General features: G+C 30.9%; 45 protein-coding genes and 1 tRNA gene (2 of these 46 running past the window's edge). 19 read left to right on the forward strand and 27 right to left on the reverse strand.

The genetic code is table 11. From position 1 onward, the window contains the following. Both Q0049_RS07930 and Q0049_RS07935 read left to right on the forward strand, forming a co-directional pair. Positions 1–1,128: the 3' portion of a 1-deoxy-D-xylulose-5-phosphate synthase gene (locus Q0049_RS07930; RefSeq protein ID WP_298118384.1), read on the forward strand. 654 nt of this gene lie to the left of the window's left edge; only the last 1,128 of its 1,782 coding nucleotides appear in the window; the start codon falls outside the window, past its left edge; it ends in the stop codon at positions 1,126–1,128. Positions 1,129–1,164: 36 nt separating this feature from the next. Then, positions 1,165–2,115 carry a DUF3078 domain-containing protein gene (locus Q0049_RS07935; RefSeq protein ID WP_298118386.1) on the forward strand — a complete coding sequence of 317 codons (951 nt, stop codon included), beginning with the start codon at positions 1,165–1,167 and terminating at the stop codon, positions 2,113–2,115. Positions 2,116–2,164: 49 nt separating this feature from the next. Here the strand turns inward: Q0049_RS07935 and Q0049_RS07940 are convergent, their stop codons facing one another. The 5 genes from Q0049_RS07940 to Q0049_RS07960 form a co-directional block, all read right to left on the reverse strand. Then, a complete protein-coding gene (locus Q0049_RS07940; protein WP_298118389.1) occupies positions 2,165–5,635 on the reverse strand; it encodes an efflux RND transporter permease subunit in 3,471 nt (1,156 codons plus the stop codon). An 80-nt stretch (positions 5,636–5,715) separates the two neighbouring features. Next, entirely contained in the window at positions 5,716–6,855 is a 1,140-nt protein-coding gene (locus tag Q0049_RS07945) for an efflux RND transporter periplasmic adaptor subunit (RefSeq protein WP_298118392.1), read from the reverse strand. 10 nt (positions 6,856–6,865) lie between these two features. After that, positions 6,866–8,206: a TolC family protein gene (locus tag Q0049_RS07950; protein ID WP_298118393.1), complete on the reverse strand. Its 1,341-nt coding sequence runs from the start codon at positions 8,204–8,206 to the stop codon at positions 6,866–6,868. A 10-nt stretch (positions 8,207–8,216) separates the two neighbouring features. Then, on the reverse strand, positions 8,217–8,810 hold the full coding sequence (locus tag Q0049_RS07955) for a TetR/AcrR family transcriptional regulator (protein ID WP_298118395.1): 594 nt from the start codon (positions 8,808–8,810) through the stop codon (positions 8,217–8,219). An 83-nt stretch (positions 8,811–8,893) separates the two neighbouring features. After that, positions 8,894–9,427, reverse strand: coding sequence for a YceI family protein (locus Q0049_RS07960; protein ID WP_298118398.1), 534 nt, complete (start codon positions 9,425–9,427; stop codon positions 8,894–8,896). Between the two features lie 230 nt (positions 9,428–9,657). Between Q0049_RS07960 and Q0049_RS07965 the strand changes: the two genes are divergently transcribed. Together Q0049_RS07965 and Q0049_RS07970 are read left to right on the forward strand one after the other, a co-directional pair. Beyond that, on the forward strand, positions 9,658–10,632 hold the full coding sequence (locus tag Q0049_RS07965) for a polyprenyl synthetase family protein (RefSeq protein ID WP_298118401.1): 975 nt from the start codon (positions 9,658–9,660) through the stop codon (positions 10,630–10,632). Continuing rightward, entirely contained in the window at positions 10,625–10,987 is a 363-nt protein-coding gene (locus tag Q0049_RS07970; protein ID WP_298118404.1) for a hypothetical protein, read from the forward strand. The genes Q0049_RS07965 and Q0049_RS07970 overlap by 8 nt, the downstream gene beginning before the upstream one ends. Positions 10,988–11,038: 51 nt before the next feature. Here the strand turns inward: Q0049_RS07970 and Q0049_RS07975 are convergent, their stop codons facing one another. Beyond that, positions 11,039–11,578, reverse strand: coding sequence for a hypothetical protein (locus tag Q0049_RS07975; protein ID WP_298118407.1), 540 nt, complete (start codon positions 11,576–11,578; stop codon positions 11,039–11,041). A gap of 115 nt (positions 11,579–11,693) precedes the next feature. Here Q0049_RS07975 and Q0049_RS07980 point away from each other — a divergent pair, with 115 nt between their 5' ends. The 5 genes from Q0049_RS07980 (at position 11,694) to Q0049_RS08000 (ending at position 19,376) form a co-directional block, all read left to right on the forward strand. Further along, positions 11,694–14,465 carry a 2-oxoglutarate dehydrogenase E1 component gene (locus tag Q0049_RS07980; protein WP_298118410.1) on the forward strand — a complete coding sequence of 924 codons (2,772 nt, stop codon included), beginning with the start codon at positions 11,694–11,696 and terminating at the stop codon, positions 14,463–14,465. Positions 14,466–14,648: 183 nt separating this feature from the next. After that, positions 14,649–15,869, forward strand: coding sequence for a 2-oxoglutarate dehydrogenase complex dihydrolipoyllysine-residue succinyltransferase (odhB, locus tag Q0049_RS07985; RefSeq protein WP_298118413.1), 1,221 nt, complete (start codon positions 14,649–14,651; stop codon positions 15,867–15,869). A 152-nt stretch (positions 15,870–16,021) separates the two neighbouring features. Then, on the forward strand, positions 16,022–16,495 hold the full coding sequence (locus Q0049_RS07990) for a T9SS type A sorting domain-containing protein (RefSeq protein WP_298118415.1): 474 nt from the start codon (positions 16,022–16,024) through the stop codon (positions 16,493–16,495). 4 nt (positions 16,496–16,499) lie between these two features. After that, entirely contained in the window at positions 16,500–18,098 is a 1,599-nt protein-coding gene (locus tag Q0049_RS07995; RefSeq protein WP_298118418.1) for a tail fiber domain-containing protein, read from the forward strand. Positions 18,099–18,164: 66 nt separating this feature from the next. After that, a complete protein-coding gene (locus Q0049_RS08000) occupies positions 18,165–19,376 on the forward strand; it encodes a TCR/Tet family MFS transporter (protein ID WP_298118420.1) in 1,212 nt (403 codons plus the stop codon). 77 nt (positions 19,377–19,453) lie between these two features. On the opposite strand, the gene Q0049_RS08005 is transcribed toward Q0049_RS08000, so the two are convergent. The 7 genes from Q0049_RS08005 to Q0049_RS08035 all read right to left on the reverse strand — a co-directional run bounded on the left by Q0049_RS08005 (position 19,454) and on the right by Q0049_RS08035 (position 29,575). Next, positions 19,454–21,805 carry a T9SS type A sorting domain-containing protein gene (locus Q0049_RS08005; protein WP_298118422.1) on the reverse strand — a complete coding sequence of 784 codons (2,352 nt, stop codon included), beginning with the start codon at positions 21,803–21,805 and terminating at the stop codon, positions 19,454–19,456. Between the two features lie 87 nt (positions 21,806–21,892). After that, positions 21,893–22,330 carry a retropepsin-like aspartic protease gene (locus Q0049_RS08010; RefSeq protein ID WP_298118423.1) on the reverse strand — a complete coding sequence of 146 codons (438 nt, stop codon included), beginning with the start codon at positions 22,328–22,330 and terminating at the stop codon, positions 21,893–21,895. Next, positions 22,306–24,960, reverse strand: coding sequence for a CHAT domain-containing protein (locus Q0049_RS08015; protein WP_298118426.1), 2,655 nt, complete (start codon positions 24,958–24,960; stop codon positions 22,306–22,308). The genes Q0049_RS08010 and Q0049_RS08015 overlap by 25 nt, the downstream gene beginning before the upstream one ends. Positions 24,961–25,021: 61 nt before the next feature. Continuing rightward, complete coding sequence (locus Q0049_RS08020; RefSeq protein WP_298118430.1) at positions 25,022–27,070, reverse strand: PKD domain-containing protein; 2,049 nt, start codon at positions 27,068–27,070, stop codon at positions 25,022–25,024. A gap of 243 nt (positions 27,071–27,313) precedes the next feature. Beyond that, the gene (locus tag Q0049_RS08025; RefSeq protein ID WP_298118432.1) at positions 27,314–28,297 is read right to left on the reverse strand and encodes a hypothetical protein; all 984 of its coding nucleotides are present in this window, start codon (positions 28,295–28,297) and stop codon (positions 27,314–27,316) included. A gap of 133 nt (positions 28,298–28,430) precedes the next feature. Then, positions 28,431–29,030, reverse strand: coding sequence for a hypothetical protein (locus tag Q0049_RS08030; RefSeq protein ID WP_298118435.1), 600 nt, complete (start codon positions 29,028–29,030; stop codon positions 28,431–28,433). Positions 29,031–29,101: 71 nt separating this feature from the next. Next, the gene (locus Q0049_RS08035; protein WP_298118437.1) at positions 29,102–29,575 is read right to left on the reverse strand and encodes a hypothetical protein; all 474 of its coding nucleotides are present in this window, start codon (positions 29,573–29,575) and stop codon (positions 29,102–29,104) included. A gap of 439 nt (positions 29,576–30,014) precedes the next feature. Between Q0049_RS08035 and Q0049_RS08040 the strand changes: the two genes are divergently transcribed. The 7 genes from Q0049_RS08040 (at position 30,015) to Q0049_RS08070 (ending at position 35,822) form a co-directional block, all read left to right on the forward strand. After that, the gene (locus tag Q0049_RS08040; protein ID WP_298118440.1) at positions 30,015–30,596 is read left to right on the forward strand and encodes a sigma-70 family RNA polymerase sigma factor; all 582 of its coding nucleotides are present in this window, start codon (positions 30,015–30,017) and stop codon (positions 30,594–30,596) included. A 4-nt stretch (positions 30,597–30,600) separates the two neighbouring features. After that, positions 30,601–31,326: a tetratricopeptide repeat protein gene (locus Q0049_RS08045; RefSeq protein WP_298118442.1), complete on the forward strand. Its 726-nt coding sequence runs from the start codon at positions 30,601–30,603 to the stop codon at positions 31,324–31,326. Between the two features lie 209 nt (positions 31,327–31,535). Next, positions 31,536–32,303, forward strand: coding sequence for a TatD family hydrolase (locus tag Q0049_RS08050; RefSeq protein ID WP_298118444.1), 768 nt, complete (start codon positions 31,536–31,538; stop codon positions 32,301–32,303). A 197-nt stretch (positions 32,304–32,500) separates the two neighbouring features. Then, positions 32,501–33,637 carry a 1-acyl-sn-glycerol-3-phosphate acyltransferase gene (locus Q0049_RS08055; protein WP_298118796.1) on the forward strand — a complete coding sequence of 379 codons (1,137 nt, stop codon included), beginning with the start codon at positions 32,501–32,503 and terminating at the stop codon, positions 33,635–33,637. After that, the gene (locus Q0049_RS08060; protein WP_298118447.1) at positions 33,627–34,652 is read left to right on the forward strand and encodes an asparaginase; all 1,026 of its coding nucleotides are present in this window, start codon (positions 33,627–33,629) and stop codon (positions 34,650–34,652) included. Before Q0049_RS08055 ends, Q0049_RS08060 begins: the two co-directional genes overlap by 11 nt. 49 nt (positions 34,653–34,701) lie before the next feature. Then, positions 34,702–34,788 (forward strand) — tRNA-Ser (locus Q0049_RS08065). 347 nt (positions 34,789–35,135) lie between these two features. Further along, entirely contained in the window at positions 35,136–35,822 is a 687-nt protein-coding gene (locus Q0049_RS08070; RefSeq protein WP_298118450.1) for a porin family protein, read from the forward strand. Here Q0049_RS08070 and Q0049_RS08075 read toward each other — a convergent pair. The 4 genes from Q0049_RS08075 to Q0049_RS08090 form a co-directional block, all read right to left on the reverse strand. Next, a complete protein-coding gene (locus Q0049_RS08075) occupies positions 35,817–36,422 on the reverse strand; it encodes a hypothetical protein (RefSeq protein WP_298118452.1) in 606 nt (201 codons plus the stop codon). The two genes, Q0049_RS08070 and Q0049_RS08075, sit on opposite strands and share 6 nt — an antisense overlap. Before the next feature lie 38 nt (positions 36,423–36,460). Continuing rightward, positions 36,461–37,927, reverse strand: a complete 1,467-nt coding sequence (gene rpoN, locus Q0049_RS08080) for an RNA polymerase factor sigma-54 (RefSeq protein ID WP_298118454.1) — start codon at positions 37,925–37,927, stop codon at positions 36,461–36,463. 80 nt (positions 37,928–38,007) lie between these two features. Next, a complete protein-coding gene (gene asnS / locus Q0049_RS08085) occupies positions 38,008–39,441 on the reverse strand; it encodes an asparagine--tRNA ligase (RefSeq protein WP_298118458.1) in 1,434 nt (477 codons plus the stop codon). 72 nt (positions 39,442–39,513) lie between these two features. Next, a complete protein-coding gene (locus Q0049_RS08090) occupies positions 39,514–41,934 on the reverse strand; it encodes an MMPL family transporter (protein ID WP_298118461.1) in 2,421 nt (806 codons plus the stop codon). A 183-nt stretch (positions 41,935–42,117) separates the two neighbouring features. Here Q0049_RS08090 and Q0049_RS08095 point away from each other — a divergent pair, with 183 nt between their 5' ends. Continuing rightward, positions 42,118–44,385, forward strand: coding sequence for a cation:proton antiporter (locus Q0049_RS08095; protein WP_298118464.1), 2,268 nt, complete (start codon positions 42,118–42,120; stop codon positions 44,383–44,385). A gap of 2 nt (positions 44,386–44,387) precedes the next feature. Here Q0049_RS08095 and Q0049_RS08100 read toward each other — a convergent pair whose 3' ends face one another. The 5 genes from Q0049_RS08100 to Q0049_RS08120 all read right to left on the reverse strand — a co-directional run bounded on the left by Q0049_RS08100 (position 44,388) and on the right by Q0049_RS08120 (position 50,956). Then, entirely contained in the window at positions 44,388–46,805 is a 2,418-nt protein-coding gene (locus Q0049_RS08100) for a DUF5686 family protein (protein ID WP_298118467.1), read from the reverse strand. Between the two features lie 214 nt (positions 46,806–47,019). Continuing rightward, the gene (locus Q0049_RS08105; protein WP_298118469.1) at positions 47,020–48,537 is read right to left on the reverse strand and encodes a T9SS type A sorting domain-containing protein; all 1,518 of its coding nucleotides are present in this window, start codon (positions 48,535–48,537) and stop codon (positions 47,020–47,022) included. Between the two features lie 213 nt (positions 48,538–48,750). After that, positions 48,751–49,311 carry a ribosome recycling factor gene (frr, locus tag Q0049_RS08110; RefSeq protein WP_298118471.1) on the reverse strand — a complete coding sequence of 187 codons (561 nt, stop codon included), beginning with the start codon at positions 49,309–49,311 and terminating at the stop codon, positions 48,751–48,753. Between the two features lie 72 nt (positions 49,312–49,383). Further along, entirely contained in the window at positions 49,384–50,091 is a 708-nt protein-coding gene (gene pyrH / locus Q0049_RS08115) for a UMP kinase (RefSeq protein WP_298118474.1), read from the reverse strand. 85 nt (positions 50,092–50,176) lie between these two features. Then, complete coding sequence (locus Q0049_RS08120) at positions 50,177–50,956, reverse strand: patatin-like phospholipase family protein (RefSeq protein WP_298118478.1); 780 nt, start codon at positions 50,954–50,956, stop codon at positions 50,177–50,179. A 91-nt stretch (positions 50,957–51,047) separates the two neighbouring features. Here Q0049_RS08120 and Q0049_RS08125 point away from each other — a divergent pair, with 91 nt between their 5' ends. Next, the gene (locus Q0049_RS08125; protein WP_298118481.1) at positions 51,048–51,641 is read left to right on the forward strand and encodes a thioredoxin family protein; all 594 of its coding nucleotides are present in this window, start codon (positions 51,048–51,050) and stop codon (positions 51,639–51,641) included. Here Q0049_RS08125 and Q0049_RS08130 read toward each other — a convergent pair whose 3' ends face one another. The 5 genes from Q0049_RS08130 to Q0049_RS08150 form a co-directional block, all read right to left on the reverse strand. Then, positions 51,642–52,253, reverse strand: coding sequence for a hypothetical protein (locus Q0049_RS08130; protein ID WP_298118484.1), 612 nt, complete (start codon positions 52,251–52,253; stop codon positions 51,642–51,644). Then, positions 52,253–52,939 (reverse strand): tRNA pseudouridine(55) synthase TruB, encoded by a 687-nt coding sequence (truB, locus tag Q0049_RS08135; protein WP_298118487.1) that lies wholly within the window; start codon positions 52,937–52,939, stop codon positions 52,253–52,255. The genes Q0049_RS08130 and truB overlap by 1 nt, the downstream gene beginning before the upstream one ends. Continuing rightward, the gene (locus Q0049_RS08140; RefSeq protein ID WP_298118489.1) at positions 52,939–53,736 is read right to left on the reverse strand and encodes an undecaprenyl-diphosphate phosphatase; all 798 of its coding nucleotides are present in this window, start codon (positions 53,734–53,736) and stop codon (positions 52,939–52,941) included. The genes truB and Q0049_RS08140 overlap by 1 nt, the downstream gene beginning before the upstream one ends. Positions 53,737–53,801: 65 nt before the next feature. Further along, positions 53,802–54,059, reverse strand: a complete 258-nt coding sequence (locus Q0049_RS08145; protein ID WP_298118798.1) for a DUF3098 domain-containing protein — start codon at positions 54,057–54,059, stop codon at positions 53,802–53,804. A gap of 112 nt (positions 54,060–54,171) precedes the next feature. Further along, positions 54,172–55,047, reverse strand: coding sequence for a permease-like cell division protein FtsX (locus Q0049_RS08150; RefSeq protein WP_298118492.1), 876 nt, complete (start codon positions 55,045–55,047; stop codon positions 54,172–54,174). A gap of 218 nt (positions 55,048–55,265) precedes the next feature. On the opposite strand from Q0049_RS08150, the gene Q0049_RS08155 reads away from it, so the two are divergent. Beyond that, positions 55,266–57,671, forward strand: the 5' portion of a protein-coding gene (locus tag Q0049_RS08155) for a leucine--tRNA ligase (protein WP_298118495.1). Its footprint extends 612 nt past the window's final position; 2,406 of the gene's 3,018 nt are visible here — the first part of the coding sequence; its start codon is at positions 55,266–55,268; the stop codon falls past the right edge of the window.

A 57,671-nucleotide genomic window follows, 5' to 3' on the forward strand; every position in this document is an offset into this window, starting at 1 on the left:
GGACATGATTTTGAAGCTTTGATTTCCGAATTAGAGCGACTGAAAAAAGTAAAAGGGCCAAAATTTCTTCATATAATAACTACCAAAGGTAAAGGTTTACAACAAGCCGAAGAAGACCAAGTAAAATATCATGCGCCAGGAAAATTCGACAAAAATACTGGTGAAATTCATCCAAAATCGGAAGAAAATTTACCTCCAAAATTTCAAGATGTTTTTGGTTGGACTTTAGTTGAATTGGCTACAAATAATCCAAAAATTATTGGAATTACACCTGCAATGCCAAGTGGAAGTTCGTTAAAATTCATGATGGATGCTTTTCCTGATAGAGCTTTTGATGTTGGAATTGCCGAACAACATGCGGTAACTCTCGCAGCTGGAATGGCAACACAAGGAATGGTTGTTTTTTGCAATATTTATTCTACTTTTTTGCAACGCGCTTATGACCAAGTGATTCACGATGTGGCTTTGCAGAATTTGCCAGTGATATTTTGTTTAGACAGAGCAGGATTAGTGGGTGAAGATGGCGCAACGCATCACGGAGTTTTTGATTTGGCGTACTTGAGATGCATTCCAAATATGATTATTTATGCTCCGAAGGATGAAATCGATTTGCGAAACATATTATATACGGCTTCGTTGGGATTAAATCATCCGATTGCCATTCGTTATCCGCGCGGAAGAGGAAAGTTTGCAGATTTTAGAAAGCAGATTTCAGATGATAAATTTCAAAATATTGAAATTGGGAAGGCTCATTTGTTGAAAAGCGGAACTAAAATGGCTGTTCTATCAACTGGATTTATTGGAAACAATGTGAGTTTGGCTTTGGATAAAATTTCAAATACTGATGAAGTTGCTCATTATGATTTTGGATTTGTAAAACCATTAGACGAAACAATGTTGCATGAAATTTTCAATTCATTTGAAACCATTATTACTATTGAAGACGGCGTAATTAAAGGAGGATTTGGTTCTGGAATTATCGAATTTGCCTCTGAGAATAATTATAAAAATACTATTAAAACTCTTGGAATTCCTGTTGATTTTATCGAACATGGAACTGTTGAAGAGTTGCAACAAATCTGTAAAATTGACGTTAAAAGTTTAGAAAAACTTTTTTCTACTATTTGATTTTACGATTTTTGTGCAACTTTAAAATTATTTTTGATGCGATTGTTTTTTAAATCCTCTGTTTTTGTACTTCTTTTTTTATCTCAATTATCTTTTTCACAACTTATCCAAACAAAATTACCCGATACTATATCACATTGGGAACAAAAAAACGTAGTTGGTTTTGATATAAGTCAAATTGCTTTTATGAATTGGAATGCGGGTGGAAATAGCTCGGTTTCGGGTTTGTTGAAAGGTAATTTTGTTAGAAAATATTCCAATAATAATATCAAATGGTTGAATGAACTAATTGTTCGATATGGTGTAAACAAACAAGATGGTGTTGAACTTAGAAAAACGGATGACACTTTTCAAGTGAATTCAACTTTTGGATATAGAAAAGATACAATTTCTAATTGGTATCATTCTGCAAAGTTTAATTTTAACACTCAGTTTACAAATGGTTATTCTTATCCAAATACTGATAAAGCTATTTCAAAACTATTTGCACCTGCTTATATATTTTTAGGTATTGGTGCTGAGTATGTAAACAAAGAAAAAAAACTAACCGTTTATTTATCTCCATTGACTCAAAAAACGACTTTAGTTTTAGATCAAACACTTGCTAATCAAGGTGCTTTTGGAGTTGATAAAGCTTCATATGATGTAGATGGTAATTTGATTTCAAAAGGGAAAAAGTCTAGAACAGAGTTAGGTGTTTTAGTAACAAGTGGTTATAAAAAAGAGCTTTGGAAAAATATAACTTTTGAAAACAGAATGAGTTTGTATTCTGATTATATCAATAATTTTGGGAACATTGATATGGATTGGCAAATGCAGTTAGATTTAATTGTCAATGAATATGTGAGGGCAAACATTGGCACACATTTAATTTATGATGATGATATAAAAGCTAAAGAGGAATTTGCTGGTGAACAAATAACTGTTGGGCCAAAAGTGCAATTAAAGCAAATGTTAGGAATAGGATTAGTTTATAATTTTAAATAAAAAAAGCTCCGAAATTAATTCGGAGCTTTTTGTTTAATCAATATTTATATTAATCTTCTATTGCTAATTTTCTGTTTTCTCTTCTATCTCGTAACCAGTATTTTACTCGTTTTACCAAGTAGAACATTACTGGAACCATAACTAGAGTTAAGACAGTTGCATAAGTCAATCCGAAGATGATGGTCCATGCTAATGGTCCCCAAAATATTACGTTATCACCACCAATAAATAAGTGAGGATTTAAATCAGTAATCAATCCGAAGAAGTCAAAGTTTAAACCGATTGCTAGTGGAATTAATCCAAGAACAGCTGTTAACGCCGTAAGTAATACCGGACGTAAACGAGATTTTCCAGATTCGATAATTACTTCTTTTATTTCTTCTAATGATAAATCGTCGTGACTGTTCAAATGTTTATCAGCTACTTTTTTGTCTAATAAAAGTACAAAGAAGTCCATTAATACAATTCCGTTTTTCACTACAATTCCCGCAAGTGAAATAATTCCCATCATGGTCATTAAGATAACGAAATCCATATTTGCAATTACATAGCCATAAAATACACCACTAAAACTTAGTAATACAGTAAATAATATTACCATAGTTTTTGAAACAGAGTTGAATTGTAAAACAATGATAATTGTAATTCCTGCTAAGGCTAAGAACAACGCATACATCAAGAAGCTTTGATTTTTTCCTTGCTCTTCTTGAACTCCTGAAAACGAATACGTTACTGTTTTTGGTAGTTTGTATCCTTTTAATTCCGTTTGAATTTGTTTTGAAATTTCATCGCCATTAAAACCTGTCAAAACATTAGAATAAATCGTCATGATTCGTTTTTGATTTTTTCTTTTGATTTGATTGTAAGTTGTAACTTTCTCTGTTTGAGAAACAGCAGAAATTGGCACTTGCATCATTTGACCATTGTTTTGATTTCTGAATGTTAACGATTGGTTGAACAATACATTTTCATTCTTACGTTGGTCATCTTGCATACGCATTGTGATATTATAATCGTCATCACCTTCTTTATAAGTTGAGATTTCTTGACCATAAACCGAACGACGCAAATTGAATCCTAGTTGACCTGTAGAAACTCCTAAACTTCCTGCGCTTACTCGGTCAACTTTTACTTCAAGCTCTGGACTTTCTTTGTTCACATCAACACTCAATCTTTCAATTCCTGGAATATTTTTAGCATTTATGAAAGCAATCATTTTATCAGCTTCTTTCAACATTACATCATAATCAATACCAGTTAATTGGATACTAATTGGATAACCTGCTGGCGGACCATTTGAATCTTTTTCTACGGTTACGGTTGCTCCAGCAATTCCTTTTACTTTAGCACGAATTTCTTCTAAAACATCGGCTGTATTGACACCTTTTCTAAATTTGAATTCAGAGAAATTTACCGTAACTTTTCCTTTATAAGGAGTTTCAGATGCTGAACCTGCATCAACATTAGGATTTCCTGCGCCAACACCTACTTGCGAAACAATAGATTCTGCTAAATAATTCTCTTTTGTATTTTCATCAACATATTTACTTAAAATCGTGATGACTTGTTTTTCTACAAATAAGGTAGCTTTATTCGTTTTAGAAATATCTGTTCCTTGTGGATATTCTATGTAGGTAATTACTTGATTTGGAATATTATCTGGAAAAAACAATACTTTTCTTGGGAAAATTCCAAGCAAAATAAATGAGAAGAATAATAAACCAATAATTCCAACTAAAGCAAACCAAGCTTTTCTTCCTGTTAATATTTTAGCTAAGAAATTCTTGTATTTATCTTCCATTTTTGGGAAGAAATTGTATTGAAAATCTTGTGTCCATTGGTATAATTTTAACTTATACAACCACATTAAACCAAGTGAAATGATCGATAAATGTCCAATTGCTCTTGCAAATTTTGAATCATAAATATTTCCAAGAAGTACAAATATAACTGCTACTATTGTAAAGATTATAGAATATAATTTTGCCGATTTTTTAGAAACATTTTTATCGGTTGTATCCATCGAACCTCCAGTCATGGCAGCGTTTACAACCATTGCCACGAATAACGATGCTGTTAATGTTACCGATAGCGTAATTGGGAAATATTTCATGAATTTACCCATTGTTCCTGGCCATAATAAGAAAGGTAAAAACGCCATCAATGTAGTTGCTGTTGAGGATATTACAGGCCAAGCTATTTCACCAATACCTATTTTAGAAGCAGAAATACGATCCATTCCTTTTTGCATATTGGCAAATACGTTGTCGACCACAACAATTCCGTCATCAACTAGCATTCCTAATCCCATTACTAATCCAAAAAGAACCATTGTATTTAAGGTTAGTCCAAATGCTGATAGAATACTAAACGCCATCAACATCGATAATGGAATTGCTGCTCCAACAAATAGTGAATTTCTTAATCCCATGGTGAACATCAACACAATCATAACTAACACAATACCAAAAATGATGTGGTTAGAAAGTTCGTCTACTTGGTGTTCAACTCTTGATGATTGGTCATTGGTTAATTGTAATTCTAAGTTAGATGGCAAATAAGATACTTTAGCTTTTTCTAATTTTTCTTTTACTTGCTCAATGGCAGAAATCATGTTTTGATTAGAACGTTTTTTCACATTAAGCATTACCACTTCTTTACCCGATTCACGAGCGTAAGTAGTTTTTTCTTTTTCTTTAAAACTTATTGTTGCAATATCTTTTAGATAAACAGCTCCACCATAAGATTTGATAATAATATTTTCAAGCTCTTTAGGGTCTTTAATTTCTCCAACGATTCTAATATTATTTCTTGAACCTTGCGAAACTAAATTTCCACCTGAAAGTGTCATATTTTCATATTTCACTGCATTTTGAATCTCATCAAAAGAAACTTGTGCTGCGGTCATTTTGAAAATATCAACAGCAATTTCTACTTCTTTATCATCAACTCCAAGAATATCTACTTTTTTAACTTCTGGGATTTCTTCAATATCATCTTGAAGCAATTCACCATATTTTTTAAGTTGTTGCGTAGTATAATTTCCTTTTAGATTGATGTTCAAAATAGGCACTTCTTCAGAAATGTTTAATTCAAAAACACTAGGTTCAACCTTACTTCCATTATCTAGATTTGGCCAATCAGTATCAGCTTTTACTACATCAACTTTATCTTTGATTTTAGTTTTAGCATCTTCGATTCCAACTTTATCTCCAAATTCTACGATTATCATTCCATAATCTTGAAACGAACTCGACGTAATTTTTTCAACACCTGAAATGTTTTTGAATTCTTTTTCAAGTGGTTTTGTTACTAATTTTTCAACATCTTCGGCAGAGTTTCCTGGGAAAACAGATGAAATGTAAACTTTATTCTCGATGATTTCAGGGAAATCTTCACGTGGCATAGTAATATAGGCAATTACACCTGTAACTACTATTAATAAGGTCAAGATGTAAACAGTAACTCGATTGTCAACTGCCCAACTTGATATACTAAATTCTTTACTTTGATGACTCATATTTTTAGTTTCAGGTTTCAAGTTTCAGGTTCAAGCGTTTTGAGAACAACTTGAAACCTTAAACTTGAAACAATTATATTTTAGAAATTCAATTTCATTCCGTCTGCAATACTGTTAACTCCTTCAGTAATGATGATGTCATTTGCAGATAATCCACTTAAAATTTCGGTAACATTATCTGATGATTTACCAACTTTTACAAGTACTTTTTTTGCCGTTCCTGTTTTTCCGTTTGAATTAGTAACAGTGAAAACAAATTTACTTCCTGTTCCATCTTCTTGCACCACATTTGTTGGAACAACAATTGCATTTTTACTTGTGTAATCAATGATTTTAAGTTTTGCAACTTGGTTTGGACGCAATAAATTTTCTGGATTTGGAACACTCACTTCAATTCCGAAACTTCTGTTATTTGGATTCAAATAATTTCCTACTTGGCGTACTCTTCCTTTGTAAGTTTTTCCTAAAGAAGTTAAGAAAACATCTACTTCTGTTCCTACTTTTAGTTTCCCGATGTAAGTTTCAGGAACTGATGTTGAAACATACATATTTCCTAAGTTTATAATTCGCATTAAACCTTGTTGACTTGGAGCTACAATTTGTCCTTTTTCTACAAAAACTTCATCAATCGTTCCAGAAAAAGGCGCGCGAATTAAAGTTTTTGAAACTTGTGAACGCATTTGTGCTACCATTTTTTGAGCCGAAACCATTTGAGTTTGTGCTTGAAGATATTGTATTTCAGAACCAATTTTTTTGTCCCAAAGATTTTTTTGTCTTTCAAAAGTAGTTTTTGCCAAGTTGTATTGATTTTCTAAACTCGCTAATTGTTGGCTCATTCCTGCATCATCAACTCTACCAAGAATTTGACCTTTAGAAACTCTTTGTCCTGCTTTTACATTTAGTGAAGTAAGATTTCCACTAAATTCTGGTTGTACTAAAATGTTTTCTTTAGTATCAACATTTCCTTGAATTTCAAGATAGTGATTGAAAACGGTATCTTTTACAGTTAAAACAGAAACTAAAGCTTCGTCTGTTTTTACATCTAAAGTAGCAAGAGCATCTTCAATTTTTGCAATATCGGCTTGTAATGCGCTTTTCTTTGCTTGAAGTTCTTTCGTGTTTTTTGATTTAATTAATTCGTCAATTGACTGATTATTTTCTTTACCTCCACATGAAAATAGTAGGATTGAAAGTGCTGTTAATGATAGTATTTTTCTCATTGTATATTGGTTAGTTTTTATTTAATAATTTTTCTAATGATGCTCTTTTATTAATGACATCAAGCATTGCTTGAAGATAGTTTTGTTGTGCAGAATACAATTGTTCTTGTGCTTTTGTTAAATCAAAACTGCTTGATAATCCTTCAGTAAATTTGATTTGGTTTTTATTTTCAATTCGTTCCGCTAAATTCAAATTACTTTTAGAAGTTGATAATTGTTCCAAACTAAATTCATAATCACTTTTTGATTTTTCAAATTGTAATCTTAATTTTTGTTCGGTTTCTGTTAATTGTGTTTTTGATTGTTCTAAAGCAATTTTTGCCTGCTGAGTTCTAGAACTTCTACCAAAACTACTAAAAATGGGAACGTTTAAATTTATACCTAAATTAGAATAATTCAGCCATTTTTGATTGCTTGTAAAAAATTGAAATTCATTACCAAAAGCATTATAACCAAAATTTACTGCTGCTCCAAGTGAAGGTAGCGCTTTGCTTTTTTCTAATTTTAATAACAATTCCTTACTTGTTTGTAGATTTTGACCAATTTGATAATCGATATTGTTTGTAACATTAAATTCTTCTCTTAAAACTGCTAAATCAAGATTGCTTAAAGTTAAATTTTCTAATTTATCAGTTAGTGATAATTGATTTTCTAGATTTATTCCTAAAATCAATTTCAGCATATCATTTGCAATTGTTTTTTGACGTTTTACATTTTCAAGCGAACTATTTATTGATGATAGAGTGATTTGTAATTGTTCGACATTTTCTTCTTCAATTAATCCGTTTTTATAAATTTCTTTAGTGTCAGAAAGTGTTTTCTCTAAAATTCCTTTGTTCTTTTGAAGAATTAAAATGCTCTCATCCGCTAGTAAAACATTACCATAAGAGTTAACCACAATTTCTTTGATTTCTTGTGCTGTTTTAACTTTAGCATTTTCAGAAATCTTTAAATAGGTTTTAGCGGATTGTAATCCAACTAAATAGGAACCGTCAAAGATTAGTTGGCTCAATGTTGCAGAAGCATTCATGCTATGTTTAGTTCCAAAAGCAACTTCTTGAAAAGTTCCAGGTGTACCTCCAAAAATTTCGGCAGGAATTAATGATTTTTGTAGTTCAAAATTGTTTACATATCCTACAGCACCATTAATTTGTGGTAAACCAATTGTGGTTGTTTCCCATTTTTTTTGTTTAGCAGCTTCAATATCACGATTTGCATTAATAACAGAATAGTTATTTTGAATAGCATGTTCAATGGCTTGTTTTAAAGAGAAAGAATAACTCTCTTTTTGTTCTTGAGCCTGCAATATAGAGGCAAACAAGAGTAAGGTTAGAATGATTTTGTTTTTCATGGATTGATGATTATATGTAGTTTAATAATTGTTTTTCTAATTCTAAAATTCCTTTTGGAGTTGCAATGGCTCTTGTGTGATATTCTAATGCTTTTCCTTCTAATTTAAAGGCATCAATTTCTAAAAGTGTATTTTCATTAATTGAAAATATTAAAGTGTAATAGAATTGCGCATAAGTTTCTACGTCAGTTTCTTGTCTGTAAAGACCTTGTTGAATACCTTTTACTATATTTTGAGTAAACATTTTATGACAATCTTGAATTTCATTAGCTATCATTTTTTCATAGATTTCAGGATAATGTTTTTTTAACTGATAAGCTGGTGAATGGTCAAATGATTTAAACATTTCTTTAAACATTTTTCGCATTTCAAAATTTTCTTCAATAGCATTAAAATTTTTGCTAACCACTTCATCCATTAATGTATGAATCTTTTGATGAATAACTTCTGTTCCTTCTTCAATAAGCATTTCTTTGTTACCGAAATATTTGTAAATTGTTTTTTTAGAAATACACATTTCACAAGCAATATCATCCATAGTAACACTCTTGAAACCAAGTTTCAGGAACATATCAGTTGCTTTTTTGATGATTTTATCTTTCATATTGTTTTAAATTTCGTTTGCAAATATAGAGCGGAAACTTTGAATACAAAAATAGTTTCCTTAGTATTTACATAAATTTAACATTAGTTACTTTTTGATTCAAATTCTAAGTTGGCCATAATATTAATGTTTGAACCAATCATTAAACCATTACTTATCGTAGCTGTGTTTGAATAAAGTTCAAAATCATGTCGGTTAATTTCACCAACTATTTCAAGAAGTACTTTTGACGATTTTACATCCGAATCCAACGGAACAATTTTTGTATCTAGCTCTACAACTTTTGTAATATTGTTTATGGTAAGATTTCCTTTTACAAAATTGATGTCGTTGTTTATTTTTTCAAAAGATATCGATTTAAATGTCACTAACGGATAATCATTACTATTGATGAAGTCTTTCAAATTCAAATGACTATCGATATGTTCTAATTTGCCCTCTTTTTTATTTACATCTAGAACAAACTCTACATTTGCATCAGTAAGTTGATTATTAACAATATTAATTGTACTAGAAAGATTGTTGAAAGAAGTATCTAAAAAAGCAACAATCGAGTTTCTAGCTCGAATCATAAAATCAGATTGATTTGTATTCAAATTCCATTCAGCTGTTGTCATTATTATAATTTTAAATTAAATTAGAGTGCAAATATATATAGGAAACTTTAAACACAAAAATAGTTTCCAAAGTATTTTGATAATTTTAACATTTGGAAATATTTAGGAGTTGATAAGTTTAGGAGTTTTGTTTGTTTTGCGAAAAAAAATATACTTTTGTAAAACAAATCTCCAAGATAAGAAAGTGAAAAACTTTTAAACTCTTAAATTTTTAAATTCTCAAATATAAAATGCACGCACTTTCTCACTATCAAGAACTTATTTCAGAATATTTCACAGAATTGCATTTGAATAAAGAACCTAAAAATCTTTATGAACCTATTGAGTACATTCTTCATTTAGGCGGAAAAAGGATGCGACCTATTTTAACATTAATGGCAACAGAGGTTTTTGATGTGGATTGCAAAAAAGCATTGGCAGCAGCTACAGCTATTGAGGTATTTCATAATTTTTCGTTAGTTCATGATGATATTATGGACGATGCACCTTTGAGAAGAGGAAATGAAACGGTTCATGAAAAATGGAATGTCAATACCGGAATTCTTTCAGGTGATGCAATGTTGATTTTAGCGTATCAACATTTTGAAGAATATGAACCAAAAATCTTTAGAGAATTAGCAAAATTATTTAGCAAAACTGCTTTAGAAGTTTGCGAAGGGCAACAATATGATGTCGATTTTGAGACTAGAGAAGATGTTACTATTCCTGAATATTTAAAAATGATTGAATATAAAACAGCTGTTTTGGTTGGAGCTGCCATGAAAATGGGAGCAATAGTTGCAGAAACATCTGAAGAAAATGCCAATTTAATTTATGATTTTGGTTTAAATCTCGGAATAGCATTTCAATTGCAAGACGATTATTTAGATGCTTTTGGCAATCCAGAAACATTTGGAAAACAAGTTGGTGGCGATATAATTGAAAATAAAAAAACCTATCTATACTTGAAAGCGATGGAGTTTGCTAATGCCGATGAAAAAGAACAATTATTACATTTATTTTCCATTCAACCTACCTTTAATATTGACAAAATAGAATCGGTAAAGAATATTTTTAATCAAACAAAAGCTTCAGAAGCTACTCAAAAAGCCATTCAAGATTATACATTTAAAGCCTTTGAAACTTTAGAGAGAATGAATATTTCAAGTGATAAAAAACAGATGTTGAGAACGTTTGGTGAAAACTTAATGAATAGAAATGTCTAGTTTTATTACACCAATATCGACTGATCATTTACTATCAGAAGCAGAAAAAGAAAATTTATATCAAAAACTTATTGAGCAAATTAATAAGGATTTTAATTTTGCTAATGAACCCATTGATTTGCCCAAAAGTACTTCGCCAAATGAACTAAAAATTCAACTTCACGAAAAAATTTACCGTCTAATACAGTACAAGTTTGCCGAATATTTAAGTTTGCTATATATAGTTGATGTTCCAGAAGATCAAGTAAAAAAACTTGATGGTTCAGATATTATGGAACTTTCTGAACAAGTTTCATTTTTGATTTTAAAAAGAGAATGGATGAAAGTTTGGTTCAGGAATAGGATGGAACGTTAAAAAAATGCCTAGTAGGCATTTTTTAGTGAACAGGCCAGATGGCGCGCTGGATTAGAAAAACACTCTAACAAAAGGCATTAAAGCATCGCCATAAACATTTTTATCTTTGTCAAATAAGACATTGTATCGTGCTCCGATAGTTACATTTTCTGCTCTGTAACCTGCTCCAAGAAATAAACCGGTGTTCCAAAAATTGTCTGATAAATTAATATCTTCATAATTTACATTTACACGCAATTGTTCTAATTCAACAGACAACTGAATTTCAGGAATTGGGTTAACCAAACCAAGAATGCTTCCTCCATATTGACTTGATGAAAAAGCGTCTTTTTGTTTTAGATAATTATATTGAAGTCCAACACCAGCAGAAAAATAATCATTAACATTGTAAATTGCACTCGGCGCAATAGATATGTTAGTAAAGCCTGTTCCAAATCCTAAACCTAATCCACCACCAAATTGTACTTTATTCCAAAAATCACTTTTTGTTTGAGGTTGCGTATTTTGTTGTGCGAAAATTGAAAAACAAAAACATAAAAAAAATACAAATGTTAATCTTTTTGTTAAATTATGTAAGGCATTCTTTTTCATACTCGTATATATAGTTAATTAGCGACATAAAAGTAGTAAAAACATTGAAAGATTGTTATAAATATTTTACTTTTGCATAAATTTTTTTAACACAACGATTATTTTATCTAAAAGTATGGATAGATTTTCCTTTTTAAACGCAGCTCACACCGAATTTTTCGCTCAATTATACGATCAATATCTTGTAAATCCTGACAGTGTTGAACCAAGTTGGCGTGCTTTCTTCCAAGGTTTTGACTTTGGAATGGCAACTTTCAATGAAGAAAACGCTGGCGAATATGTGGCTAATTATGCTGCAAACTCTATAGATAACGGACAAGCTTCTGAAAAACTTCAAAAAGAATTTAATGTTCTTAAATTAATTGATGGCTACAGAACACGCGGACATCTTTTTACTGAAACCAATCCAGTTCGAGAAAGAAGAACGTATGAGCCAAATTTAGATTTGGTTAATTTTGGACTTTCAGATGCTGATTTGAATACGGTTTTTGATGCAGCCAAAGTTCTTGGTCATCAGCCAAAAACTTTAAAAGAAATCATTACACATCTTAAAAATGTGTACTGCCAACATATTGGTATTGAGTACATGTACATGAGAAAACCAGAGGTTATTCAGTGGATTCAAAATAGAATTAACATCAACGATAATCTTCCAAATTTTGATGGTGAACAAAAGAAACACATTTTAGGAAAACTAAACGAAGCAGTTTCTTTTGAAAACTTTCTTCATACAAAATATGTAGGTCAAAAGCGTTTCTCTCTTGAAGGTGGCGAAAGTATTATTCCAGCACTTGATGCCTTGATAGAATCTGCTGCTGAAAAAGGTGTAGAACATTTCGTTATGGGAATGGCACACCGCGGAAGATTAAATATTCTTGCTAATATCTTCGGAAAAGCAACGCAAGATATTTTCTCAGAATTTGACGGAAAAGACTACGATAAAGAATATTTTGATGGTGACGTAAAATACCATTTAGGTTTAACTTCTGAAAGAAAAACTAAATCTGGTAAAAAAATCAATATCAATTTAGCTCCAAATCCTTCACATCTTGAAACCGTTGGTGCTGTTATTGAAGGAATTGCTCGTGCAAAACAAGATAAATATACGCCAGACGATTTCTCAAAAGTATTGCCAATTGCCGTTCACGGTGATGCTGCTGTTGCTGGACAAGGAATTGTGTATGAAATTGTTCAAATGGCACAACTTGACGGTTACAGAACAGGAGGAACTATTCATATTGTAATTAACAACCAAGTTGGATTTACTACTAATTATCAAGATGCACGTTCATCAACATATTGTACAGACGTAGCAAAAGTGACACTTTCTCCAGTACTTCATGTTAATTCAGATGATACTGAAGCGGTTGTTCACGCTATGTTATTTGCTTTAGATTTCCGTATGCAATTTGGTCGTGATGTATTTATTGATTTATTAGGATACAGAAAATATGGACATAACGAAGGTGATGAACCACGTTTTACGCAACCAGTTTTATATAAAATCATTGCTAAACATAGAAATCCTAGAGATATTTATGCAGAGAAATTAATTACTGCAGGTATTGTTGATGCAGCTTACATCACAAAAATTGAAAACGAGTACAAAGATAAATTAGATGAAAATCTTCAAGCATCTCGTAAAAAAGATTTAACGATAATCAAACCTTTCTTGCAAGACGAATGGAAAGGATTTGAGCAAGTTTCTGATGATGTTATGTTGCAAAAATTTGATACTAAATTCGACAAAAAGAAATTAGATCAAATTGCAAATGAAATTTCAACTTTGCCATCAGATAAAAAGTTCATTAGCAAAATTTCAAAAATTGTTAATGACAGAAAAACCATGTATGATAACAATGTTATCGATTGGGGAACAGCAGAAACCCTTGCTTATGGTTCGTTATTAACAGAAGGTTTTGATGTTAGAATCTCAGGGCAAGACGTAGAAAGAGGAACATTCTCTCATCGTCATGCTGTTGTAAAAGTAGAAGATAGTGAAGAAGAAGTAATTCTTTTAAATTCACTTAAAGATAAAAAAGGAAAGTTCAATGTATTTAATTCCTTCCTTTCAGAATATGGAGTTTTAGGTTTTGATTATGGTTATGCTTTAGCAAATCCGAATGCATTAACTATTTGGGAAGCTCAATTTGGAGATTTCTCTAATGGTGCACAAATCATGATTGACCAATACATTTCATGTGGTGAAGACAAATGGAACAACCAAAATGGTATTGTTCTTTTATTGCCACACGGATATGAAGGTCAAGGTGCAGAACACTCTTCGGCTAGAATGGAACGTTATTTACAACTTTGTGCACGTCATAATATGTACGTTGCCGATTGTACAACGCCAGCCAATTTCTATCACTTGTTGAGAAGACAAATGAAAACGAAATTCCGTAAACCATTAATACATTTTTCACCAAAAAGTTTGTTGCGTCACCCATTGTGTGTTTCTACTCAAGAAGACTTATACAACGGACATTTTCAAGAAACAATTGATGATACTTCAGTAGATAAGAAAAAAGTAAAAACAGTAGTTTTCGTTACCGGAAAATTCTATTACGATATTCTTGCCGAAAGAGAAAATAACGGAAGAAATGATGTAGCTTTGGTTCGTATTGAGCAATTATTTCCATTACCAGTGGAACAATTAAAAGCCATTATTGCGAGTTATCCAAATGCTGACGATTATGTTTGGGCACAAGAAGAACCAAAAAATATGGGTGCTTACAGCTATATGTTGATGAATTTCGATTTAGTGCCTTGGAGATTAGCATCATTAAAAGCATACGCAGCACCAGCAGCAGGAAGTCACACTAGAGATAGACGTCGTCATGCCGATGCTATTAGAATGGTTTTTGATAAAAATTTATTTAGATAATTAGGAGCTATTTCCCGCTTTCCGCTTTATCTTTTCCTTTTTAAAGAAAAAAGAAAAAGGATGCCGCTGCAATCGGGGCTAGAACAAACAATAAAAGAACACGATATTAAATAATTATATAATTTTCAGAATAAACTTTTAAACTTTTAAACTTTTAAACCTGAAACTTTAAACTAAAAGAATATGATTTTAGAAATGAAAGTGCCTTCACCAGGCGAATCGATAAAAGAAGTTGAAATTGCTACTTGGTTAGTAAAAGATGGCGATTATGTAGAAAAAGACCAAGCGATTGCTGAAGTAGATTCAGACAAAGCAACTCTTGAATTACCTGCTGAAGCAAGCGGAATTATTACTCTAAAAGCAGAAGAAGGTGATGCTGTTGCTGTTGGAGCAGTAGTTTGTTTAATTGATACAAGCGCAGCAAAACCTAGTGGAAGCGCTCCAGCTGAAGTAAAAGCAGAAGCTCCAAAAGTGGAAACTCCTAAGAAAGAGGAAGTAAAATCAGCTCCAGTTGCCGAGAAAACATATGCAACTCAAGCGCCGTCTCCAGCAGCGAGAAAAATATTAGACGAAAAAAACATTCAACCAACAGAAATCGTTGGAACAGGAAAAGGTGGAAGAATTACTAAAGATGATGCTGTAAATGCAGTACCATCAATGGGAACTCCAACAGGTGGAACTCGTGGTTCTGAAAGAACAAAATTGTCAATGTTGCGTCGTAAAGTTGCAGAAAGATTAGTTTCTGCTAAAAATGAAACAGCAATGTTAACTACTTTCAATGAAGTTGACATGACAGCTATCTATGCTTTGAGAGCTGAATATAAAGATGCATTTAAGGAAAAACACGGATTAGGTTTAGGTTTCATGTCGTTCTTTACTAAAGCAGTTACAAGAGCGTTGCAATTATTCCCAGACGTGAACTCAATGATTGACGGTCAAGAGAAAATCTCTTATGATTTTTGTGATATTTCTGTTGCAGTTTCTGGTCCAAAAGGATTAATGGTTCCTGTAATGAGAAATGCAGAAACATTATCATTTAGAGGAGTTGAAGCAGAAATCAAACGTTTGGCAATTCGTGCTCGTGACGGACAAATTACGGTTGATGAAATGACAGGTGGAACATTTACTATTTCTAATGGTGGTGTTTTTGGAAGTATGTTGTCAACACCAATTATCAATCCTCCACAATCAGGAATTTTAGGAATGCACAATGTGGTTGATAGAGCAATCGTTAAAAACGGTCAAATAGTTATTGCTCCAGTTATGTTTGTTGCTTTATCTTATGATCACAGAATCATCGACGGACGTGAGTCGGTTGGTTTCTTAGTAGCGGTAAAAGAAGCATTAGAAAACCCAGTAGAAATTTTAATGGGTGGCAATGCTAAAAAAGCTTTAGAACTATAGTTTTTAAAAGATATTTCAAAAATTAAACTCGTAATAAAATTTTATTACGAGTTTTTTGTTTTTTATAGGTAGATAAACAGAAAATTTGGTTGTTAATCGATTAGATAATTACTTAATATCAAAACGATTATAAATTTGTAAAAAAATAATTTATGAGAAAGATTTATATTTTATTAATTATTGCATTGACAGCAAATGGTTTTGCTCAATCAAATATTGTTGCAACAGGAGGAAATGCTGTTGCAATGGACAATGCTTCTTTAAGTTATTCTATTGGTCAGATAGATTATATTCCGTTAAATTCTGCTTCAGGAAGTTTGAATTTGGGTAATCAACAACCTTATGAAATTTATGTACTTGATATCGAAAATCCAAACGGTATTATTAAGTATAGTTTGTTTCCAAATCCAACTACAAATCAAATAGAATTATCATTGTTTGAGATTGATTTTTCTAAAATGAAATACGTGCTTTTTGATGTAAATGGTAAATTACTTTTTGAAAATACTATTTCAAATGAAACTACCGTCATTTCAATGGAAAGTCTTTCAGCATCTATTTATTTTCTATCTGTTATGGATGAAAAATCGAATATAATTAAATCGTTTAAAATCATAAAAAAATAATACTATGAAAAATATAATTACCTTACTTTTATTTTGCTTTTTTACAAGTATTGCTCTTGCTCAAGCACCAAACAAGATGAGTTTTCAATCTGTGGTTAGAGATGGTTCTGGAAATTTAGTTGCAAATTCTAATGTTGGAATAAAAATTAGTATTCTACAAACATCAGCAAGTGGTACTGTTGTTTTTTCAGAATCTCATACTGTTTTAACCAATGCCAATGGATTAGCCACTTTAGAAATTGGAAACGGAACAAATATTTCAGGAACTATTGCAGGAATCAATTGGGCAACCGGACCATATTTTCTAAAGGTAGAAAGCGATCCAACAGGAGGAACGAGTTACACAATTTCGGGAACTTCTGAATTATTGAGTGTGCCTTATGCTCTTTATGCAGCTAATTCTGGTAGTTTAAATGTTTGGAATATTTTAGGTAATTCTAATATTGATGACGCCACAAATTTTATTGGAACGACTAATGCTAAAGATGTAATTTTTAAAAGAGACAATACACGCTCAGGAAGAATTGGTTTAAACAACACCTCTTTTGGATACAATTCTTTGAATGCAGCCGCAACTGGAATCAGAAATACATCTATTGGGGCAAATACTTTACCTTCAACAACTACAGGAACATTAAATGTAGCAGTAGGAGAAAGCACTATGTTTCTTAATACAACAGGACAGGAAAATAGTGCTTTTGGAGTAGGTTCATTATATTCAAATACGACTGGAAGCCAAAATACATCTATCGGTAGAAATGCCCTTACATCAAGTACTACAGCAAATTCTAATACGGCAATTGGTTATGCAACTTTGAGAAATAATACTACTGGAAATTTTAACACAGGATTAGGTAGAGATGCATTACGACTTAATACAACAGGTATAGAAAATACGGCAAGCGGTGTAAATTCATTATATGATAACACCACAGGTGAAAAAAATTCAGCGGTTGGTGTTCAGTCACTTCGCAAAAACACAACTGGATTAAATAATACGGCTATTGGTTATCAAGCGCTTTTTGAAAATACAACAGGAAGTAACAACACTGCTGTTGGAAATACCGCTTTTTCAACAGGTTTAGCATATAGTAATTCGACAGCAATTGGAGCTTCTAGCGTCATTACGGCAAGTAATCAGGTTAGAGTAGGTGATGTTAATGTTAACTCAATTGGCGGACAAGTGAGTTGGACTACTTTAAGTGATGGTCGTTTTAAGGAAAATGTTATAGAAAATGTTCCTGGTTTAAGTTTTATTTCAAAATTGAAACCTGTAACTTATAACGTTAATAGAGATTTATTAAATAAATTTTATAATGCTAAACTTTCTAATAATGTAAATGGAGGTTTAAGCGAAACGACAGTTGGTTTTATTGCTCAAGATGTTGAAAAATCAGCAAAAGAAATTGGATTTAATTTTAGCGGAATTGATAAACCGAAAAACGAAACAGATCATTACGGAATTCGTTATTCTGATTTTATTCCTCCAGTTGTTAAAGCCATTCAGGAGCAACAAGAAGAAATTGAAAAATTGAAAACAGAAAACGAAAATCTTAAAAAACGATTAGAAATTTTAGAAAATATAATTTTAGAAAGAAAATAATAACAATCCCGATTTGAATTTAAATCGGGATTTTTCGTTTATTTGCGTTCATTAACCAAAATTTTTATGGCTTCTAACAAAAAATCGGCTGCGATAGGTTTTATTTTTATAACGATGCTTATCGACATCACAGGTTGGGGAATCATCATTCCAGTGATTCCTAAATTAATTAAAGAATTAATTCATGGTGATATTAGCGAAGCTGCAAAAATTGGTGGTTGGTTAACCTTTGCTTATGCTATTACACAATTTGTTTTTGCACCTTTGGTTGGAAATTTAAGCGATAAATTTGGTAGAAGACCAATTATTCTAATTTCGCTTTTTGCTTTTTCAATGGATTATTTACTTCTTGCTTTTGCACCAACAATCACTTGGATATTCATAGGTAGAATTATTGCCGGAATCACAGGCGCAAGTATCACAACGGCTTCCGCTTACATTGCAGATGTGAGTACACCCGAAAACCGAGCTAAAAACTTTGGAATGATTGGAGCCGCTTTCGGATTAGGGTTTATCATTGGACCAGTAATTGGTGGACTTTTAGGTCAATTTGGTTCTAGAGTTCCTTTTTATGCTGCTGCGGTGTTATGTTTATTAAATTTCTTATACGGTTATTTCATTTTGCCAGAATCTTTATCAAAAGAAAATCGCAGAGAATTTAGTTTGAAAAGAGCCAATCCAATTGGTGCTTTTTTAAATTTGAAAATGTATCCACAATTAATTGGACTAGTAATTTCTATTTTCCTTTTATACACCGCTTCACATGCCGTTCATAGCAATTGGAGTTATTTTACTATTTATAAATTCAATTGGGATGAAAAAATGGTAGGAATTTCACTTGGAGCCATTGGGCTTTTAGTAGGAATTGTACAAGGAGGTTTGATAAGAGTTATCAATCCAAAATTGGGAAACGAAAAAAGTATTTATGTGGGAATGGCACTTTATACTATTGGAATGTTTCTTTTTGCAACAGCAACACAAAGCTGGATGATGTTTGCTTTTTTAATTCCGTATTGTCTTGGAGGAATTGCCGGACCAGCAATGCAAGCCGTCATTTCAAGTCAAGTTCCAGCTAATGAGCAAGGCGAAATTCAAGGTACACTTTCAAGTTTGATGAGCGCATCAGCAATTGTTGGACCACCTATGATGAGTACCGTTTTTTATTATTTTACACATAAAACAGCACCATTTCAATTTGCAGGTGCACCATTTGTTTTAGGTGGATTTTTGATGTTATTGAGTACGATTATTGCTTATTTTTCTTTTAGGAAGAAATAGATATATTAAAAAAGAAAATCCAAATTCTAATATTATTTTATTGGAATTTGGATTTTTATTATTGGATTTTCTCACTTTTACTCCTTCACAATCTTAACCACTTTTTCTTGATTTTGACTTATAATTTTTACGAAGTAAATTCCTTTAGAAAGATTACTCATTTCAATTTCGGTTTGTAAATCATTTACTTTTTGTGCAAGTATTTTTTGTCCTAAAACAGAAGTTATTTCTATAAAATCAATAGTGTTTGAATTAGTTATAGTAAAATTATTTTTTACAGGATTTGGAAAATAATTCAAATCAGTGAAAGCAAAATTTTGGTTGGATAAAGTTGCAACAAACTCAGTTGTGCAAACATTAGTTACAATTGCTGGATTAAAATCGAAATAAATATTAGCATAATTCGGAATAATATCACCAATAGCATAACCCGATTTTGGTTTTATTTGGAACGTAATGTAACCATGACCAATAGTCGCACTTCCATTTGATGGAGGTAAATTAATTCCATTGAAACGCCATGATAAATTTGCTCCATTTCTATTCAATACATAATTGTGAGACGAAGCTACCATTACAATTGAATTTTCATCAAGTTTTGAATCTAAAAAATCATCAACTTTTATATTTATTGCATTTGCTGTACCTGTATTTTCAAATCTGATGGTATAAGTTAAAAAATCATTTGATGTAAATGTGGAATAAACAATTCGTCCACCATGAGTTTCTTGTTTGTCATTTGGATCATAAGAACCAACAATAGTTTGTGTTAAACTTGAAGTGTTATTTGAAACAAGTACATCACTTGCAGGAATTGTAGTAGAAACAGAGTTAGTAAGTTGTTGTCCCAAAGCCACAGTTGGAATAGTTGGCACTTGCATTGTTACAATTATAGAACGAGTTTGAAAAGGCAATAAATTTGTAAAACTGTAAGTAAATCCTGTCGGAGTATTAGTTACTGTTTGGCTTACTCCTGTAATAGTAACATTAGCATCTTTAGTAAAAGTTGCCGTTCCTGATGGAATTGTTTGTGTTCCGTTATTTCTTATAAAAATAATATTATTATAAGTAAAACCGGGCATTGGTGGAACTGAATTACTATATAAAGTAACTCCTAAATCAGTAAATGGATTGTACTGAACAGGAAAATTATAAGTTGTAATTCCAGAACCTGTAGTTACTGTTACATTAGAATAGGTTGTAGTACAAGTATATAGTGGTGTTGTGTAATAGGAATTACCAACAACAAAACTAAGATTGTAAAGTGTTGATGGATTTGATTCATATAAATAGGCAATATTACTAGGATTTGCAAAAATATAATTTGGAGAACCACCATTGATTGTATAAGCAAATGAACCATAATATCCTGAGTTTGTTTCGCCTGAGTCTTGAATTCCGTTATTATTTGTATCTAAAAACGCATTTAATCTAATACCATCAGAAATAGAAAGATTGAATGAATTTGAAACACTTGAATTTACAGTTGCTCCATTATTTGTTCCTGTTGATGTAACAGTTGTATTTACCGTGTGTGTATTTATATCGTTTTGAGTTATAACATGTGTTCCTGTAAAAGTTGTGCTATTTGTTGCTCCTGAAGCTAAAGTTGCTAAAGTTCCACCATATATTGTAACATTAGGACTTGATAAGCTAATATTTGTAGCTGAAGTAGATTCATTATTAGTTACAGAATATTGATAATTAACAACATCACCAACATTTACAAAACCATCACTATTGAAATCATTGTATGTTGGAGTAATATTTATTATTAAATTGTTTTGAACAACAATGGTTGCAGTTGCAATATCACAATTTGTGGGATTTAAAATTTCACAAATTTGATAAGTTACAGTATAGGTTCCACTTGAAATTCCGCTTCCGGCATTTAATGTAATCGTACCATTTGGGTTTAAAATAAAGGCAGGATTTGACATCGAGGATACGGTCAACGTTATTTGGTATGGCAAAACGGGTACACCATTTAAAGTATCATTCAATAATATAGTTGGAGTTGTTCCACCAGTTGTAGCATCAAGAGTAAACGCTCCGTCATTAACAGCATCTATTGGTGCGGCAGTTACATAAACATATATATAACCAGTATCACAGTTTGAAGAATTTGCTGTTTCACAAATTTGATATTGAATAGAGTAATAACCCGCAGGAGTTCCAGGGTTTATAATAAACAATCCACTTGGCTGTATAAAACCTACAGTTGAGCTTACGATAGATACAGTAACATTACTAGAATTTACAGGCGAACCGTTTAGCGTATCATTAGAAAAGACATTCGACCATGTTCCACCAGTAAGACCATTTATAATTGACGGAACATTATCATCATTTGCTACAATCTGCCCAAAGGAATTTGAAGAAATAAATAAAACGAATAAGAATAAAGTGCAAGTGTAAAGTTTTCTCATAATCAAACAATTAGAAAACAAATGTAGAAAAATGAGTGTTAATTTTATTGTAAATATCGATAAAATGCAAGTATTATCGTCAATCTATTACTTCAAATACAAACAATGATTATAATAATCAATAATAGCTTTACCTTGAAGTAAAACATCAGCGCCAATAATGCCGTCAACTCGTTTGGCTTTGTGTTGTGTAAGTGCAAAATTTACATGTGATAAATCAAAAATTACTAATTGAAATTCAGGATTTTTCCATCGTCCTAATTGTAATTTATTATCATTACTTTGTTGCGTAAACATACCTATTGCACCAGCGCCAGCAGCTTTTGTTTTTGATTTTTGTGCAACCAAATTAAACTTTTCAACACTTTCAAAACCCACACAACTGTTGCTTGCACCTGTATCGAGAATAAAATTCCCTTTCACACCATTTATTGTTCCTTTAATTAATAAATGTTGGGTTTTAGAAACTTTAAAATTTATTTTTTTGTAGTTATTTTTCTTTAGAGTCGTTTGGAATTCTTCCATTTTTTAAAAAGTTTGAAAAGCAAAAATAAACCAATTAACCCACCAACAATTGAAATCCAAAAGAAATAATTTGATGAAGAAGAAGATTTGTTTTCCAATGTTCCATAATATACAAATGCACTCCAATAGTAAGGCGATTTTTTAGCACTTGGAATAGTATTATCTTTTAAAAAATTGAGTTTTGCATTGTGAATAGCATCAAAATAGGATTGATTTTTACTAATGTTAGTATAGAAATTGGTCATCAAAACCGAAGTCGTAAAATCGTTTACTTTCCATAAAGAAAACAATAAGTTTTGCGCTCCAGCAAACTGAAATCCTCGTGCTATACTCATTGCACCTTCCGCTTTATAGAGTTTTCCAATACCGGTTTCACAAGCACTTAAAACTACTAAATCTGGATGAACTTCTAAGTTATACAATTCAGAATATAAAATTTCATTATTGATAAATTTGATACTTGCAGGATCAATAATGTCGCCAGAATCTGCATGCGTAGAAAGATGAAGTATTGAAAAACTAGATGCATTTGAAGTGAAATTTTCAAATGTTGCTTCGGTTTTTGACAAATATTTTCCTTTAAATTTTTTTTGAATGGCTTCCATTTCTTTTTTAGAAAAGGCTAATTCTAAATTAGTGTTTTCAAAAATTGGAAACACACCAAGAACCGTTTCTTTATCATGTTTAAACGGAATAGAATTCAAATAAAAAGTTGCCGAATTATTGTACCCAATTCTGAATTTTTTTAACAGATAATGCATTTTGGCAAAATTTGTTGTTACAGATTCTTTCGTGATTAAAGCTTCAAAGGGTAAAAAAGTTAAAATGCCATCAGGAATAATGACTAGGTTTTTAGTATTTGATTTCTTAGGAAGTTTCAATAATTGATACAATGAAAAGCCATCATTATTGTAAGCAGCAACATTGTTTATAATTTTTTCACTATCAGAAAAATAATCAATAAATGATTTTATTTTTGTGATTGAAGTTGCATCATTTCTTATAAAATCTAATGTTATTTTTCCGTTTACTATTGTGAAAATATAGATTTTGTTTTGCCCAAAAAAGTATTCAACTAAAGTGCTGTTGTCTTTTTTTAGTTTAGAAAACAAATCATTAATTTCTAATGGTTTTGTTTCTTTTGTTTCTTCCGAAGTTTTAGATTTCAACAAAAGCATCAATTCATTTTGTTTTTTTATGGCTTCGTTTATTTTTGAAATATCGGCGTAATTTCCTTTTTTTTGTTCTCTTAAAATAATATTGTTCCAATCTTGCAATTGTTTTCGGATGGTTTTTTCTTGTCTCGAAATGGTTTTAGAATTGGATAAATAATCTTTTAAAACAGCTGATTTTGTATTTTCTGAAAGTAAAAATGCAGATACTATATAACTGATTTTCTTCTCTTTTTGATATAACTGATAATATATTTCTATACATTTTTCAGTACGATTTCGATTTCTTACTTGTGTTATAATTTTAGAGTTTTCGTATACTAAAACCGATTGAAATAAATTTTCAACATGAAACGAAAGTTGATGACATTCTAATGCTTTTTTAGGTTGGTTTTTTGCTAAAAATAATGCAGCTTGTAAATCAAAAGCATCTAAAAAAGTGGTTTCTGTGTAGAGCGAGTTTTTGTTTGGAAGAAATGATTTCTTTGCATCGTAATTTGGAATTAAAACTTTAAAAACTTCTAAAATTTTATTATTTGCCTCGGTTAATTTTTGTTGTTTGAATAACAAATTTGCTTCTTCTAAATAAAATTTGGCTTTAGTTCTTGGTTCAATATTTGAAAGTTTAGAAAACTCAATTTTAGCTTTTTCAAAATAATTAATGGCCGCTTTAATATCAGAATTTAATTTTAATTGGGATAAATTTCTATACGTTTTTGATAAATTTTCAATTTGTGTTTTATCATTTTTTAAAAGTGAAATTGATTTTAAATAAGCGTTTTCAGCTTTATCTAAATTAGTTGAATTGAAAGTTGAAAACCCTTGCGTTGAAACCAAATAATTATTACCTAAATTAGTATATAAATTTCCTTTTTGAATAGTTGATAATGATTCGGTTTTTATTGTTTTTTCTAGCAAATCAATAGCTTCAGAAACCTTTCCTGTGCTTTGATAAATGTTTGATAGATTAAGAATTGCAGCATATTTGTGTGCCGAACTTTCGGGTGAATTTACTTGAATTGTTGCAATATAAAAATACTGTTTTATGATGTTTTCTGCATTTTCATAATCACCAATAATGGTGTAAAGATTTCCAAGTGGTTTTAAGCAATATTCAATTATATCAAAGTCTGATTTGATTTTGTTTTTGTCATAAAGTTGCCATGCTTTTTCATAGCTTTTTATCGCATCTTGATGAGCGCCAATTTGTTTTTGATAAAAAGCTTTACTGCAACTTAAGAATACATATTCTAAAATTACTGCTTTGTTTTTTGAACTTTGAATGGTTTTAGAATTGCTTTTTTCAAACGATTCTAATTTTTTTAAACCATCATTATTTTGATTTTCTTGAAAAGTTTTTGTGGCAAAATAAATTTTTTCTTCTAAAGGCAATTGCTCACTTTGAGAAAAAGCAAGTTGTGTAAATAGAAGTAAAAACCAATACCTTTTTATCCACATGAGAATAAAATTATTCGAAACTTAAATAAATCTTTGTGACTTAGTGTCTTTGTGTCAAAAACTAGAACTTCCAAATGGCATAAAATTGCCAATAATTAAAGTCTTTTTCAAAAGTTTTATAATAGCGAATTCCAACACTTGGACCAATTCTTGCAAATCCAAAAGTAGCATCGGCAAAAACACTGGTTTGCATTTTTTCAAAAGCATTTGATTTTGTAGAAATAGAGGAATTATTTCTAAGTTCAACGATTTCATTTCCTACAGTAGGAGGTAAAGCAGCATTAAAAATGGCTTCATATACTAATCTTGAAGAACTTATTTCTTCATTTTGATTTAGTAATACAGAAAATTGTGGACCAAAACCAACACCAATAAAATTATTGATATTGTATCGAAGCGAAACTGGAACAATGTCCATATTTACTTTTGTTAATTTGCTTGAAGAATTTGTAGTTTCAAACCCAGCATCAATGACTGTTCCATTCGTCAATGTTATTGGTGGTGTGTATTGAACCAGTTCCAAAGGAGATGTTATTCCTGATGAATTACTTGTGAGCTTACTAAAATAAAGTTCAGATTGCCAGTAAAAACGATAGGATTTGTAGGGAGAAATTGTGGCTCCAAGAAAATAACTATCTGTTTTAATTGTTTTAGAAATCTCTTGAGAAACATTAGTTTTGTTTAAATCAGTATAAAGATTATATCCTGCTCGAACGCCAATTGAAATTCCTGGTTTGAAACGAGTTGTAGCGTAATTTGTAATTACGGGTTCGTTTTTATCAAAGAAAATAGAGGTTTTGCTTTTCGTTTTTACTTTATGAAAATCTTTAGCAAATTTCATAGAATACTTTACAAAACCTTTTGTAGAATCTTTTTCGGTTATATTTTTTTGATTACTTCCTGGAACATAAATGTTTTTAAATGTAAAGTGAATTTGTTTTTCTTTAATAATCGTGTCGAGGCAACTAATTTTTACCTCTTCACCTTTTGGACAAATAGGACATTTTGGATAAGAATCGACAATTTTTAAGGTTTTTTTGTCAAACATATCTGGAATATCAGTTTCTAGACGAATCATTCTCGCTGGACCTTCGCCATCGTTTTGAAAACGAGTTTTGAAATTTATGGTTTTAAAACGCACTGTTCTATAGTTCATCAAAGTAGCATTGCTAGACATCTTATTTGGATCATGAGAAGTTACAATTTCCATTTCAAGAGTTTTCTTTTTGTGGTTTTTGTAGTTTCTATCGGGAACATAAATGCCTCGCATTTTTACTGTGGCACTCGTGTCTTTAATCATTTCAGGAGTAGTTTTAAATGTCATAAAAACATTACGAGTTTCTTTAGCATTCATATTTTCAAATTCTAAAACTTTCGAATCTGAAAATAAGGCATTACTTTCTAAAAGTGTCATGTCTAAATTAGCATCGTCAATTTTAAAATTGTTTATGAAAGAAGGAATTTCTGTAGATGAAGCAACGTTTTCATAGGAGTTATTAAAATCATTGATCATTACAACACCGTTTTCATTAATCTCTTTTTCTCCAAAATGGGTTCGGGTTTCTAATAATTCAAAGTTTTTATTTTTGAATTCTTTATCGTTGTAAAACAGATATAATTTTCCGTTTGCAACATAATCTAAAGGATTTTGATAAGTTATAACAACTACAATTTCTTCATCGGGAATTGGTTCTCGATTTTTAAAAAGTAGAATAGAAGTGGTGTCTGCTAACGAAGCAATATCTTCATAATTTGTGTCAGAAATTTCATTTACGGATACTAGTTTTGGTCGTGTTTTTGGTGGTTTTCCATTGTCATAATTATTGGTAACGGAAAGATTTACTTTATAATCTGCTTTCTTTTTATAGACTTTTTTTGGCGTTGCTTCTTTGCTATAAGTTCCATCGCCAAATTCCCAAAAATAACTATAACTTGCTGGTGGCGCACCTGCAACTTGAATCAATGGTGGCGTTTCTGGTTTGAAGGAAACTAAATTTCCTTTTTTGTCATAACCAATAGTAGCTCTTCTTGTGATGGTATCTTTTACTACAGTTTGAGAAAATGAAAACATCGTAAAACAGAAAAATAAAAGAAGGTATAGATTTCTCATAATCAGAAAGTTTGGTTTGAATTTATAAAAATAGGAAAAAGCAATGAACTTGTTATTGTGTTTTTTGAAAAACTAGATTATGTTTTTAACCAATTTTCAAAAATGTTATAAATTAATAAGATAGTTTGTAGTTAATCAACTAAAAAAACATCCGTTATTTAACGGTATTTTTTTAAAAAAAAGAAAGTGATGAAGACTATCATCACTTTCTCAAAAAACTAATAATCTAACCTAACTATTATTTTATGGTAGTGCATTTATAGCAGCAACTAATTGTGCTTCTGTACCTAAAGTTGTTTCTCCCATGGTAAAAGTATAAACATCACCCGCAGCAATGGTTGCACTTTTTATAGCATATCTCCATTGTCCTGCTTCTTCTGTTGCAAAAATCACATGACATTCTAAACCAATTGGAATTTGACCGTAATGTTCTGAAAATTGGTTTGTTGCATCATTGTAAGTGTCTAATTTTGCTAATGTACTTGCTTCTCCATCATAGTGTAAATAAATCGCACTGTTTCCAAAGTTGTATCCGTTTGGTGCTTCAGCAAGAATAGTAGTTCTTGGTCTTGGATCATCATAAAATCGGTCAACATTTGTCCATCCAAAGCTGTTGAAAAAAGCATAGTATGGTGCGTTTAAAGCTGTTCCTTCAACAAAAACTCCGTTTTGACCTACTGGATCTGCTCCTTGTTCGTCCCAATCAAGATTTCCATTTTCATCAATTGTTCCGTCCCAAAGCGTCATTGTATTGTCAGCGCCACCAGTTAATGTTGATGGAATTAATAATTGCATTGGACAAGTGATGTCAAGTTCAACGCCACCTTGAGTTGCATTGATGTAAAATTCTCCACCAGAAACTAAAAGTCCCATATCTCCATTTGGCAATCTTCCCATTGTGGTTTTATCAGTTACAAGCATTGATCCTGCATCAAATAATTCTACAAATTCTACAGCTACACTTCCTGTAACGGGATTTCCATTTTTAGTTAAACAAGCTCCATCAATGGTAAATTGAACTCCTTTTTCTGATGTAAATGTGGTTGCGCCATCTTCTGCTACTAAAGTAAATTCTTGTGTTAAATTGTCTAAAGCAGTTTGTCTAATGTTTGCAAATTCTGCTGCGCTTGGTGCTGAATTTTGATTGTCGTTGTCGTCATTTGAACAACTTACTAATGCTATTGAAGCTAAAAGTACTAATCCGATGTTTTTTAAATTTGTTTTCATAATTTCTAATTTTTAAATTTTGTTTTATATAGTTATATCAACGATGGTTTTAATTTGTTACCCATTAATCTAAATTAATTTCATTTTTTTAAGATGTGATTTATTACAAAAGGTTGCTTTTAATTTTTATCTACTAGTAATAAGCAAAATCGATGTATGGAATTCCCATGTTTACAAGTGGACCGCCATTTTGGTAAAAATTAGCTCCTGTAATAGTCATTATTCCAAAAGTTTGAGGAAAACTAACCAATGCTCCAGGTTGATGTACAACTCGTCCAATAATGTTTCCAAAATTATTTCCGGCATTTGATAAAAGTATCGTTCTTCTAACAGTATAAGGTTGATTTGCAACAATCAATGTTGGAGGAATAGATACATAACTTGTATTTGCAGAAGAAAAAACATGACTTCCTGAGTAGATTACAGTGTTTGTATTTACATCAACAATTTCCATTAGATAAGGAACAGCAGCAATAGCAGGTTGACTTTGATAACCAATACTACAAATGGTTTTAGTTTGCGAAAATGTAAAAGTATATTCGTGAATTTCAGTATCAAAAGTGTTATTGTTTTGATGTCCTGGTAAAGCAACCACATTAGTGTATAATTGGTTGAAAATGGTGTTTGTTGAGTTACAAGGTGGAACAGGAATTGGATTTGTTCCGTTTGAGCAACTACTAATAATTATTCCTAAGATGAATAAAGTTACGATGTTTTTAAATGTTGATTTCATAATTTCTATTTTTAAATGTTGTTTATAGTGTTATATCAATTGGATAACGAATTTGTTACCCCAATTTTTAATTATTTTTCAAAATCTGTACTTTGAATAATTTTATAGTTCAAAATATCACCAGTACTTACTAATTCTATCATTCTTTTAGCTTGACTTTCTGAATTTGAAAATCCTTTTGCAGTTCCGTTATTAGTTGTTACTTCCCAAAAGAATAATCTCAATTTGTTTGAAGCTACTTCTTCTTTTACTTGAAAGAAACTTTCAATTTTTTTGTCAAGAACAACTTCACCTACAGTAACTAATTCAATCATTTTTTGTGCTTCTTCTAATGAAATTGCGGTTCCAGAATAGTTACCTTGTGTTGTTTTTACGTTCCAATCGTAAACTTCTTTAATTTGATCTCTTGATAGAGTTGCAGTTGTTTGTTTCGCCAGTTCGCTTAAGCTTGGGTCGATTGTGTTTGAAGTTGTTGTTACTTCTGTAGCATTGATGTTTGAAAATGTTAATGCTACGATTGCTAATGTTAAGATTGATTTTTTCATGATTTCTAAATTTTAATGTTTTTATTAATTGTTTGATTTTGTTTTCTATTGTTATATCAATTAGTGTTTTAAATTGTTACCCCATTTTTTTAAAAAAATTAATTTTCTTTTTTTGGTACTTTCTAAATCTCAATTGAAGAACTTTTCTTTATATCAATTGCTATTTTAAATTGTTACCCATGTAATCTGAATTTTTTTAGATTCCTTTAATTTTTTTTCGGAGAACTTTCAAAAACACTATTTCAATGAACTTTATAACACTATATCAACACACATTAAAATTTGTTACCCTATCGAACCAAATCTTTTTAACATTAAACAAAGGTTGTTCATTGAAACCTAATAATCTTCCGTTAAAACACCATTTGTTTATCCGTTGAAGAACCTAATTTTGTTGTTTCATGTATTTATTTTTACATTAGCAGTAAATAAGATACTTATGTCAGATAAAAATCTTCATCCCGATCAAATCTATATTGATGGATTGGAACAAAATAACTCTACCATCATTCAATCTATATATAAGAAGTTTGTTCCTAAAGTGAAAAACTACATTAGAACAAATAGTGGTGACGACTATCAAGCGCAAGATGTTATTCAAGAAGTACTTATTACTATCTACAATCAGGCAAAAACAAATGGTTTGCAATTAACATGTCCGTTTGATGCCTATTTTTTTCTATTATGCAAACGTCGTTGGTTGAACGAATTAAAAAAATCTTCTAACAAAGAGGTAACATTAATCGATGATAATGTATCTACAGATGAACCTGTTCAAGAAATGACACTTCAAACCGAAACTTTTGATGAAAAACAGTCACTATTTGACGAAATGTTTCAAAAGCTTGGGGAAAAATGTCAAGAAGTTCTCAAACTTAGTTTTATTACAAAAACTATGGAAGAAGTGGCAGAAAAACTCAATGTAACTTATGGTTATGTTCGCAAAAAAAAGTCACTTTGCACAGGTCAATTAACAGAAATGATACAACAATCACCTAGATTTCGATCTATAAATTACTAATGCTATGAACGAAGAAGTATACATCAGCTTTGAAAGTTATCTCAATAACGAAATGTCTCAAGCGGAAAAAGAACTGTTTGAACAGCGACTAAATTCTGATAATCAATTTAGAGAAAGTTTCAATTTGTATAAAGAAACAACAGCCATGTTGGAAAACAAATTTGATTCTAAAACAATTGATTTTAAAGAAAATTTAAAGTCAATTTCTAAAACCCATTTTTCTGAAAACAAAGAGGATAAATCTAGAGTTATCAACTTTAAACCATTCTATTATGCAATTGCGGCTTCGGTTGTTCTAGCTTTTGGAACTTGGTTCATGATGCAAGGAAATCCAGAATATGGCGATTTCAACCAACATGAAAATGCTTATTTTACAGAACGTGGTAGTATTATTAAAAATTTAAGATTGGCACAAAATGCTTTCAATGAAAAGAATTATAAAGCTGCCATCGAAAACTTTGAAATTGTACTCAAAGATTATGACAAACCCGAAGTTAGATTTTTCTACGGAATATCATTATTAGAAGAAAATAGATATTCCGAAGCAGAAACAAATTTTATTACTATTCAAAATGGGACATCAGTTTATAAAGACAAAGCCACATGGTATTTGGCATTATCTAAGTTAAAACAAAACCAATTTGATGAATGTAAAGACTACATCAAACAAATTCCTGAAGATGCTGAAGATTATGAAAAAGCTCAGAAATTGTTGAATAAATTAGATTAAATAATTTTGTAAAGTGTCTTCGAACTCCAGAAGTTTCGGGACAGACTGACAGTGGTTTTCTTAATTGGATTTTTAGGTTACGAAAAATCTTTAAATTCAATAAAATCACAATTGTCACACTCAGCTTGTCGAAGTACTTTTTTTATATAACATTTTCTTTCATTACTTTTGCAACTCGCAACTCGCAACTTTCAACTCGCAACCCGAAAATGATTTTCACCGATACACACACGCATTTATATTCTTCCCAATTTCAAGACGATAGAGTAGACGTCATTCAACGTGCCATTGATGCAGGTGTTTCACGATTTTTTATTCCGTCGATTGATTCAACGTATTCGCAACGAATGTATGATTTGGAAGCTCAATTTCCAGATAATATTTTCTTGATGATGGGTTTGCATCCTTGTTATGTGAAAGAAAATTATTTAGATGAATTGGCTCATGTAGAAGCAGAATTTGCTAAAAGAAAGTTCTATGCCGTTGGTGAAATAGGCATTGATTTATTTTGGGATAAAACTTTTTTGAAAGAACAACAATTTGCTTTTCAGCAGCAAATTCAATTGGCAAAGAAGCAAGGTTTAGGTATAAATATTCATTGTCGCGATGCTTTTGATGAAACTTTTGAAGTTCTTGAAGGTGAAAAAAGTGATGACTTGTTCGGGATTTTTCATTGTTTTACAGGTGATTTTTCTCAAGCAGAACGAGCAATTTCATTGGGATTAAAACTCGGAATTGGTGGAGTTGCAACTTTCAAAAACGGAAAGATTGATCAGTTTTTGAAAGATATCGATTTAAAACATATTGTACTTGAAACAGATTCGCCATATCTTGCTCCAAATCCGCATCGTGGCAAACGAAATGAAAGCAGTTATACGGTTTTGGTAGCACAAAAATTAGCTGAAATTTATAATCTTCCTATAGAAGAAATTGCTCGAATTACTACAGAAAATTCAAAGGATATTTTTGGGATTTGATCTTTTTTACATGAATTTAAAAGATTTTCACGAAAGTAGAATTAATTAATAAGCTTTCTAAATTTGTGTAATTTATTTGAATTTTAAATTTGTGATAATTCGTGAAATTCGTGTCAACTTTAATCCATTTAACCATTATATAATCAAAAAGTCATAATTTTTTTGTTATTTTGTTTTTCTTAAAAATGAAATTTAAAATGCAAAAATTTGACGCCATTCGTCCGTTTTATGAAACCGAAGTTAATGATGCTATAAAAGCGTCGTTAAATCATCCGATGATGAAAGCGATTATGAATTTTACATTTCCTGATGTTGACCATGACGTGTGGAAAGAGCAACTGAAACGTACACATTCTATCAGAGATTTTCAATGCAATTTTATTTATCAAGCCATTCAAAAAGTGTTGCAAAAATCTTCAGAAGGATTATCTACTTCGGGATTTGAAAAATTAGAAAAAAATACTTCCTATATGTTTATTTCTAATCATCGCGATATTATTTTAGATACTTCTTTATTGAATGTTTGTTTGTTTGATCACGGATTGGTGATGACGGCTTCGGCTATTGGTGATAATCTTGTGAAAAGAGATTTCATGAATACTTTGGCAAAACTGAATCGTAATTTCTTGGTTCAAAGAGGTTTGTCGCCAAGAGAATTATTGCAAAGTTCAAAATTAATGTCAGAATATATTGGTCATTTACTTTTAAGAGAAAATCGTTCCGTTTGGATTGCGCAACGCGAAGGAAGAACGAAAGATGGCAATGATGCGACACATTCAGGTGTTTTAAAAATGCTCGGAATGGGTTCTGATGAGAAAAATATATTGGATTATTTTAAGAAATTAAAAATAGTTCCCGTTTCAATATCATATGAATATGATCCAACTGATGCTTTGAAAATGCCTCAACTTATGGCAGAAGCTAACGATGAGGTTTACATTAAAGATAAAAATGAAGATTTTGTAAATTTATTAAGCGGAATCATTGGTCAGAAAAAGCGAATTCACATTCACGTTGGTGATGTTTTAGATACAGAATTGGATATGATTTTGGCTGAAAATGACAATGCAAACAAACAAATTCAAGCATTAGCGCAGGTTATTGATGATTCTATTTTGCAATCGTATAAATTGTGGCCAACTAATTACATCGCCTATGATTTATTGAATAAAACGAACAAATATTCAGATAAATATACAGAAGACGAAAAGTCATTATTTGAACGCCGATTAGAAATGAAGATTGATGTGACCAATGATTTTATGGTAGAAAGTTTTTTAAATATGTATGCCAATCCGGTTGTGAATAAATCCAAATACGAGAATGCAATCTAAACCAAAAATATTTCTGATTTATACTGGTGGAACTATTGGTATGATGAAAGATTTCGAAACAGGTGCTTTGAAGGCTTTTGATTTTAATCAATTGTTGGATAAAATTCCTGAATTGAAACAATTAGATTGTCAAATTGAAACTTTTTCGTTTGAAAAACCTATAGATTCTTCGAATATGAATCCTGAAAAATGGGTTCAAATTGCTTCAGTTATTGAGGATAATTATGATCAATTTGATGGATTTGTTGTTTTACATGGTTCTGATACAATGTCCTATTCGGCATCTGCATTGAGTTTTATGTTAGAAAACGTTTCTAAACCTATTGTTTTTACAGGTTCGCAATTGCCAATTGGAGATTTAAGAACCGATGCTAAAGAAAATTTAATCACTGCGATTCAAATTGCTTCTTTGCAACAAAAAGGAAAACCAGCCGTTCAAGAAGTTTGTTTGTATTTTGAATACAAATTATATCGAGGCAATCGAACGACTAAAATAAACGCCGAACATTTTAATGCTTTTACCTCACCAAATTATCCTGCGTTGGCAGAATCAGGAGTTCATTTGAATGTAAATAATTCTTCTTTATTACCAAAAAACACAAAAAAACTTCACGTTCACAAAGAATTAGATGATAATGTTGCTGTTGTAAAAATGTTTCCTGGTATAAGCGAATCAGTATTTTCTGCTATTGTATCTATTCCAAATTTGAAAGGTATTGTTTTAGAAACTTACGGTTCAGGAAATGCTCCAACGGAAGATTGGTTTATTCAAATTCTGAAAAAAGCTATCAAAAACGGTTTATATATTATCAATGTAACACAGTGTTCGGGCGGAAGTGTAAGTATGGGTCAATATGAAACAAGCACACAATTAAAAAAAATCGGATTAATTTCTGGAAAAGATATTACTACAGAAGCGGCAATTACAAAATTGATGTATTTATTAGGTCAAAATGTAGCGCCAAATGTTTTCAAAACCATTTTTGAAACTTCCTTGCGAGGCGAAATGGATTAATCTTTCGCTTTGATTATTGCTAATTTTTATTGTTCTTTGCATAACAATTAGAGAGGTGTCCGAGTGGTTGAAGGAGCAAGCCTGGAAAGTTTGTATATGGGTAACTGTATCGTGGGTTCGAATCCCATCCTCTCTGCAAAATGTTTTTTTAAATTTTTAGAAAAAATTAATTAAAGTAGGAGTTCGAATCCCTTATTCTGAATTAAAATGTTTTTTAAATTTTTAGAAAAAATTAATTAAAGTAGGTGTTCGAATCCCTTATTCTGAATTAAAATGTTTTTTAAATTTTTAGAAAAAATTAATTAAAGTAGGAGTTCGAATCCCTTATTCTGAATTAAAATGGTTTTTAAATTTTTAGAAAAAATTAATTGAAGGAGTAGTTTGAATCACTTATTCTGGATTAAGATGTTTTTTTAAATTTTTAGAAAAAATTAATTAAAGTAAGAGTTCGAATCTCATCTTTACTATAAAAAAATGTAAAAAATGCGTTTTCTACTATCAATAGTATTTTTTTTATTTGGATTGAGCGTTTTCGCCCAAGAAAAAACTGTTGATTTTGATGCTGTAGATTCTTTATATCGAGAAGATCAATTTTACTTTGGATTGACTTACAATAAACTTCAAAATACACCTTCAGGTTTAAGTCAAAATAAATTTTCATCAGGAATTTCGGTTGGTTTTTTAAGAGACATGCCTATAAATAAAGCTCGAACTTGGGCTATTGCTTTAGGTTTAGGATATTCATTAAATAATTATAACGACAATTTGTTTATAAATAATTCAGATGCTGAAAATTTATATTTTACAGATTCTAGTGTTATTTTTGATAAAAATAAATTATCACTTCACTTTGTTGACGTTCCTTTAGAGGTAAGATGGCGAAATTCCACTCCTGAAAGTCATAAATTTTGGCGAGTTTATACTGGTTTTAAAGTGAGTTATTTAATTTATGATAGATATAAATTTACTGGTGAAGACGGGAAAATTATTATTACGGGTAATAAAGATTTGAATAAAATTCATTACGGAACTTATGTTGCAATGGGTTGGAATACCTGGAATTTTTATGCTTATTATGGTTTAAATCCATTATTTAAATCGACTAAAATCGCTGGAAAAGATTTAGATATGAATACGTTAAATCTTGGTTTGATGTTTTATATTTTATAACCAAAAAATCCACAAAACTAATTGTGGTAAAGTGCCAACTGCCATTCCAATTACTAATTCTTCCATGGTGTGTGCTTTCATTTGCAATCTTGACGAAGCAATAATTCCATTTAATAGAAAAAGCGATGCAATAGTGTAAATTATATTTACTTGATTGTGCATACTCATTCCAACAACAAAAAAGGTTAGTGCTGAAATTCCAATCATGTGAATACTTGCTTTTACTTTTATAAACAGTAAGATAAAGGTGAAAAACGTACTAATAAATCCACCAAGGAAGAAAAAAAACAGTTCAGGAAACCGATCTACAGTTACACTTTTTGTTATCAATATTGAAGTTAAAGCCATTTGCATCAATAACGGAATTTTTCGTTGATGAATATCAGAAAGCATTATGGTATCTGCTTTTCCAAAGGTTCTCAATAAATAGAAAAACGCCAGTGGAAGAAAAAAGGTGATGATTATTATTTGAAGAATTAGCAAATAATTATGTGTCATTGGAAAATAACTTCCATTGAAAAGCAAATAGAAAAGTGTTCCAAATAGTGGAATAAAAATAGGATGGAAGAGATACGAAAAAAAAGGAAGTATTTTTTTCAAGATGAATTATTTGAAAAACAAATATAGGATTTTTAGAATTAAATCTTCTTTCTCATTCGAGCCACAGGAATATCTAATTGCTCACGATATTTTGCAATGGTTCTTCGTGCAATTGGATAGCCTTTTTCTTTCAAAATTTCAGCCAATTGATCATCTGGAAGTGGTTTGCTTTTATCTTCTTCTTCTATTGTGTTTTTAAGAATTTTTTTAATTTCTAAAGTTGAAACATCTTCGCCTTGATCGTTTTTCATTGCTTCAGAGAAGAATTCTTTTATTAATTTTGTTCCGTAAGGCGTGTCAACATATTTACTGTTTGCCACACGAGAAACGGTTGAAATGTCAAGACCAACCATGTCTGCAATGTCTTTCAGAATCATTGGTTTCATTGAAGTTTCTTCTCCGTCAAGGAAATATTCTTGTTGAAAATGCATGATGGCATTCATCGTTACAAATAATGTTTCCTGACGTTGTTTTATAGCATCAATAAACCATTTAGCCGAATCTAATTTTTGCTTAATAAATTGCACAGCATCTTTTTGAGAATTCGATTTGTCTCTCGAATCTTTATAGGTTTGCATCATTTCTTGATAGTCTTTAGAAACGTGCAATGATGGTGCATTTCGTCCATTTAAAGTTAATTCTAATTCTCCGTCGTTAATTCTGATAGCAAAATCGGGAACAATATTTTCAGTAACTTTATTATTTCCTGTAAAAGAACCTCCAGGTTTTGGATTTAATTTTTCAATTTCATGAATTGTTTTTTTCAAATGATCTTGAGAAATTCCGTATTTCTGTAATAATTTATCGTAATGTTTTTTGGTGAAAGCATCAAATTGATTTCCGATGATATCAATTGCCAAATCAACATATTCTGTAGGAGTTTTATGTTTTAATTGCAATAACAAACATTCTTGTAAGTCACGTGCACCAACTCCTGCGGGTTCTAACTCGTGAATGATGTGCAACATTTTTTCAACCATTTTCTCATCAGTATAAATACCTTGAGTAAAGGCCATATCGTCAACAATATCTTGAATATCACGACGTAAATAACCGTCATCATCAATACTTCCAACGAGGAATTCAGCAATATCTCTTTGCTCATCAGTAAGTATAAAAGTATTTAATTGATTAATCAAATCTTGATGAAAGCTTACTGGTGCAGCAAATGGACTTTCGCGATCATCATCGTCATCACTATAATTATTTGATTGAAGTTTGTAATCAGGTGTTTCGTCGTCGCTTAAATATTCATCGATGTTGATGTCCTCGGCTTCAATGTTGTCGCTTCCTTCATAATCATCATATTCGTCATTGTTGTCTAGTTCATCTTTTTCATAAACTTCTTCTTCATCTTTACCCGATTCTAATGCTGGATTCTCATTCATTTCCTCCAATAATCGTTGCTCAAATGCCAATGTAGGCAATTGAATCAACTTCATCAACTGAATTTGTTGAGGAGATAATTTTTGAGATAATTTGAATTGTAAGTTTTGTTTAAGCATTTTATTTTGTTTAAAAGTTTAAGGTTTCAAGTTTCAAGTTATTGAACCAACAACTTGAAACTTGAAACTTGAAACAATTATTAGAATTCTGCGTTTTGTGGTGTTCTTGGAAAAGGAATTACGTCTCTAATATTCGTCATTCCTGTTACAAACAATACCAATCTTTCAAATCCTAATCCGAAACCTGAGTGAACTGCCGAACCAAATCTTCTTGTATCCAAATACCACCAAAGTTCTTCTTCGTCAATTCCTAAAGCTTTCATTTTTTCAACTAAAACATCGTAGCGTTCTTCTCTTTGCGAACCACCAACGATTTCTCCAATCCCAGGAAACAAAATATCCATAGCACGAACCGTTTTTCCATCTTCATTTAAACGCATATAAAACGCTTTGATATTCGCTGGATAATCAAACAAAATTACAGGACATTTGAAGTGTTTTTCAACCAAATATCTTTCGTGTTCACTTTGCAAATCTGCACCCCATTCGTTGATGATATAATTGAATTTTTTCTTTTTATTTGGAGTAGAATCTCTTAAAATATCAATAGCTTCAGTGTAAGAAACACGCTTGAAATTGTTTTCTAGAACGAAATTCAATTTTTCCAACAAAGCCATTTCGCTTCTGTCAGCTTGTGGTTTTGATTTTTCTTCTTCTAACAAACGACCTTCTAAAAACTTCAAATCGTCTTGGCATTTCTCCATCGTATATTTAATTACGTATTGGATAAAATCTTCTGCCAAATCCATATTATCATTCAAATCATTGAAAGCAACTTCGGGTTCAATCATCCAAAATTCAGCTAAGTGACGCGAAGTGTTTGAATTTTCAGCTCTAAATGTTGGTCCGAATGTATAAATTTGTCCCAAAGCCATTGCGAAAGTTTCTCCTTCTAATTGACCAGAAACCGTTAGATTAGTCTCTTTTCCGAAGAAATCTTCTTTATAATTTACTTTTCCATCTTCAGTTCTTGGTGTGTTGTCAAATGGTAAAGCGGTAACTTTAAACATTTCTCCAGCACCTTCAGCATCTGAACCAGTAATGATTGGCGTGTTTACATACACAAATCCTTTTTCTTGAAAATACGTATGAACGGCATGAGCCAAAACCGAACGAACTCTCATAATTGCACCAAAAGCGTTGGTTCTAACTCTTAAGTGTGCATTTTCACGAAGAAATTCTAACGAATGTTTCTTTGGTTGCATTGGAAATTTCTCAGCATCTGAATCTCCTAAAATTTCTAATTTAGAAACTTGAATTTCATACTTCTGACCTGCACCTTTGCTTTCTACTAATTCTCCAATTACTGAAACGGCAGCACCAGTTGTAATTCTTTTTAAAGTTTCTTCAGGTGTATTTTCAAAATCGACTACACATTGAATATTATTAATTGTCGAACCATCGTTCAACGCTATAAATTGATTGTTTCTAAAAGTTCTAACCCAACCTTTTGCATTTACTTCATAATTCGCTTTCGAGCTACTTAATAAGTCTTTAACTTTTGTATGTTTCATTTTTTTAAAATTTTGCCCTTCGACTGCGCTCAGGGTGACAGTTTGTGCTAAATAATCTTATGCAAATATAAATTAATTATTTTTCTTTTCTAATTCGTCCAATTCTTCGTCGGTGTGTTCTAAGATGTCTATAATTGGAGTTTTTAATTCTTGTTCGTTTGCCAATGTTTTGTTCAAAGTTAATACTAATGATGGAAGTAAAACTAAATTAGATAACATTCCGAAGAAAAGTGTCAAGGCTACCAATCCACCAAGAGCAATCGTCCCACCAAAACTTGATAACATGAATACCGAAAACCCAAAGAATAATACGATTGAAGTATAAAACATACTAATTCCGGCATCATCGAAAGTGGCAAAAACCGATTTTTTTATCTTCCAATCGTTTCTTGAAAGTTCCAATCGATATTGTGCTAAGAATCTCAAGGTATCGTCAACCGACATTCCAAAGGCAATTCCGAAAACTAATATCGTTGATGGTTTTAAAGGAATTCCTAAAAATCCCATCAAACCTGCGGTCATCAAAAGAGGCAATAAATTTGGAATAATAGAAACTAAAACCATTTTGAAAGAACGGAACATTATTGCTACTAATCCTGCGGTAATTAAAAACGCAAACAATAACGATGATAATAAATTGTCTAATAAATATTTGGTTCCTTTTTGGAAAACTAATGCTTTTCCAGTAATGATGACTTCATATTTAGGTGACGGAAATATTTTATTGATTTTATTTCTCAGTTGAGACTCGATGGATTTCATTTTTTCACCGTTTTCATCTTTTATAAAAGTGGTGATTCTGGCTACACTTCCGTCATCAGAAATATAACTTTTTAACTGATTGTCTTTCGAATTTTTTAGAGAATTTTTGATGTACGGCAATAAGGCAAATTCTTCATTTGGCGATGGCAACGTGTAAAAATCAGGATTCCCGTTATAGTAAGCTTGGTTGAAACTTTTGGCAACATTTACAATGGATAACGGTTTAGAAAGTTCTGGAATATCGGTAATGGTTTCTTCCAAGTCTTCCATTCTTCGCAAATTGGTTAATTTCATGGCGCCATTTTTCTTTTTGGTGTCAATCATTATTTCCAAAGGCATTACACCATCAAATTCTTTTTCGAAGAAACGGATATCATCAAAGAAAGCTGATTTTTTAGGCATATCTTCTATTATACTTCCCGAAATTCGTATTTCATAAATTCCGATGATTCCGAAAACTAGAAGGATTACTGCCGTTACATAAACACCAACACGATTGTATTTTACAGTACGAACAATCCAATTCATGAAAGAAGTTAAATATTCTCGTTCTAAATGTCCAAGATGTCTAGGAATAGGTGATGGAATGTAACTAAAGAAAACTGGAATTATAATCAAACAAAGCAAATAAATAGCAATGATGTTGATGGAAGTTACGACGCCAAATTCTGATAACAATGTGTTGTTTGTAGCAATAAAGGTAGCAAAACCAAACGCTGTAGTTAAATTTGTCATTAACGTAGCCGTTCCAGTTTTTGTAATTACACGTTGAAGTGCTTTGGCTTTATTGGCGTGTTTTTGATATTCTTGATGGTATTTGTTAATGAAGAAAATACAATTCGGGATTCCAATTACAATTACTAATGTTGGAACTAAAGCCGTTAAAACAGTGATTTCATAACCCATTAATGCAATGATTCCAAAAGACCACATTACACCAATAATTACTATTACTAATGAAATTAATGTAGCTCTAAACGAACGGAAGAAAAAGAAGAAAATTAAGGAGGTAATTAGTAAAGCTGCGCCAATAAATATTCCAATTTCGTCAACAATTGTTTTAGCATTTAACGTTCTAATGTAAGGCATTCCCGAAGTATGCAATTCAATTCCTGTTTCTTCTTTAAACTTATTTAATTTAGGAATCAGATTATGTAAAACATATTCTTTTCTTGCAATAGTATTTACAATTTTCTTATCAAGATAAACCGCAGAGCGAATTGCGCCTGATTTTTTATTGAACAACAAACCTTCATAAAAAGGCATTTTGTTGAACAATTCTGATTTGATTTGCTTTAAATAATTTTCGTCAAGTGTTTTTGATTGATCAACTAAAGGTTTCAGTTCAAAGGTTTGTGACGAATCGTTTTTGGTAAGTTTTTGAAGATTATCAACCGTAATGACCAAATCAATTTCTTTGTCAGATTTGATTTTATGCATCAATTCACTCCATTTTTTATAAATTTTTGGAGTAAATAATTTTTTATCTTTTGTAGCAATAACTATAAGATTACCTTCTTCGCCAAAGTTTTTTAGAAAGCTATTATAGTCGACATTTACTTTGTCATCGGCAGGAATTAGGTTGGCTTCAGTGTGAGTAAATTTCAAATTTTTCCACTGAAAAGCCATTAGAATTGTAATAAATACAACTATACATAAGAGTAATATTCTATTTCTAAGGATAATTCGGGCAATTAATTCCCAAAAACCAATACCTAATAACTTTTTCATTTGAAAATTTAAAACGAGTGCAAAGGTAGTGAAAAGTGCTTGAAACTAAAGAACTAAATCCCATCTTTTGTGTAGAAATTTGTATGCAATAATGATGTGTAATTTTTATATTAATTTTATCTCTATTTACTAATATTTAGTTTAGTTTTCTCATATTTGTAGTATAAAAAAGTGTCTTATAAAATGAGGAAGTTTAAGAATGGATTATTCTATATTGGTGTTACTGGTGGCTTTATAGCATTAATGTTTTGGATTGTTACTAAAGGGAAATCTTTAGAAATAGGTCGTGAAGTTATTGCTAAAACATCAAATGATACATTTTTTGGCCAGTTTATCAATTCTTTAATTCATAATTTAAAACACCCTTTAGCCATTTTATTATTACAAATTATCACGATAATAATTGTGGCTCGTTTCTTTGGATGGATTTTCAGAAAAATTGGTCAACCAAGCGTTATAGGTGAAATAATTGCCGGAATTTTTCTTGGTCCATCGGTTGTTGGAATGTATATGCCAGAATATTCTGCGATGCTTTTTCCTACTGAATCTTTAGGGAATTTACAATTTTTAAGCCAAATCGGATTAATTCTTTTCATGTTCGTCATAGGAATGGAACTCGATTTGAAGGTGTTGAAAAATAAAGCCAATGAAGCCGTAGTTATTAGTCATGCAAGTATTGTTTTTCCTTTTGCTCTCGGAATAGGATTGTCTTATTTTATTTATCACAAATTTGCGCCACAAGGTGTTGAGTTTTTATCCTTCAGTTTATTCATGGGAATTGCCATGAGTATTACTGCATTTCCAGTTTTAGCAAGAATTGTTCAAGAAAGAGGAATTCATAAAACTAAACTAGGAACAATTGTAATTACTTGTGCTGCAGCCGATGATATTACCGCTTGGTGTTTGCTAGCAGCAGTTATTGCTATTGTAAAAGCAGGAACTTTCATGAGTTCGCTTTACATAATTTTGCTAGCAACAGTTTATGTTTTGATGATGCTTTTTGTGGTAAAACCTTTCCTAAAAAAAATTGGAGATTTATATGCGAAAAGAGATAATTTGAGTAAACCAGTTGTAGCTATTTTTCTTTTAACCTTAATTATTTCTTCTTATTTAACCGAAATTATAGGTATTCATGCGCTTTTTGGAGCTTTTATGACTGGAGCGATCATGCCGGATATCATCAATATTAGAAAGATTTTTATAGAAAAAGTAGAAGACGTTGCCTTGATATTATTACTTCCTTTATTCTTTGTTTTTACTGGTTTGCGAACACAAATTGGTTTGATCAATGATCCCTATTTGTGGAAAGTTACTGGATTAATAATTCTTGTGGCGGTTGTTGGAAAATTTGTTGGAAGTGCATTAGCAGCAAGATTTGTTGGGCAAAATTGGCGTGACAGTTTAACCATTGGTGCGTTGATGAATACTCGCGGATTGATGGAACTTGTTGTTCTTAATATTGGTTATGATTTAGGAGTACTTTCTGCCGAGGTTTTTACGATGATGGTAATCATGGCATTGTTTACAACCTTTATGACTGGTCCAGCGATTGATATTATTAATTATTTTTTCAAACGAAGAGAAGTTATTATCCCGAAGGAAATAAGTAATAGTAATTTTAAGATTTTGATTTCTTTTGGAAACAATGAAAAAGGAAAATCACTATTACGATTGGCAAATAGTTTTGTAAAAAAACAAAAAGAGAATTGCAATGTTACCGCATTACACTTGTCGTTGAGTGACGAGGTTCATTCTTATAATCTTGAAGAATATGAGAAAGAAACTTTTGAACCCATTTTAGAAGAATCAGAAGTGTTAAATCAAAAATTGACTACGATATTCAAATCTACAATTGATATTGAAACTGACATTGCTGATATTGCTGTGAGAGGTGAATATGATTTGGTTTTAGTTGGTTTAGGAAAATCTATTTTTGAAGGTTCGTTTCTTGGAAAAGTGCTTGGTTTCACCACACGACTTATAAATCCAGACCGATTGTTAGATAAATTTACAGGGAAAGAAGGACTATTTGTCAACTCACCGTTTGATGATAGAACACGATTGGTGATTTCTAAAACTAAAAAACCACTCGGAATTTTAATTGATAAAGATTTAGTAAAAGTTGAAAATGTATTTGTTCCAATATTTGGTTCGGAAGATGCTTTTTTGATGGAATACTCTCAAAAATTAATTTACAATAATGATACTAGAATTACTATTTTAGACATTAACAATCAAGTGAAAAATAATTTTGTAATAGAAAATGCTATAAGTTCGCTTCAAAGTTCCTACACAGATAAAATTTCAATCATTGATGAAAGTCAAATGAAAGCAGGTTTTCTTTTACAACAAGATATGATGATGATATCGCTTGAAAGTTGGAAAAATCTTGTAGATTCTGAAAGCGTTTGGTTGAGTAATATTCCTTCGGTTTTGATTATTAAACCATAATCTTAAAACCCTAAATCTAATACATAACTTAATTTTAAAGCAAAATTATCTTCAAATCTGGGTAAAGCATTTGGACCATAACGCATGAAAAATGTCAATCCAAATCCTTTGAAAATTTGATTAGCTTCCACACCACTTTCGAAAAAACCTTTCTCCATGGTTTTATAACCAAAACCTACATGTTGACTTGGATGATCCATTTCACCCCAAGCCATTCTTGTAACAACTGAAATTACGGGTTTGATTTTATAGGCAATTTTTACTTTATCAAAAGTATGTCTTGCATGAAAAGCTACATATCTACTTGAGAAAAATTCATTAAAGAACATCGTTTCAAAACTGTTTTTACCCGCAAAAGTGATACGCTTAAATAAGGTTTCTCTATTCAAATTATTAGGAGCAATACTATATAAATGAGTTAATGGTGTATCGCCAAAAGCCATTCCGCTTTGCAAAATAAAAGAGGTGTTTTGCCCATTCAAATAAGGTATTTCGTGAGTAATTTTTAAATCAACTTTTGTGAAATCAAAATCACTTCCTAGAATATTATCAAACGATTTTGTTACTTGAAAAGCAAATTTTGGAAACTTCTTTTCTATTTCAAGTCTTCCTGTTGGCGTTTGCATATAACCACTAAAAGGATTCCATTGAATAGAAAATTGCGCTGTTGTTAAATTAAAATTAGTATAAGAATTGCCATCAACAACATAATTATAATTGAACAAGGGAAGAATTTCACTTCTAGAAATTCCAAAATAAATATCCGTTTTAGGAACGTATTTACTTTCTATAAATGATGAAAATGTTTTGTAATTATAGAAGGTGGAAATATTAATTGGTCGTGGATCATAAATTTTAAAACGACGTGGTTGTGTAGCAAATTGAATTTGACCAATTTCACTTAAATCATCAGCATAGGAAGCACTTATCCAAGTGTTAGTTTCTTTGTTCAACAAATAGGAAGGCGAAATTCCAAATTTAAATTTATCATCTTTCAAACCATAAGCAACATTGAAACTTACTTTATAATTTTCAGATAATTTATTGTTTGTCACGCCACCAATTCCGAATCTAAAACCTTCATAATTATTGTATTTAATTAGTGTTTTTAAATCTAAATCAATAATACTTATAGGCAGATAACCATTGAATATTTTTCTTCCAAATATTATTTTTCCTTCAATATTTTCAGCCACAGAAAGACTATCTAAGTTAGCATAAGTTCTGATTTTTCTTGTGTCGAGTGTATCTTTTTTTAGTGATTTCCAATATGAATCTGGCTTTGACATACTTGCCTCTGGAACATCGATTTTGATACTTGGAATTTTAAAACTCACAGGTTTATTAATTTCAATATCATAAGGAGTTGACTCTAATTTTAGATACAATTGATCGGAAGCATTTTTTTGTATTCCTTCTAAACTTGAATTGAATTTTATAGTTCCGCCAAAAATATTCAAGTCTTCACTGTTATTTCCTTTTACAACGGTGAACTTTCTTTTTTCGGGAAACCACAATTGATGTTCTTTTAAATAATTGAAAGTATAGGTTGCATTGATGTTAATGATGCCATAAATTCTGAAAAACGCTTGAGCAATTCCAAAATTTTCAGCATCTACATAAAGCAAGCCACGAAGTCTATCAGAATTAAGTTTTTTAGGTTGAAAATAGATGCGATAAACCGTTCTGTTTTCAATTTTCATGGTATCAATGATTTTGAAAACAAATAATTTTCTACCATAATTTGAAATTGGATTTCGAACAGGAGTTTCAAGGATATCTAGTTGATTGTCATATAGCGAATAAGAAACTAAATTCAATCCTAAGTATTCGTACAACGGTTTTTTAAAACCTGCCATTCGAGTAGCAATAAGTGTTTCTTTTGTGCCTTTTTCGTTATGTTGAATTAAATTTACTTTCTCAGTTTGATATAAATGTTGTTGTTGAATTAGTTTTTTGAATTTATAATTTGTGGAATCTAATTTCATGGTATTTCTTCCAAATAACCTTTTTTTATATACAGTATCAATTTTACTAGAAACCGAATCAGGATTAGCAGAAACTAATAAATGTTCGTAGTTTTTATATTCAAAAGTTTGTAATGCTTTTTCAGGTTGATTCTTTGGTTTGTTTTCAATGACCTTTTTTATAATGGCATTTACCTGACTTTCAGAATAGATTTCTTTTTCTTTTAAGGTGTTGTCATTCACCATTTTTATTAAAAGAAATGGTGCGCCAACGGTAATGTAATGTGTTTTATCGTAGTAACCTTTATAGGAAAATAAAATGGGTTTATTGTTGTCTTTTATTTCTAAAGTAAATTTTCCTTCCCAATCAGTTGCGATGGTTTTATTGTTGTAAGTGATTTTTGCAAAAGCAATAGGAACAGTTGTGTCGTAGTCAATTACTTGTCCTTTCATTACTTTTTGAGAGAAAGAAAAGTTGCAAAAAAGCACTACTGTAAAAATCCAAAAATATTTCATCAATGTGATTTTGTTTTCAAAATACCTTTGCCAAAGTTTTTTTTGAATAATAATTTTGGCAAGGTTTGTTTAAAAGAATTATTACAAAAATAGCAATAAAAAAATCCGCTCGACAAATCAAGCGGATTTTAATTTATAATTAACTGAAAATTTAATCTTTAATAAATTTTGAAGTGTATGTTCCTTTTTCTGTGAAAACTTTTAAAAAATAATTGCCAGTTTTTATCGTAGAAACATCAATATCTTCTTTAGGATTATTTTTAACTAAAACAACTTGACCTAAATTATTGTAAATTATTATTGATGAAACTTCAATGTTTTGTTTTAATTTGAAATTCAAAACATTTTTTGTAGGATTTGGAAATAAACTTACACTATTTTCAAATTCATTATTAATTAAATTACAGTTTGAGTCAACAGTACAATTTACATAACCATAATCAATAATTTTTTGTTGCACTAAACTTACATCCTCTGAATCAGAGCATACATATTCAAGATTTGGATTGTATGAAAACAATAAATTAAACCAAGTAGCATTGTTATTTTTGATTTGTAATCCTATTAAAGAATTGAAACTACAATCTAAAATATCTAAAATCGGATTTTGGGAAACATCCAAATAAGTCAATAAGTTATTCCTGCACACCATAGTAGCCAAATTATTTAAACCAATAACATTAATATTGTTTAAGAAATTATCATTGCAGATCAGATAATTTAAATTAATATTTTGGGTTAAATCTAAACTTGTTAATTGGTTATTAAAAGTTAACAAATTTTGTAAATTGATCAAACCTGTTAAATTCAAACTTGTCAATTGATTATTAAAACTTTCTATAACATGTAATTCAGATAATCCATTACAAGTCAAGTTTGTTAAATTATTATTATCACAAAATAATTCTTCTAAATTAATATTTGAACTTACATTTAAATTTGTTAATTGATTGAATTCACAATTTAAAATTTTTAAATTATTTAAACTTGAAATATTTAAGTTAGTTAATAGATTATTAGAGCATTTTAATTTTTCTAGATTTATTAAGCCAGAAACATTTAAATTATTAATATTGTTTATTTGACAATCTAATGATTTTAGGTTACCGTTTTGAGTAGCATCCAATGCAGTCAAATTATTATTTGAACAATATACAGACTCCAAATTAATTAGACTTGAAATATTTAAATTCACAAGCTCATTGTTTATGCATACTAATTGTATTAGATTTGTTAATCCACCGAGATTTATCTCTGTTAATTCATGATTCCCTTGGCATCTAATAGCTTTTAAGTTAATTAAACTTGAAAAATTTATATTTTCAATGTAGTAATTGTTATTAAATTCTAGATACTCTAAATTTGTAAAGGTTTCAAGTCCTGTTAAATTTGATATATACGAATTATCTTCTAGTACCAAATATTTTACTGCTTGAGCCTCTGTTAATTGAATTTCACCATCATTATTTAAATCAATTTTATTATAATTTGAAACTGACCAATTGCCATTAATTGAGTTATAAACAGGAATAGAACTTGATGATATTTGATCAGATGGAACTGCATTTGTAAGTAAAGTTTTGAATTCTAAATCTGGAATATTTACTATCTGTGCAGTTGTAAATAAAAAAGTAATTGTTGTTAGAAATGAGAAGTAAAGTTTTTTCATAATTTTTTTTAAGATTTCAAAAATAAAATAGTAAAAGATATTTATTAAATTGTTGAGAAAGAACCTATTTATTGAAGAAAATACACTTTTAAGAGATTATAACGAAATCTATTTTACCATTTCTATTTTTTTCAAATTTGAAATAATTATAATAATTTGAAAAAATAGAAATTTTACTTATAAATATTTGTACCAGTATAAATAATAGAAATTTTATACTTTCATAATTTCAGCTTCTTTTAAAGCTAAATGTTCTTCAATTTTTTTAATGAAAGTATCTGTCAATTTTTGAACGTCTTCTTCAGCTTTTTTACATAAATCTTCTGATGTTCCGTCTTTTTCTAGTTTTTTAATGTCGGTATTCGAATCTTTTCTATGATTTCTAATTCCAATTTTAGCATCTTCTGCCTCTTGTTTTGCTTGTTTTACTAAATCACGACGACGTTCCTCAGTTAATGGTGGAACACTAATTATAATTACGTCACCATTATTCATTGGGTTAAAACCTAAGTTAGCAATCATGATGGCTTTTTCAATAGGTTGTAACATGCTTTTTTCATAAGGTTGAATGGTAATGGTTCTGGCATCAGGCACACTAATGTTTGAAACTTGAGAAAGTGGTGTTTGTGAACCATAATAGTCAACAAAAACACTTCCCAGCATTTGTGGAGATGCTTTTCCAGCACGAATGTTTAAAAAAGATTTTTCTAAATGAGCTACAGAACCACTCATTGCTTCTTTTGTACTATCTAAAATAAATTCTATTTCTTCCATTTTTATTTATGTTTGTGGTTTTAGTTTATAGTTTGTTGTTAACTATGAACTACAAACTATAAACCTTAAACTTTATATATTTACAATTGTTCCTACGTTTTCGCCTTCGCAGATTTTTAATAAATTACCTCTTTTGTTCATGTCAAAAACTACAATTGGTAGTTTGTTTTCTTGACTTAAAGTGAAAGCTGTTGTATCCATTACATTCAATCCTTTTTTCAATACATCTTCAAAAGAAATGTAATCAAATTTTACTGCGGATTTATCTTTTTCAGGATCAGCAGTATAAACTCCATCAACTCGTGTTCCTTTCAAAATTACATCGGCGTGAACTTCAACTCCACGTAAAACGGCAGCCGTATCTGTTGTAAAATATGGATTTCCTGTTCCAGCACCAAAAATAACTATTCTTCCTTTTTCAAGATGACGAACTGCTCTTCTCTTAATATAAGGTTCTGCTATGGCTTCAATTTTTAATGCAGTTTGCAAACGGGTTAACATTCCTTTGTCTTCTAAAGCTCCTTGAAGCGCCATTCCGTTAATAACGGTTGCTAACATTCCCATATAGTCGCCTTGAACTCGATCCATTCCGTTACTTGCACCAGCAACACCTCTAAAAATATTTCCACCTCCAATTACAATGGCAATTTCTACACCTTTATCATGAATTTGTTTAATTTCATCAGCATATTCTGCTAGAATTTTTGGGTCAATTCCATATTGTCTTTCACCCATTAAAGCTTCACCACTCAATTTTAGAAGTATTCTTTTGTATTTCATTAGTAGTTATTTATTTTGAACAAGGTTGTGTATTTCTTGTGCAAATATAGTTATTATATGATTTTATGAAATAGTAATTTAAAAATTATCCATTCAATTGTTCAAATGAATTTTTTGTTGCTTGATAACCAATTTCGAATATTTTATCCATTTTATTTTTGTTGGTTTCAAAAGTGCTAAAACTAACTAATTCTTCAGGTTCAATTACCCAATCACAATGATTAAACTTTTGAAAATTAGAATTAGCAGAAAGTAAATCAAACGCTCTTGTTGTAACTGCTTTGATTGAATTCAAATCTTTAGCTTCAATTTTTTGTATTGGACTAACATAAACACCAATAATACTATCACACCTTCCTTGCAAAATATCGGTTGGAAAATGATTTAGAATTCCGCCATCGCTATATAGATTTCCGTTGACTTCATAAGGAGAAACCACACCTGGAACAGCAGATGAAGCTAAAACTGCATCTACAACTTTTGAATTATTATTAAAAATTTTGAGTTTACCTTTTACCATATCGGTAGCGGTAATATGCATTGGAATGGGTAAATCACTCATTTTTGCATCTTGAAAAATATCTTCAAAATATTTTTTAAAAGATTCAGAATCTATAATTCCAGCTTTTTTGATGGTAAAATGTTTCCAATGAAAAAAATAAATTGATTTAAAAAAAGATAAAATTTCCTCGGGAGTTTTACCCCAAGAATACAAAGCACCTACAATTGCACCTGCGCTTGAACCTGCAATTTGAGTAGGTTTGATATTTTTTTCTGCAAGAAATTTTAATGCTCCAGCATGAGCTAATCCTTTTGAACCTCCGCCTGACAGAGCTAATCCGATTGATTTTGATTGTAAATCCATTACTATTTTTGTTTAGATAACGCTTCAGTGTAATTATTGTTACAATACTTTAGTAAAAATAAAACTAATTTTGCAAAATAAAATCACTTCAATGAATTCAATAATAAATAAAAGTATAGAAAATAGCTTTTCCTACGATGAATACAGAGCATTTGTTTCTGATTTAGCAAAACAAAACAAAACTACAGGTCATGAACAAAGAGAGGATTTAATTCACTACACTCAATTGAATGAAGCTCGTTTGCATCGATTAGATAAAACAATACATGTTATTGATGAAGTAAAATCAGTTATAGAAAATATTTCGAAAGAGTATATTTGGTTAGTTCTAACGGAAAGTTGGTGTGGCGATGCGGCTCAAATTCTTCCAATTATAAATAAAATGGCTGATTTGAGCGATAAAATTGATTTAAAAATTGTACTTCGTGACGATAATGAAGATTTGATGAATTTATTTTTAACCAATGGCACAAAATCCATTCCGAAGCTAATTATTATCGATAAAGAAACGAATGAAGTTATCAATGATTTTGGACCAAGACCAATAGGAGCAAAACAACTTATTTCAGATTACAAAGCTGCTCACGGAATTGTTGATGAAACGGCTAAAATTGAATTGCAAAAATGGTATTTGCAAGATAAGGGAATTTCAACTCAAAAAGAAATTGTGGCGTTGATGAAATAATTAGTTCTTTTCTTTAAAGATAGTTTTTGAAATACCTAAACTGATACTTCCCGTATCGTTAAATTCATAAACTGAAAATCCATTCAAACTAACATCAGCAAAGAAACTTATATCTTCGTCGCTAATACCTATTCGGAATTTTTTATATGTTCCTGAAAGATTTCCACGACCAATTGCAAATGATTTTCCATATCCAAACTGGAATAATAAATCAGTATCATTCGCGATTCTTGGACATAAACTTACAGAAGCATAAATAGGAACGCTTACAAGTTTTTGTTGCAAAACAGTATCAAATCCTGAATTTATACTCAGTTTAATCCATTGGTCATAGTGAATTCCGTATCCAAATTTTGCTCCTAAACCATCAGCAAGAAACCAATAATCGCTTCGATTTCCATTTTCATCAATTTCGCCATAGGTTTTGTTTCCTCTAAATGGAATGGTAATGTCAAAATCAAAAAAAGTTCCGCTTTCTTCTAAAGGTTTTCTTTTTTCTTTCTCATTATATGCTTCTAAATGACTCTTATATTTAGTAATAGAATCGTTTTTTGTTTGTGAAAAACTTAAAAAAGAAATGAAGAATATTAAAAATAGATACTTTGTATTCATTAAGAATTGGTTTCAAATACTTCGGGAGAAATGCCATTTTCAACAGAATAATCTCCAATTTTTGTTCTACGCAAAGCAGTCAAATGTGCTCCAGAATTCAATGCAATACCAAAATCATAAGCTAACGAACGAATGTAAGTTCCTTTACTACATTTTACTCTAAAATCAATTTCGGGCAAAGCTATTCTAGTAATTTCAAATTCGTAAATGGTAGTTTTTCTTGTAGCAATTTCAACTTCTGAACCTTCGCGCGCATGTTCGTACAATCGTTTTCCATCTTTTTTAATAGCAGAAAAAACAGGTGGTTTTTGGTCTATTTCTCCTAAAAATTGTTTTGTAGTTTCGAGAATCAAGTCTTCCGAAATATGCTCGATTGGAAAGGTAGCATCAATTTCGGTTTCTAAGTCGTAACTTGGCGTTGTTGCTCCAACGGTTATCGTTCCGGTATATTCTTTGGCTTGTGCCTGAATTTCAGTAATTTTTTTGGTAAATTTTCCAGTACAAACAATCAATAAGCCTGTTGCTAATGGATCTAAAGTTCCGGCATGACCAATTTTAAATTTCTTTGGAAGATTGTATTTTCTAATTAAAGTATATTTTAATTTATTCACCGCTTGAAAAGAACTCCAAGTTAGAGGTTTGTCTATTAAAAGGATTTGGCCTTCAAGAAAATCTTCAGTAGTCATTATAGTACGTCTAATTTTTGAATGAAAAAATGAATCAGTAGCAAGGCAATTCCAACTACAATTCGATAATATCCAAAGAGTTTAAATCCGTTTTTACTTAAATAGCCAATAAAACTTTTGATAGCAATAAGTGCTACTATAAATCCAACAACATTTCCTATAATTAAGAAATTGATTTGGTCATCAGTTAATACAAATCCTTCTTTATAGTAATCATAACATTTTTTAATGGTTGCTCCAAGCATCGTTGGAACTGCCAGAAAAAATGAAAATTCAGCTGCAGTAGTTCGAGATAATTTTTGAGACATTCCGCCAACAATACTTGCGCCACTTCTTGAAACGCCAGGAATCATAGCCAAACACTGAAATAATCCAATTTTGAAAGCAGTTACATAGGAAATCTCATCTGTCGAAGTAATGCCATCTTCTTTAGAGAACCAATCGTCAACTTTTAAAAGAATAATTCCGCCAATTAAAAGTGAAATGGCAACCGTTACAGGATTTTCTAATAAAGCATCGATTTTTTTGCTAAAAAGCAATCCAAAAATCACTGCTGGGATAAAAGCAACCAATAATTTAAAGTAGAAATCAATACTTTGAAAAAAGCGTTTGAAATACAAAACCACCACCGAAAGTATTGTTCCAAGTTGGATTACAATCGTAAAAAGTTTGGTAAAATCGTCCTGGGCAATCCCAAAAAAAGAACTTGCAATAATCATGTGACCTGTAGAAGAAACCGGAAGAAATTCTGTAATTCCTTCAATTATAGCAAGAATTATCGCCTGTAAATAATCCATTTTTAGTGATGAGTGATTAGTAAATGTGATTAGTAAAAAGTGATTAGTAAAAAACTCTTTACTAATTACTTTTCACTATTTACTGATTTAGGATTCTTAAAAATAGAATAAATAGTGATTCCAAAACCAATTAAAACCATTGTTGGAGCTAATCTAATTCTTCTAAAACTAAATAGTTCTGCTTCTTTAAAAACATTTGGATCTTCACTTCCGCCACCACTCATTAAAATAAATCCAAGCGCAATTACCGCTAATCCAATTAATAATATTTTGTAATTTACAGCTTCAAACAAGAAACCATTTTTATTTTCGTTTGCTTTCATATGTCTATATATTCTTTTATCTATTTTTCTATTCTCCAACTTCCAACTTCCAACTTCCAACTTCCAACTTCCAACTTCCAACTTCCATCTTCTAACTTCCATCTTCTAACTTTTAATACAAATCATCCGTTCTTAAATTTAAAAAACGTTGCGTTGCAAAATGTGTGCTTATCCAAGTGATTAAAACACCTAAAACTAAAACACCTGCTAAAACGGCAATAGTCAATTCAATATCTTTAAAAACTTCTAACGCTGGAAAATTTACATTCAAATAAATTAAAACTCCAAGTATTGCTAGAACAGCTAAAACCGAACCAATAACTCCTAAAATAACACTTCTCTTAACGAAAGGTTTTCTGATGAATGATTTTGTTGCACCAACCATTTGCATTGTTTTGATGATAAATCTATTGGCATAAATCGATAATCGTAAGGAACTGTTGATTAGTAAAAATGAAATTACTGCAAAAATTCCGCTGATAATTAAAACCCACATCGTTACTTTTTTGATGTTATCGTTTACTAAAGTGATTAATTGTTTGTCATAAACTACATCGGCAACCATTGGATTGGCCCTAATTTGTGCCTCAGCTTTTCCAAAACCAGGATTAGTAACATAATCTGCTTTCAAATGAATATCATAAGAATTATTCAACGGATTTGCTCCTAAAAATTCCATGAAATTTTCACCAAAAACTTTCTCATGTTCTTTAGCTGCATCTTCTTTAGAAACAAATTTATAATCTTTAGCAAATTTTGAAGCTTTCAATTCTGCGTCAAATGCTTTGAAAACACTATCATTTGCATCAGCCTTAAAGAAAACCGTCATTGGAATATTTTCCTTAAAGTTTTGAGATAATCGTTTAGAATTAATGATAAAAAGTCCTAAAGTTCCTAGTAAAAATAATACTAAAAACACGCTCACCACAACCGAAACATAGGAAGTGATTACTCTTCTTTTTTGAAACTTATCAAATTTAGATGACATACATTGTAATTTAAGCCGTAAAAATAATAAAGAATTTGTTTATTCATAGTTTATAACGTTTAAAGTTTTGAGTTTAGTACAATAAATGTAAATTTGTGACCGATTAGCGTAAACATTAACTTTCGATTAACTTTCAAGGATTTAAGTAAAAATTATTTTAAAGTAAAATCTGACAAATTAGTACATTTCGCTTTTAATTTTTTATACAACTATTTAGGATGAAATACTTTCACGAACAAATCGAAGCCAAATGGCAAGAATATTGGGCAAAAAATCAAACATTTGCAGCAACTAACAATTCTGATAAACCAAAATATTATGTTTTGGACATGTTTCCTTATCCATCAGGAGCAGGATTACACGTTGGTCATCCACTAGGTTATATTGCTTCCGATATTGTAGCGCGTTACAAACGTCACAAAGGATTTAATGTTTTGCATCCACAAGGTTACGATTCGTTTGGTTTGCCAGCTGAACAATATGCGATTCAAACTGGTCAACATCCAGAAAAAACCACTCGTGAAAATATTGCTCGTTATCGTGAACAATTAGATAAAATTGGATTTTCATTTGATTGGAGTAGAGAAGTGCGCACTTCAAATCCTGATTATTACAAACATACACAGTGGATTTTTATTCAATTATTCAATTCATGGTACAATAAAAATACTGATAAAGCAGAAGACATTGCAACCTTAATTTCAATTTTCGAAAAAGAAGGAAATACTCCAGTAAATGCGGTTTGTGATGATAATATTGCTCCGTTTTCTGCTGCTGAATGGAATGCTTTTTCATCAGAAGAACAACAAAAAATATTATTACACTATAGATTAACGTATTTGGCTGAAACCGAAGTAAACTGGTGTCCAGCTTTAGGAACAGTTTTAGCTAACGACGAAATCGTAAATGGTGTTTCAGAACGTGGCGGTCATCCTGTTATTCGTAAAAAAATGACGCAATGGTCGATGCGAATTTCCGCTTATGCCGAAAGACTATTACAAGGTTTAGACACTATCGATTGGACAGAAAGTTTAAAAGAATCACAAAGAAATTGGATTGGAAAATCGGTTGGAGCATTAGTAAAGTTCAACTTAATTCCAACTTCCAACTTCCAACTTCCAACTCAAATAGAAGTTTTCACCACGCGTCCTGATACTATTTTTGGAGTTACGTTTATGACTTTAGCTCCAGAACACGAATTGGTTTCACAAATTACAACGCCAGAACAAAAAGCTGCGGTTGATGCTTATGTGGAAGCCACTGCAAAACGATCTGAAAGAGAAAGAATGGCCGATGTAAAAACCATTTCGGGAGTTTTCACTGGTGCGTTTGCCGAACATCCATTTACTAAAGAACCAATTCCGGTTTGGATTGGAGATTACGTTTTGGCAGGATACGGAACAGGTGCAGTGATGGCAGTTCCATGTGGCGACGAACGAGATTATGCTTTCGCCAATTTCTTCAAAGGTCAGAACGGAATGCCAGAAATTAAAAATATTTTTAATCAAGATATTTCAGAAGCGGCTTATGGTGAAAAAAGTGGTTTCGAATTAGTAAATTCTGATTTCCTTAACGGTTTAAGTTACAAAGACGGAACAAAAAAAATCATCGAAGAATTAGAAAAAATCGGACAAGGAAAAGGCAAAACCAATTACCGTTTGCGTGATGCTGTTTTCTCTCGTCAAAGATATTGGGGTGAACCATTTCCGGTATATTATGTGAATGGATTGCCACAAATGATTGATTCCAAACATTTACCAATTGTTTTACCAGAAGTAGAAAAATATTTGCCAACCGAAGACGGACAACCACCATTAGGAAACGCAACAACTTGGGCTTGGGATAGTGTTCAGTGTTCAGTGGTCAGTAATCAGTTGATTGATAATGTGACTATTTTTCCTTTAGAATTGAATACAATGCCAGGTTGGGCTGGAAGTTCGTGGTATTGGATGCGTTATATGGACGCGCACAATGAAAAAGAATTTGCGGCAGCCGACGCACTAAAATATTGGGAAAACGTAGATTTATACATTGGCGGAAGCGAACACGCAACTGGACATTTATTATATTCTCGTTTTTGGAACAAATTCCTAAAAGATAGAGGTTACGCACCAACCGAAGAACCATTCAAAAAATTAATCAATCAAGGAATGATATTGGGAATGAGTGCGTTTGTTTATAGAGTTTTATGGAAGATAGAAGATAAAGACGGAAATAATGTAGAGGATTTGAGAGGTTTGCCAAACAGTTTTCCTTCGATATTTATTGGAAAGGGTATGTATGATAAAGTTTTCAAAGACAATTCAGGGTTTATGTTTTTTATGCTTGATAAAGTTTTAAATAAATACCCCAATTCAAATGATATAATAAAATTAAGTAATGGTGGAAAATTAGTTTCTTATTTTCAACAACTTCATGTTGATTTATCAGTAATCAATGATTTTACAAATGAATTAAACATTGAAGATTTCAAAAATCATCCATTATATTCTGATTATTCAGATGCTGAATTCATTTTAGAAGATGGAAAATACATCGTTGGTCGCGAAGTAGAAAAAATGTCAAAATCAAAATACAATGTGGTCAATCCAGATGATATTTGTAATGATTATGGTGCGGATACG

Source organism: Flavobacterium sp. (genome assembly GCF_027484205.1).
Taxonomy (GTDB): Bacteria; Bacteroidota; Bacteroidia; order Flavobacteriales; family Flavobacteriaceae; genus Flavobacterium.

Coding starts and splice junctions, on each gene's coding strand:
- Q0049_RS07935 (WP_298118386.1), top strand. CDS start 1,165: ATGCGATTGTTTTTTAAATCCTCTGTTTTTGTACTTCTTTTTTTATCT.
- Q0049_RS07940 (WP_298118389.1), bottom strand. CDS start 5,635: ATGAGTCATCAAAGTAAAGAATTTAGTATATCAAGTTGGGCAGTTGAC.
- Q0049_RS07945 (WP_298118392.1), bottom strand. CDS start 6,855: ATGAGAAAAATACTATCATTAACAGCACTTTCAATCCTACTATTTTCA.
- Q0049_RS07950 (WP_298118393.1), bottom strand. CDS start 8,206: ATGAAAAACAAAATCATTCTAACCTTACTCTTGTTTGCCTCTATATTG.
- Q0049_RS07955 (WP_298118395.1), bottom strand. CDS start 8,810: ATGAAAGATAAAATCATCAAAAAAGCAACTGATATGTTCCTGAAACTT.
- Q0049_RS07960 (WP_298118398.1), bottom strand. CDS start 9,427: ATGACAACAGCTGAATGGAATTTGAATACAAATCAATCTGATTTTATG.
- Q0049_RS07965 (WP_298118401.1), top strand. CDS start 9,658: ATGCACGCACTTTCTCACTATCAAGAACTTATTTCAGAATATTTCACA.
- Q0049_RS07970 (WP_298118404.1), top strand. CDS start 10,625: ATGTCTAGTTTTATTACACCAATATCGACTGATCATTTACTATCAGAA.
- Q0049_RS07975 (WP_298118407.1), bottom strand. CDS start 11,578: ATGAAAAAGAATGCCTTACATAATTTAACAAAAAGATTAACATTTGTA.
- Q0049_RS07980 (WP_298118410.1), top strand. CDS start 11,694: ATGGATAGATTTTCCTTTTTAAACGCAGCTCACACCGAATTTTTCGCT.
- odhB (WP_298118413.1), top strand. CDS start 14,649: ATGATTTTAGAAATGAAAGTGCCTTCACCAGGCGAATCGATAAAAGAA.
- Q0049_RS07990 (WP_298118415.1), top strand. CDS start 16,022: ATGAGAAAGATTTATATTTTATTAATTATTGCATTGACAGCAAATGGT.
- Q0049_RS07995 (WP_298118418.1), top strand. CDS start 16,500: ATGAAAAATATAATTACCTTACTTTTATTTTGCTTTTTTACAAGTATT.
- Q0049_RS08000 (WP_298118420.1), top strand. CDS start 18,165: ATGGCTTCTAACAAAAAATCGGCTGCGATAGGTTTTATTTTTATAACG.
- Q0049_RS08005 (WP_298118422.1), bottom strand. CDS start 21,805: ATGAGAAAACTTTACACTTGCACTTTATTCTTATTCGTTTTATTTATT.
- Q0049_RS08010 (WP_298118423.1), bottom strand. CDS start 22,330: ATGGAAGAATTCCAAACGACTCTAAAGAAAAATAACTACAAAAAAATA.
- Q0049_RS08015 (WP_298118426.1), bottom strand. CDS start 24,960: ATGTGGATAAAAAGGTATTGGTTTTTACTTCTATTTACACAACTTGCT.
- Q0049_RS08020 (WP_298118430.1), bottom strand. CDS start 27,070: ATGAGAAATCTATACCTTCTTTTATTTTTCTGTTTTACGATGTTTTCA.
- Q0049_RS08025 (WP_298118432.1), bottom strand. CDS start 28,297: ATGAAAACAAATTTAAAAAACATCGGATTAGTACTTTTAGCTTCAATA.
- Q0049_RS08030 (WP_298118435.1), bottom strand. CDS start 29,030: ATGAAATCAACATTTAAAAACATCGTAACTTTATTCATCTTAGGAATA.
- Q0049_RS08035 (WP_298118437.1), bottom strand. CDS start 29,575: ATGAAAAAATCAATCTTAACATTAGCAATCGTAGCATTAACATTTTCA.
- Q0049_RS08040 (WP_298118440.1), top strand. CDS start 30,015: ATGTCAGATAAAAATCTTCATCCCGATCAAATCTATATTGATGGATTG.
- Q0049_RS08045 (WP_298118442.1), top strand. CDS start 30,601: ATGAACGAAGAAGTATACATCAGCTTTGAAAGTTATCTCAATAACGAA.
- Q0049_RS08050 (WP_298118444.1), top strand. CDS start 31,536: ATGATTTTCACCGATACACACACGCATTTATATTCTTCCCAATTTCAA.
- Q0049_RS08055 (WP_298118796.1), top strand. CDS start 32,501: ATGCAAAAATTTGACGCCATTCGTCCGTTTTATGAAACCGAAGTTAAT.
- Q0049_RS08060 (WP_298118447.1), top strand. CDS start 33,627: ATGCAATCTAAACCAAAAATATTTCTGATTTATACTGGTGGAACTATT.
- Q0049_RS08070 (WP_298118450.1), top strand. CDS start 35,136: ATGCGTTTTCTACTATCAATAGTATTTTTTTTATTTGGATTGAGCGTT.
- rpoN (WP_298118454.1), bottom strand. CDS start 37,927: ATGCTTAAACAAAACTTACAATTCAAATTATCTCAAAAATTATCTCCT.
- asnS (WP_298118458.1), bottom strand. CDS start 39,441: ATGAAACATACAAAAGTTAAAGACTTATTAAGTAGCTCGAAAGCGAAT.
- Q0049_RS08090 (WP_298118461.1), bottom strand. CDS start 41,934: ATGAAAAAGTTATTAGGTATTGGTTTTTGGGAATTAATTGCCCGAATT.
- Q0049_RS08095 (WP_298118464.1), top strand. CDS start 42,118: ATGAGGAAGTTTAAGAATGGATTATTCTATATTGGTGTTACTGGTGGC.
- Q0049_RS08100 (WP_298118467.1), bottom strand. CDS start 46,805: ATGAAAGGACAAGTAATTGACTACGACACAACTGTTCCTATTGCTTTT.
- Q0049_RS08105 (WP_298118469.1), bottom strand. CDS start 48,537: ATGAAAAAACTTTACTTCTCATTTCTAACAACAATTACTTTTTTATTT.
- frr (WP_298118471.1), bottom strand. CDS start 49,311: ATGGAAGAAATAGAATTTATTTTAGATAGTACAAAAGAAGCAATGAGT.
- pyrH (WP_298118474.1), bottom strand. CDS start 50,091: ATGAAATACAAAAGAATACTTCTAAAATTGAGTGGTGAAGCTTTAATG.
- Q0049_RS08120 (WP_298118478.1), bottom strand. CDS start 50,956: ATGGATTTACAATCAAAATCAATCGGATTAGCTCTGTCAGGCGGAGGT.
- Q0049_RS08125 (WP_298118481.1), top strand. CDS start 51,048: ATGAATTCAATAATAAATAAAAGTATAGAAAATAGCTTTTCCTACGAT.
- Q0049_RS08130 (WP_298118484.1), bottom strand. CDS start 52,253: ATGAATACAAAGTATCTATTTTTAATATTCTTCATTTCTTTTTTAAGT.
- truB (WP_298118487.1), bottom strand. CDS start 52,939: ATGACTACTGAAGATTTTCTTGAAGGCCAAATCCTTTTAATAGACAAA.
- Q0049_RS08140 (WP_298118489.1), bottom strand. CDS start 53,736: ATGGATTATTTACAGGCGATAATTCTTGCTATAATTGAAGGAATTACA.
- Q0049_RS08145 (WP_298118798.1), bottom strand. CDS start 54,059: ATGAAAGCAAACGAAAATAAAAATGGTTTCTTGTTTGAAGCTGTAAAT.
- Q0049_RS08150 (WP_298118492.1), bottom strand. CDS start 55,047: ATGTCATCTAAATTTGATAAGTTTCAAAAAAGAAGAGTAATCACTTCC.